This window comes from Paracoccus endophyticus (genome assembly GCF_003286075.1).
Taxonomy (GTDB): Bacteria; Pseudomonadota; Alphaproteobacteria; order Rhodobacterales; family Rhodobacteraceae; genus Paracoccus; species Paracoccus endophyticus.
The window spans coordinates 1-56,816 of the sequence record NZ_QLUV01000007.1 but is presented as its reverse complement, the minus strand read 5'-3'; the positions used below and the strand labels follow the sequence as shown (position 1 = coordinate 56,816).

The following is a 56,816-nucleotide window of genomic DNA, read 5'->3' as shown; positions in this document are numbered from 1 at the left end:
GTGGTCGTCGGCAAACAGCGTGTGCAGGACCGCAAGGTCCACCCCGGTCCGCTGCGACAGGGCCGCCACCGTCAGCGCCTGGGTGCGCGCATCCAGCAGGTACTGCACGGCTTCCTTGATCATGCGATCGATCAACGGTTCGCTGTGGGGCATGGCGCTTGCTCCGTCGGCGGGGTTGGGAAGGGCAGCCCCGGCGCAGGGCCGGGGTTCAACCCGTTGATCCTACATTCATGGCGCCTTGACACGGATGCAAGCATCCTTGCTTGCCGGTGCCCCGATCCGGTCCGCCGGTCTAGCCCGCTCAGCCCTCGGCGCGCGACTGGCGCTTGCGCTCGTGCGGGTCCAGGTGGCGCTTGCGCAGCCGCACGATCTTGGGCGTGACCTCGACCAGCTCATCGTCGTCGATATAGGCGATCGCCGCCTCCAGGCTCATCCGCACCGGGGGCGTCAGCCGCACCGCCTCGTCCGTGCCCGAGGCGCGGACGTTGGTCAGCTTCTTGCCCTTCAGCGGGTTCACCTCCAGGTCGTTGTCGCGCGAGTGCTCGCCGATGATCATGCCCTGGTAGACCTGCTCCTGCGCGCCGATGAACAGCTTGCCGCGTTCCTCGAGGTTCCACAGCGCATAGGCGACGGACACGCCGTCCTCCATCGAGATCAGCACGCCCTGCCGGCGGCCCTGGATCGGGCCCTTGTAGGGCACCCAGCCATGAAAGATGCGGTTCAGCACGCCGTTGCCGCGCGTGTCGGTCATGAATTCGCCCTGATAGCCGATCAGCCCGCGCGACGGCACGTGCGCGACGATCCGCGTCTTGCCGTGGCCCGCGGGCCGCATTTCCAGCAGGTCGCCCTTGCGGGTGCCGGTCAGCTTGTCGATGACGACGCCGGTATAGTCGTCATCCACGTCGATGATGACCTCCTCGACCGGTTCGAGCCGCTGGCCGCCCTCGTCGCGGAAGATCACGCGCGGGCGGGAAATCGACAGCTCGAAGCCTTCGCGGCGCATGTTCTCGATCAGCACGCCCATCTGCAACTCGCCCCGGCCGGACACCACGAAGGCGTCCCCGCCCGGCGTGTCCTCGACCTTGATGGCGACGTTCGTTTCCGCCTCGCGCAGCAGCCGCTCGCGGATCACGCGCGACTGCACCTTGGTCCCGTCGCGCCCGGCCAGCGGGCTGTCGTTGATGCCGAAGGTCACGCTGATCGTGGGCGGGTCGATGGGCTTGGCCTGCAGGGGGGCATCGACCTCGGGGGCGCACAGCGTGTCCGCGACGGTCGCCTTGGTCATTCCCGCCAGCGTCACGATGTCGCCGGCCACCGCCTCGTCGATCGTGGTCTGGGTCAGGCCGCGAAAGGCCAGGATCTTGGACACGCGGAACTGCTCGATGCGTTCGCCGTCGTGCGACAGCGCCTTCAGCGTGTCGCCCGCCCGGGCGGTCCCGGCCTCGACCCGGCCGGTCAGGATCCGGCCGATGAACGGGTCCGCGCCCAGCGTGGTCGCCAGCATCCTGAACGGCTCGTCGCGGTGGGCCAGCTGCGCGGGCGGCGGCACGTGGCGCAGCACCAGGTCGAACAGCGCCGACATGTCCTTGCGCGGGCCGTCCAGCGTCTCGTCGGCCCAGCCGCCGATCCCCGAGGCGTAGACATGCGGAAAGTCCAGCTGCTCGTCGGTCGCGCCGAGGTTCGCGAACAGGTCGAAGACCTCGTTCAGCGTCTGGTCCGGCTCGGCCGCGGGCTTGTCCACCTTGTTCAGCACGACGATGGGGCGCAGGCCCAGCGCCAGCGCCTTGGAGGTCACGAACTTGGTCTGCGGCATCGGCCCTTCGGCCGCGTCCACCAGCAGGCACACGCCATCGACCATCGACAGGATGCGTTCCACCTCGCCGCCGAAATCGGCGTGGCCGGGGGTGTCCACGATGTTGATGCGGGTGCCCTTCCATTCGACCGAGGTCGCCTTGGCCAGGATGGTGATGCCGCGTTCGCGTTCGATGTCGTTCGAATCCATCGCGCGTTCGGCGACGGCCTGGTTCTCGCGGAAGCTGCCCGACTGCTTCAGCAGTTGGTCGACCAGTGTTGTCTTGCCATGGTCCACGTGGGCGATGATGGCGATGTTGCGGATGTCCATGACGGCGCCTGTCTGTTCGGGGGTTGGCGCGCACCTATCCGAGTGGTGGGCCAAGCGCCACCCGCAAAAGCCCGCGCGTTCCCCTGTGCCGGCGCGCGCCCTGCAAGGGCGCGGCCCCTCTGTTGCGGCAGCGCCTCAGCGCAGGCCCAGCATCGACAGCACGAACAGCACGACAACGACCAGACCGACGATGTAGATGATGGAGTTCATGGGACAGGGCCTTTCCGCAGCACCGGGCCAGTCCCGGCTGTCAGCAAGCCCAACCCCCGCGCGGCCGCCGGGTTCCGGGCCGGGCCGCCGTCGTGTTCGGGGCCGGGCACGCGCCGTCCCGGTCGGTCCGCAGGCGGGACCCTGTATCGGTCGCCCAGGGGCGGCCCACCCGCACGGGGCTTGCGAGGACAACGTGCGGCTGGACCGCGACCGGCTGGCGTCCTCGAACGCGGCGCGGGTGCGCCGGGTGGTGGAGCTGTGCGACAGGCACGGCCGCCCCGTCGCCACATGGCAGCAGGCGCGCGAGATGCTGGGGCTGCGCGCGGCCTGAAAACCTGCGTGCGGGGCGCGGCAGAGCGGCGGTGCCCTGCACAAGGGGGGCGCGCCGCTTGTGCCCGCCACAGGGTTGCTGCCCACGCGGCGCCAGGTCCGGGGGGCGTTGGCGGGGCAGGGTTGTCCGACGCCCCCTGTTCCGACCGCACCGCACGCGCCGCTTTCGCATCCCGGCGGCAAGGCCGGACCTCAGACAGGCCTGCCCGCCTCGGCCCGGACGAAATCGCTGTGCAGGCGGGCCATTGCACGGCAACCTTGTCCCCGGAGGAGCTTGACCGAGGGGAGGACGGGGATGCTTGATTCGACAGTCTCGCAGCAGGCGCAGGCCCTGCTGGACGCGTTCGGCGCGGCGCTGCAGTCCGGCGACATCGACGCGGCGACGCAGATGTTCGTGACCGACTGCTACTGGCGCGACCTGGTGGCGTTCACCTGGAACCTGCGCACGATGGAGGGGCGCGAGCAGGTGGCCGACATGCTGCGCAGCCAGCTGGACAGCGTGCGTCCGACCGGCTGGCGCCTGGACGAGGCCGAGACCCCGTCCGAGGAGGGCGGCGTCATCACCGCCTGGATCCGGTTCGAAACCGCGGTGGCGCGGGGACAGGGCCTTGTCCGCCTGCGGGACGGCAAGATCTGGACCCTGCTGACCACCATGCAGGAGCTGAAGGGCCACGAGGAGGCGAAGGGCTTTGCCCGTCCCTTGGGCGCCCGGCACGGCGCGGACAGGAACCGCCCCAGCTGGCGCGAGGAGCGCGAGGCCGAGGCGGCCGCGCTGGGGTATGAACGCCAGCCCTATGCCGTCATCATCGGGGGCGGGCAGGGCGGCATCGCGCTGGGGGCGCGGCTGCGTCAGCTGGGGGTGCCCACGATCATCGTGGACAAGCACGACCGCCCCGGCGACCAGTGGCGCAACCGCTACAAGTCGCTGTGCCTGCACGACCCGGTCTGGTACGACCACCTGCCCTATATCAAGTTCCCCGACACCTGGCCGGTCTTTGCGCCCAAGGACAAGATCGCCGACTGGCTTGAGATGTACACCCGGGTCATGGAACTGAACTACTGGACGCGCAGCACCTGCAAGCGCGCCAGCTATGACGAGGCGACGAAGGAATGGACCGTCGTGATCGACCGCGACGGCACCGAGGTCGTGCTGAGGCCGAAACAGCTTGTGCTGGCCACCGGCATGTCGGGCAAGCCGCGCCTGCCGGCGTTTCCCGGCGCCGACAGCTTTGCCGGCGAGCAGCATCATTCGTCCCGGCACCCCGGCCCGGACGCCTATGCCGGGAAAAAGGTCGTCATCATTGGCTCGAACAACTCGGCCCACGACATCGCGGCGGCGCTGTGGGAACACGATGCCGACGTGACCATGGTCCAGCGGTCCACCACCCATATCGTGCGGTCGGAATCGCTGATGGAGATTGGGCTGGGCGCGCTGTATTCCGAACAGGCCGTGCAGAACGGCATGACCACGGAAAAGGCCGACCTGATCTTTGCCTCGCTGCCCTACCGGATCATGCACCAGTGGCAGATCCCTCTGTACGAGCAGATGAAGGAACGCGACGCGGCCTTTTACGAGGGGCTGGAAAAGGCCGGGTTCCGTCTGGACTGGGGCGACGACGGCTCGGGCCTGTTCATGAAATACCTGCGGCGGGGATCGGGCTATTACATCGACGTGGGCGCCAGCCAGCTGATCATCGACGGCAAGATCAAGCTGGCGCAGGGGCAGGTCACCGAGATCGTGCCCGAGGGAGTCCGGCTGGACACGGGCGAGGTTCTGCCCGCGGACCTGATCGTCTATGCCACGGGATACGGGTCGATGAACGGATGGGTCGCGGACTTGATCGGGCAGGACGTGGCCGACAAGGTCGGCAAGGTCTGGGGCCTCGGCTCGGACACGACCAAGGACCCCGGCCCGTGGGAGGGCGAGCAGCGCAACATGTGGAAGCCGACCCAGCAGGAGGCGCTGTGGTTCCACGGCGGCAACCTGCACCAGTCGCGCCATTACTCATCCTATCTGGCGCTGCAGCTGAAGGCCCGGATGGAGGGGCTGGACACGCCCATCTACAAGGTCCAGCCGGTCCACCACCTCAGCTGAACCGCGCGGCCGGCCCGGCGTTCGGCGCGCCGGGCCGCCGCCTGTGCAGGCCCGGCCCAGCCACGCCCGCCTGTGCGCGACCGCGCCCCCGTGCGCTGGGACAGGACGCCCCCAGCGCGCGGCGGGTCACGCCTGCGTCAGAAGATGGCCGTCCTCGGGCGACCAGTGGGCGAACAGGGCCTGGCCGGGCTGGATCGACAGGTCTGCCAGTTCCTCGTGCCCCTTCTGCACGCGGATCTCCTGGCCGTGCTCGGTTTCCAGATAGACGGTCGCCGTGGCGCCCACGAATTCCTCGCCCACGACGCGGACGGGGACGACGTTCGTGCCGTCCGGCGGCGGGGTCCGGCTGAGCCGCATCCTTGTGTCCAGCACCGTCAGCGTGGCCGGTCGGCCCGTGCCCGGCCGGCCCTCGGGGCTGCCCCCGGTCTGGCGCAGCCGGCCGCTGGGGGTGTCCAGCTCGACCCCGTCGGGCAGGATGCGCGACACGGTGCCGTCGAAGATGTTCGACGAGCCGAGGAAGTCGGCGACGAACCGGGTGCGCGGCGCGCGATAGATGTCCTGGGGCGTGCCGATCTGCTCGATCTTGCCGCGGCTCATGATGACGACGCGGTCGGCCATCGAGAACGCCTCGGACTGGCTGTGGGTGACATAGACGAAGGTGATGCCCGTCTGCCGTTGCAGGTTCTTCAGCAGCGACTGCATCCGCACCTTCAGCGCCGCGTCCAGCGCCGACAGCGGCTCGTCCAGCAGCAGGATCTGGGGTTCCACCACCAGCGACCGGGCCAGCGCGACCCGCTGGCGCTGGCCGCCGGACAGCTGCGCGATGTTGCGGTCCGCGAACTCGGCGATCTGCATCCGCTCCAGCCACTGCTCGGCCCGCTGGCGCCGCTCCTCGCGGCCGACGCCCCGCATCTTCAGCGCGAACTCGACGTTCTCGCGCACGTTCAGGAACGGAAACAGCGCAAGGCTCTGCCAGACCATCGGCGTGTCGCGGGCCCAGGTGGGCAGGTCGTTGATGGGCTGGCCCGCCAACCGGATCACGCCCTCGCTGGGCGCCTCGAGGCCTGCCAGCATCCGCAGCGTCGTGGTCTTGCCGCAGCCGCTGGACCCCATGATGGCCAGGAACTCGCCCTTGCGGATGTCCAGGTCCATCCGCTGCACGGCGACAAAGCTGCCAAAGCGCTTGATGACACCGTCGATCGAGACCAGCGTATCGGTTTGCATCGTCACTCCTGTTCGCCCGACGCGCGCCGGGCCGTTGTGTCGCGTCCGGCCAGCAGCACCTGTGCCAGGATCACCAGTGTCATCGAGGTGACGAACACGAAGCTGCCGATGGCGTTGATGCGCGGGCTGACCTGGCCCTGAAGAAAGCCCAGCACCTTGACGGGCAGCGTCTCGTTCAGCCCGGACACGAACCAGGCGATGGCGAATTCGTCGAACGACACGGCCATCGTGATGAACAGCGCCCCCAGGATCGCCGGACGGGTGAAGGGCATGACGACATGGCGCATGGTCTGCCATTCCGACGCGCCCAGGTTCCAGGCGGCGGGTTCCAGCGCCGGGTCCATCTGCGAAAGCCGCAGCCGGACGATGGCCATGGCAAAGGGCGCGCAGATCACGACGTGCGAGATGATGACCGACAGCGCGTTGCCCGACAGGTCCATGCGCGACAGGAAGGCCAGCATCGCCAGACCCATGATGATGACCGGGATCGTCGGCGGCAGCAGCGCCAGCGCCAGATAGACCTGCTTGCCGAAGAACTGATAGCGATAGTCGGTATAGGCCGCGCCGAACCCCAGCGCGGTCGAGATCACGCCCGCGACCACGCCCACCAGCAGGGTGTTGCGCAGCCCCTCCCACACCAGCGGGTCGGCGGCGACGGCCCGGTACCAGTCCAGAGAGAACTGCCCCAGCGGCAGCGACGGGAACCGGTCCGAGTTGAACGAGAACACGAAGCTGGCCAGGATCGGGGCGAAGACAAAGGCATAGGCCGCCACGACATAGGCGCGAAGCGCCCAGTCCACCGCGCGGCTGCGGTTGATGTCCTGCGCGCCGTCATCGCTCATGCGTTGCGTCCCTTGTAGGCAAAGCGGACCGACAGGAAGGCGACCACCATCAGCGTCCCGATCATGGTCAGCGCAATCACGGCCGCCCGCGGCCACTGCTGCCCGGATTTGGTCGTGTCGGTGATCAGGATGGACAGGGTGGTCGGATCACCCCCGCCCAGATAGACGGGGCTCACGAAGTCGCCGAAGCTGAGGATGAAGCAGAACAGCGCCGCGATCACCAGACCCACGCGGGCGGACGGGATGATGACGGCAAAGACCGTCCGCAGACGGCCGCAGCGCAGGTTGTGCGCCGCCTCGATCAGGGTGCGGTCGATGAACACCAGGCTGAACAGCTGCAGCAGCACCACCAGCGGAAAGCTGAGCGTCAGATAGCCGATCATCGTCGCGCCGACGGTGTTCAGCATCCCGTATGGCCCCAAGCCAACCCAGCCGAACAGCACGTTCAGGATGCCCGCGTCCGACAGAAAGATCTGCCAAGAATAGACCCGCACCAAGTAGCTGGTAAAGAACGGGATCACCATCAGAAACACCGCCCAGCGGCGCGCGCGGTCCGACATCTTGAAGGCGATGGCGTACGAACAGGGGAACGCCAGCACGCTGGTCAGCACGGACGCCACTGCCGCCAGTGCAAAGGTCGTCGCATAGGCCTGCCAGAACACCTTGCGGCCGTACATCGTCACCCAGTTCACGGTGTCGAAGTCAGGCCGCATGGCAAAGTTCCTGACCGTCCAGAAGCTGAGCGCGACCAGAAAGCACAGCGGAAAGACGAAGAAGACGAGCTGCCAGATCAGCAGGGGCAGCGAAAAGGTCAGCCCGTACAGGGACAGGTGGCGGCGCATGGATCGCGGCACTCCGGCTGGGGTGGGGCGCGGCCCGGCGCGGGATGCGCCGGACCCGCCGGGGTTAGGCGCCCTTGTAGTCCGACCAGAAGTCGTTCCAGGTTTCCAGGTCCTGCTGGATCGGCAGCTGGCGGAACTGGATCTTGCCCGACCGGATCATGTCCATGACGTTGCTTTGACCGATCACCATGCCCTGGCGCTTGGCCTCGGCGGGGTTTTCGGCGTTCAGCACCTCCCACCCCTTCTGGTTTGGGATCAGCGCGGGATAGGCGGCCATGTTGGCCGATTTCGCCTGGCCCTGGGCCGAGGTGGCGTACTGGATCCATTTCTTCGCAAGGTCGGCCTTGGACGACCCCTTGCCGATGGACCAGCTTTCGGTCCACTGCAGGCCGCCCTCCTCGGGGATGATCGAGCGCACCTTGGCGCCGTTCTTTTCCAGCGTGCCGGTGATCCAGTCGCCGATCCCGGCAAAGGCCAGCATCTGCCCGTCGTTCAGCGACGAGAAGGTGCCGCCGTAATCGAAGAACCCGCCAACCTGCGGGCGCAGCGTCATGGTCTTGTCCTTCACGGCCTCCCACGCGGCCTCGTCGATGTCATAGGGGATCGGGTTGCCGTTCAGCAGGCTGATCTGGCCCAGGTTCGGCAGGTGCCAGTCGAAGTGCCCGACCTTGCCGGTCAGCTTGGGGTCCCAGAACACGTTGTAGGTGGACGCCTCGGCCTCGGTCAGGGCGTCGGTGTTGTAGGCGACGCCCAGAAAGCCGAAGCGCGCCATGACCGAGAACAGCTTTCCGTCCAGCCAGTGGCCGGGGAACTGCTGGAACTCGGGGAAATACTCGTCAAAATGATAGTCGGCCGGGTCAAGCTCGTCGATATAGCCGGCGGCGTTCAGCTGCTGGACGTATTCGGCGTCGGACAGGATGATGTCGAACGTGCCGGGCGGCGACTGCGAGATCAGCCCCAGCATGTTATCGCCGCCGGTATAGTACTTGGGCACGAACTTGACGTTGTTCTGGGCCTCGAACTCGGCGACCATGTCAGGCTCGGCGTGGCCGTACCAGGCCAGCATCGTCAGCTCGGTCGCGGCCGCAAAGGCGCGGCGCGACAGCATCGGCGTGGCCAGCGCGGCGGCGCCCGTTGCCAGAACGGAACGCCGGGTTAGTCCTGTCAGCGGGGAACGAAGGTGCGCCATGGCGGTTGACCTGTCCTGTTGGTGGCGGGCTTTGTCATTGCCCCGACGCTAGGGGATCGCGCGGACCCCGCAAAATCCGTTCTTGAAATCGGATCATTTGCCGCCGTTATCTGCCTGCGGACGCATCAGCCGGGCAGGGGCCTGACGCCCGAGCCGACGGTTTCGATTCCCGCCACCATGTCGCTGACCAGCTGCAGGCCCGGCGCAGACAGCCTGGGGTGCTTGTAGAGCAGGCCGATGCGCAGCGGCTCGAGGCTGGGAAAGCCCTCGTCCTCGCGCAGCGTGCGCATGCCGGGCAGCATGGTGGCGTGGGTCAGCGCGGTGACGCACAGCCCGTTCAGCACCGCGTTCTGCAGTCCCGAGATGCCGGGCCCCGTGTACACGATCCGCCAGCGCCGCTCGACCGAATCCAGTGCCGACAGCATCCGCCCGCGATAATCGCAGCCCTCGGGGTGGGCGCCCAAGGGGACGGGCCGGCCGGGAGGCGCGCGAAAGTCCTCGGCCGCCGCCCAGATCGGCTGCTCGGTCCAGCTGCGCGAGAGATAAGGCATCCGCGGCGTGGGGATCGTCGCCACGATGATGTCCAGTCCGTCGGACCGCAGCTGCTGGTGCAGCTCGCGGCTGAGATCGCAGTGGATCTCCAGGTCGACCTCGGGGTGGTCGTGGATGAAGGCGGTGAGCGTCTTTTGCAGGAACGCCACGGCGTAATCGGTGGGCAGGCCGATCCGCAGCACGCCCGCCACGGCGGTGCGATGGAAATGGCCCACCGCCTCGTCATTGACGCGCAGGATCTCGCGCGCATAGCTCAGCAGCGCCTCGCCGTCGGGGGTGGGCAGGATGGCGCGCCCCTCGTGCATCAGCAGGGGCGCGCGGACCAGCTCCTCCAGTCGCCGGATCTGCAGCGAGATGGCGGGCTGGCTGCGGCCCAGCACCGCGCCGGCCTTGGAATGTCCCCCCAACTCGACCACGGCGATAAAGGTGCGCAGCAGGTCGGTGGGCAGATTCGTGATCAGGGCCATGGATTTGTCCTGCCAATGTCGGGATTGGCACAACCTATTTTCCGCGGGCCGCTGCGGCAACGTAGATTTGCCCGGTACTCAGTTTGCCCGACACTCATCAAGCATCGGAATGCCATGGAACGGACCACCGCCTTCGCCTCGGAAATGACCTGGCCCGACTATGACGCGGCAGTCCGCGACGGGCGGACCCCGATCCTGATCCCGATCGGGTCGATGGAGCAGCATGGCCATCACATGCCGCTGCACGTGGACGTGCTGCTGCCGACAGAGTTCGCGCGCCGCGTGGCCGAACAGACGGGCGCGCTGGTCGCGCCGCCCTTCACCTATGGCTACAAGTCGCACCAGAAATCGGGCGGCGGCAACCACCTGCCGGGCACGACAAGCCTGGACGGCGCGACGCTGGTGGCCGCGCTGCGCGACGTGATCCGCGAGTTCGCCCGCCACGGCGTCCGCCGGATCTGCCTTGTGAACGGGCATTACGAGAACTCGTGGTTCATCATCGAGGGGATCGACCTCGCCCTGCGCGAACTGCGCTGGGACGGGATCACCGACATGAAGATCGTGGTGCTGTCCTATTGGGATTTCGTGGACAAGGCCACGATCGGGCGGCTTTACCCCAACGGCTTTCCGGGATGGGAGCTTGAGCACGGCGGGGTTCTGGAAACCTCGCTGATGCTGGCGCTGCATCCCGGGCTGGTCCACCTGGACCGCGCGCTGGACGTGGCCCCGGCCCGCTTTCCCCCCTATGACGTCTATCCGGTCAGGCCCGAGTGGACGCCCTGCTCGGGCACGCTGTCCTCGCCCAAGGAGGCGTCGGCCGAAAAGGGCGAGATCCTGCTTGAGGTCTGCACCACTGGCATCGTGGCCGCGCTGAGGGCCGAGTTCGGCTGAACCCCCGGTCCGGTCCAGCGGAAAGGCCCGGCATCGCCGGGCCTTTCCGTTTTCGGGGCGGGGTCAGTTGCGGATGACGTTGTGTTCGGGGCCGAAGGGGAAGCCGGTGATGTTCTCGGCCCCGTCCTCGGCCACGATCAGGATGTCATGCTCGCGATAGCCGCCGGCGCCGGGAACGCCCTCGGGCAGCATCACCATCGGCTCCATCGACACGACCATGCCGGGCTGCAATTCCGTCTCGATGTCCTCGCGCAGTTCCACGCCAGCCTCGCGGCCGTAATAATGCGACAGCACGCCGAAGCTGTGGCCATAGCCGAAGCTGCGGTATTTCAGCAGGTCCCACTGGCGGTACATGTCGTTCAGTTCCAGCGCGATCTCGTTGCACTTCGCGCCCGGCCTGATCAGCTCCAGCCCGCGGCGATGCACGGCCACGTTCTTTTCCCAGATATCCAGGCTGGCGTCGTCCACGTGGTCGCAGAACATCGTGCGTTCCAGCGCGGTGTAATAGCCGAAGATCATCGGAAAGCAGTTCAGCGACAGGATCTCGCCCGACTGGATCGTCTTGTTGGTCACCGGGTTGTGCGCGCCGTCGGTGTTGAGGCCCGACTGGAACCAGGTCCAGGTGTCCATCAGCTCCACAAAGGGAAAGCCTGCCGCGATCTCGCGGATCATGGCGTTGGTCGAGGCGATGGCGACCTCGTGTTCCGGCACGCCCGCCTTGACCGCCGCCGCCACCGCCGCGCCGCCCACGTCGCAGATGCGCGCGCCCTCGCGGATCAGTGTGTGCTCCTCGGCCGACTTGATGGACCGCATCCACATCGAGGGCTGGGCCACGTCCACGAACTCGACCCCCGGCAGCGCCGCCTCAAGCTGGCGGCGGAAGTCCAGCGAGACGTGGTCGAACTCGATCCCCAGCCGCTTGACGCCCGGCGTCAGCTGGCGCACCGCGCGGAAATAGTTGTCGCGGCGCCAGTCGGTATAGGTGATGTTGTCGCCGAAGCTGCGCCGCCAGGGCTGGCCGCCGTCGATCCCCGCCGAGACGGTCGTGGCGTTGTCCTGCGTGATGACCATGCCGTATTTCCGGCCGAAATAGCAGTAGAGCCAGCCGGAATAGTAGTTGATGCAGTGAAACGAGGTGAACAGCGCGGCATCGACGTCGTTCCGGGCCATCCAGCCGCGCACGTCGTCCTGGCGCCGCGTCATCTCGGCGTCCGAAAACGGCGAGAATGCCTTGTCGCCGTTGTGCCATTCCATCACGTGCAGCATGTCGTCAGTCATCGGCTGTCCTTCCGGGCAAACAGGGGTGTTGGCGCACGCTATCGCCCGGACCGGCGGCGCCAAAATGAGTTCTGGAAATGACGTCATTAGGGCCGCTGGGGTCAGGGTGGCGCAGGCGGGCGGTGGTCGAGCGGGTCTCGCAGAGGATCGAGCAGTCGGGCGCCGCACCCTGCGGCCTGACCACCGGCTGGGTGTCGTGGATGCAGGCCGCTGGGCGACGGGCTGCGGCTGGCGGCGGATGCGGGGGCGATCCAGCTGTTCGACGGCGCAAGCGGCGCCCGGATCATCTGACGGCCGCCGCGCCTCAGGCCCGGCGCCACACCGCGTCGGCGGCGATCTGCGGATCGGCGCTGACCGCGCCCAGATCCGCCAGCGCGACCAGATGCGCCAGCACGTTGCGGGTCGCCGCCGGCAGCAGGGCGGGGGCGATGTCGTAGATGCGCGCCGCAAGGTCCGCGGCCCGCCCCGGCCCGCGGTCCAGCGCGGCCAGGATCTGCGCGGTGCGGGCGCGCCGGTGCGCGGCCAGGTCCGCCAGCCGGGCGGCCGGGTCGCGGACCGCCCCGCCATGGGCGGGCAGCAGCGTCCGCGCCCCGCGCGCCCACAGCCGGTCCAGCGCGCGCAGGTAATCCGCCACGTCCCCGTCCGGCGGAGAGATCAGCGTCGTCGTCCAGTCCATCACCACGTCCCCGCACAGGATGCGGTCGCCCAGCGCGAACGACAGGTGGCAGCCCATGTGGCCGGGCGTGTGCAGCGCCTCGATCCGCCATTCGTCACTCTCGACCACCGCCCCGTCGGACAGGCTGACGTCGGGGCGAAACCCGTGGTCGATGCCCTCGGTCGAGGCAAGCTGCCCGCTGGCCGCAAGCCGGTCCATCATCGGCGACCGTCCCGCGTCCGGCGCGCCGAAGGCCAGCACCGGCGCACCCGTGGCGGCCGCCAGCCGCGGCACGGCGCCCGAATGGTCCAGGTGCGGATGCGTGACCAGGATATGGGTGATCCGCCCGGCGCCCGCCGCGGCCAGGATCGCCTCGACATGGCCCGGCAGGTCGGGGCCGGGATCGACGACGGCGACCGAGCCGCGTCCGATCAGGAAGCTGTTGGTCCCCGGCCCGGTCAGGGGCGAGGGGTTCGCGGCCGTCACGACGCGGACGGGGATTTCGGTCATCGTGCCTTGCCCTGCGGCGCGGAGTGCGCGCGCGCCTTGGCGGGCAGGAAACAGCCTTGCCGCGGCGGGCGCAAGCGGCAGCCGGCCCGGGCCGGGGGCCTTTCGCGCGGGCGCACCCGGCGCTAGGCTGCGGCCATGAGGTCGGCATGAACTTCGCGTGGCTCAAGCGCCTGATGCCGGGCGGGCTTTACGGCCGCGCCGCGCTGATCCTGTTTCTGCCGGTGGTCGTCGTCACGCTGGTCGTGGGCGTCATGTTCCTGCAGCGCCACTTCGAGGACGTGACCCGGCAGATGACCGCAACCGCCGCGGCCGAGCTGGCGCTGGTCGGGGATCGCGTCACCGCCGCGCCCGACGACGCCGCGGCGCAGGCGGCGGGGCAGGCGATCGCGGGCCCGCTTGGCCTGACCCTGCATCTGCCCCCGCCGCCGGGGCTGGCCGACCGGCGGGTCTTTTACGACCTGTCGGGGCGCGTGGTGATCGCCGAGCTGCACGACAGGGTTCCGGGCCTGCGCGCCGTCGACCTGTCGGACCTGCGCCGCGTCGTGGTCGCGGTGGACGGGCCGCGCCCGTTTGCGCTGGCGTTCCCACGGACCCGGCTGACCCCCTCGAACCCGCACCAGCTGCTGGTGATGATGGTGGTGACCTCGGCGCTGATGACGGCGATCGCCACGGTGTTCCTGCGCAACCAGCTGCGACCGATCCGCCGGCTGGCCGTCGCCGCCGAGGCGTACGGACGCGGCCGGGTGGAACCCTATCGCCCGGCCGGCGCCGTCGAGGTCCGCAGCGCCGGCACCGCGTTCCTGGACATGCGCAACCGGATCGAGCGGCAGAACGAGCAGCGCAAGCTGATGCTGTCGGGGATCAGCCACGACCTGCGCACGCCCCTGACGCGGCTGCGGCTGGGGCTGTCCATGCTGTCGCCCGACCTGCCGCCCGAGCCGGACGAGATCCGCGACATGGAACGCGACGTGGCCGAGATGGGCGCGATGATCGACGCCTTCCTGGAACACGCCAGCGATGCCGCGCAGGACACCCCGTCCGAGGCGCAGGCGGCGATCCCCTTCGTCCAGTGCGTCGTGGCCGACGCGCAGCGCGGCGGCCAGGCCGTGTCGCTGGGGCAGGTCGAGGGCGAGGGCCAGGCGCATTTCAGCCCGCCCGCCCTGCGCCGGGCCGTCGAGAACCTGATCGGCAACGCCGTGCGCCACGGCTCGCGGGCCGAGGTGGACGCGGTGCTGACCCCGCGCAGCTTTCGCATCTCGGTCGAGGATGACGGGCCGGGCATCCCCGCGGCGCGCCGCGACGATGCGCTGCGCCCGTTCGTGCGGCTGGACGCGGCGCGCAACCAGGACCGCGGGCAGGGGGCCGGGCTGGGGCTGGCGATCGCCGCCGACATCGCGCGCGCGCACGGCGGGCAGCTGCGGCTGAGCGATGGCGATCGCCTGGGCGGGCTGCGCGCCGAGATCGTGATCCCCCGCTGAAGATCGATCCAACACGATGTATTGTGTGAACATCGTGCGAACCCCGGACCATTGCAGCACGGCATCGGGGCACCTAGATTGGCTGCAAGCAGGGACGATGCGCTGCCCGCGTGTGGGGGCCGTCGGTTCCGGGCAAGAAAGGAACTCAGATGACCGAAACATACACCAGCACCCATCCGGTCCTGCCGCTGCGCGACATCGTGGTGTTCCCGCACATGATCGTTCCGCTGTTCGTCGGCCGCGAAAAGTCGGTGCGTGCGCTTGAGGCGGTGATGGAGCAGGATCGCCCGATCCTGCTGGCCGCCCAGCGCGATGCGTCCATCGACGAGCCCGCGACCGACGGCATCTTCTCGACCGGCGTTCTGGCGAACGTGCTGCAACTGCTGAAACTGCCCGACGGGACCGTCAAGGTGCTGGTCGAGGGGCAGTCGCGCGTCCGCATCACCGGATTCGCCGACAACGACGAGTATTTCGAGGCGTCGGTCGAGCCCCTGGCCGAAACCGGCGGCGAGGCCGAGGCTTCGGTCGCGATGGTCCGCGCCGTCGCCGAAGAGTTCGAGCGCTACATCAAGATCCGCAAGAACATCCCCGAGGAGGCCGTCTCGTCGGTGGCCGAGGCGCGCGACCCCGCCCGGCTGGCCGATCTGGTGTCGGGCCACCTGGGCATCGACATCCTGAAAAAGCAGGACCTGCTCGAGACGCTGGACGTCGCCCAGCGGCTGGAGAAGGTCTATGGGCTGATGCAGGGCGAGATGTCGGTCTTGCAGGTCGAGAAGAAGATCAAGAGCCGCGTCAAGAACCAGATGGAGAAGACGCAGCGCGAATATTACCTGAACGAGCAGATGAAGGCGATCCAGCGCGAGCTGGGCGACGGCGAGGATGGCCAGAACGAGCTGGCCGAGCTGGAGCAGAAGATCGCCGCCACCAAGTTCAGCAAGGAAGCCCGCGAAAAGGCCGAGGGCGAGCTGAAGAAGCTGAAGTCGATGTCGCCGATGTCGGCCGAGGCGACGGTCAGCCGCAACTACCTCGACTGGCTGCTGTCGCTGCCGTGGGGCGTGAAGTCGCGCACCAAGCGCGACCTTGTCGCCGCCGAGAAGATCCTGGACGCCGACCACTATGGCCTTGAAAAGGTCAAGGAGCGGATCGTCGAGTATCTGGCCGTGCAGACCCGCAGCGACAAGCTGAAGGGACCGATCCTGTGCCTCGTCGGCCCCCCCGGCGTCGGCAAGACCTCGCTGGGCAAGTCGGTCGCGCGTGCCACGGGACGTGAATTCATCCGCATCAGCCTTGGCGGCGTGCGCGACGAATCCGAGATCCGGGGCCACCGGCGGACCTATATCGGGTCGATGCCCGGCAAGATCATCCAGGCGCTGAAGAAGGCCAAGACCACGAACCCGCTGATCCTGCTCGACGAGATCGACAAGATGGGACAGGACTTCCGGGGCGACCCGGCGTCGGCGATGCTCGAGGTGCTGGACCCGGAACAGAACGCGACCTTCGTGGACCACTATCTCGAGGTGGAATACGACCTGTCGAACGTGATGTTCCTGACCACCGCCAACAGCTACAACATGCCGGGGCCGCTGCTGGACCGAATGGAGATCATCCCGCTGGCCGGCTACACCGAGGACGAGAAGCGCGAGATCGCCAAGGGCCACCTGCTGCCCAAGCAGATCAAGGCCAACGGCCTTCGCAAGGGCGAGTTCTCGGTCACGGACGAGGCGCTGACCCATGTCATCCGCTATTACACGCGGGAGGCCGGGGTGCGGAACCTCGAGCGCGAGATCGCCAAGCTGGCCCGCAAGGCGGTGACCGAGATCCTGAAGGGTCGCGCGACCTCGGTCGTGGTCACGCCCGAGAAGGCCGAGGAGTACCTGGGGGTCCGCCGGCATCGTTACGGTCTGGCCGAACAGGACGATCAGGTCGGCGTGGTGACGGGCCTGGCCTGGACGCAGACGGGCGGCGATCTGTTGCAGATCGAGGCGCTGAAGCTGCCGGGCAAGGGCGTGATGAAGACGACGGGCAAGCTGGGCGACGTCATGAAGGAATCCATCGACGCCGCCGCCAGCTTTGTGCGCTCGGTCGCGCCGGAACTGGGGATCGAGCCGCCGCAGTTTTCCAAGCGCGACATCCACGTCCACGTCCCCGAGGGTGCGACCCCCAAGGATGGTCCGTCCGCGGGTCTGGCGATGGTCACCTCGGTCGTCAGCGTGATGACCGGCATCCCCGTCCGCAAGGACGTCGCGATGACCGGAGAGGTCACGCTGCGCGGCAACGCGCTGGCGATCGGCGGGCTGAAGGAGAAGCTGCTGGCCGCGCTGCGCGGCGGCATCAAGACGGTGCTGATCCCGCAGGAAAACGCCAAGGACCTGGCCGACATCCCCGCCAACGTGAAGGAGGGGCTGACGATCATCCCGGTGTCGAACGTCCGCGAGGTGCTGCGCCATGCCCTGGTCCGCATGCCCGAGCCGATGGACTGGGACGAGGCGGCCTATGAGGCGGCCGAGGCCACCCGGCTTGCCGGGCTGCGCGAGGGTGGCGCGGGCGGCGTGTCGCTTGCCCACTGAGGCCGGCACGGGCCGGATGAAAAGGGAAGGGGGCGTCGCATCCGCGGCGCCCCTTTTTTTGCGGCGGGCGCAGCAAGCAGGCTTGACCGCGGGGCGCGGGCCGGCCCATCAGGGCACGGACGGATCACACCCGCAGATTGCAGAGGTTCAGCATGAAAGACGTCGAGCGCCGGCCCCGTGACGCAGGCGAGGACGAGGCAATGCCGTTCCCTGCCAGACAGGCCAACGCCCCCGGTGCGGGCCAGGGGGATCGGGGCACGTCCCGCGACGCCGAGGGCGAGGCTGGCGCGGCCCCCACCCTGCAAAAGCAAGCGCTGCTGGACAAGCTGTGCGCCGAAACGGGGCAGCCGCGCGCCCAGGTGCGGGCGCTGACCGATGCCCTTCTGGCCGAACTGGGCCGCGCCCTGTCCTGCGGAGAGGATCTGGTCCTGCCCCCGCTGGGCAAGGTCCGCGTCAGCCGCCAACGCACCGGCAAGGGCGGCGAGGTGATCGTCATGCGGCTGCGCCGTCCGGGTGCGGGCGATCCCGCGGCGGCCGGTGTGGCAGAACCGGACGGGGCCCGCGACCACGACTGACCTGCCGATCACCCCTTGCGGGATGCCGTGGCAGCGGCTATCTAGCCGTCCACCGGGTGATTAGCTCAGCGGTAGAGCGCTTCGTTCACATCGAAGATGTCAGCGGTTCAAATCCGTTATCACCCACCATCATTCCGGGCCGCCCTGTCACGCAGGGCGGCCCTTTCCGTCCGGTGGGTTGACGTTGCCCGACGCGGCAGGTGTTCTGACCGCCCCAGCAGAAAGGACCGCCGTGCCAACTGTCATCAGGATGCCCGCCCCGTGCCGCCGCGCGATCGCGCTTGCCGCGCTGCTTGCCCTGGCGGGCTGCATCGAGGGGGCGGCGTCGACACGTGCCCCGGCCAAAGCCGGCGCGGTCGCCTGCTCGCCGCGTGAGTGGACGACGCTGGTGGGCACCCCTGCTGCGGCCGCCAGGCTGCCGCAGGGCCTGAACCACCGCATCCTGAAAAGCGGCGCGATGGTTCTGGATGACTATCAGGACGACCGGCTGAACATCGTGACGGATGCCAGGGGCACGGTGATCTCGGTCAGCTGCGGCTGACGGGGCGGGGCCTCAGCCCCGCTTGCGCCGCTTGTTGCCGCCGCGCTGGCCGGCGCGGCCCGCGGTGGACCGCCCCTGCGACCGGACCGCCTGTTCGGCGGCCTCCTCGACCGCCTGCTGGCGGGCCAGCGGGTCGTCGGCGATGACCAGCTCCACCGCCTCCAGGCGCTTGACCTCGTCGCGCAGGCGGGCGGCCTCCTCGAACTCGAGGTTCTCGGCCGCCTTCCGCATCCCGGCGCGCAGCGCGTCCAGATGGGCCTGAAGGTTCGCGCCGACCAGCGGCTTGTCGATCTTTGTCGTGACGCGGGCCTGATCGGTGTCGCCCTGCCACAGACCCGACAGCACATCCTCGACGTTCTTGCGGACGGTCTGCGGCGTGATGCCGTGCGCCACGTTATAGGCGTGCTGCTTGGCGCGGCGGCGTTCGGTTTCGGCCATCGCGCGTTCCATGCTGCCGGTGATGCGGTCGGCATACAGGATCACGCGCCCATCGACGTTGCGCGCCGCGCGGCCGATGGTCTGGACCAGCGCGGTTTCCGACCGCAGGAAGCCTTCCTTGTCGGCATCCAGAATGGCGACCAGCCCGCATTCGGGGATGTCCAGCCCCTCGCGCAGCAGGTTGATGCCGACCAGCACGTCATAAGCGCCCAGCCGCAGGTCGCGCAGGATCTCGATCCGCTCGATCGTGTCGATGTCACTGTGCATATAGCGGACGCGAATGCCCTGTTCGTGCAGGTATTCGGTCAGGTCCTCGGCCATGCGCTTGGTCAGCGTCGTGACCAGCGTGCGATAGCCTTGCCTTGCGACCAGCCGCACCTCGTCCAGCAGGTCGTCCACCTGCGTCTCGACGGGCCTGATTTCGATCACCGGGTCCAACAGGCCGGTCGGCCGGATGATCTGTTCGGTAAAGACCCCGCCGGTCTGGTCCATCTCCCACTGCGCGGGCGTGGCGCTGACGAAGACCGACTGCGGGCGCATCGCGTCCCATTCCTCGAACTTGAGCGGGCGGTTGTCCATGCAGCTGGGCAGGCGGAATCCGTGTTCGGCCAGCGTGAACTTGCGCCGGAAGTCGCCGCGATACATGCCCCCGATCTGCGGCACGCTGACGTGGGATTCGTCGGCAAAGACGATGGCGTTGTCGGGGATGAACTCGAACAGCGTGGGCGGCGGCTCGCCCGGCGCACGCCCGGTCAGATAGCGGCTGTAGTTCTCGATCCCGTTGCAGACGCCAGTGGCCTCGAGCATCTCCAGGTCGAAGTTGGTGCGCTGCTCCAGCCGCTGGGCCTCCAGCAGCTTGCCCTCGTCGGTCAGCTGCTTCAGCCGCAACTGCAATTCGGACCGTATGCCCTTGATCGCCTGCTGCAAGGTCGGGCGCGGCGTGACATAGTGGCTGTTGGCATAGATGCGGATCTGCTTGTAGTCGCCCTCGCGTGCGCCGGTCAGGGGGTCGAACTCGGTGATCGCCTCAAGCTCGTTGCCGAAGAAGGAAAACCGCCAGGCGCGGTCTTCCAGGTGGGCGGGCCAGACCTCGACGACGTCGCCGCGCACGCGGAAGGCGCCGCGCTGGAAGGCCGTGTCCAGCCGCTTGTACTGCTGGGCGACAAGCTCGTTGATGAACCCGCGCTGGTCATAGGACTGGCCCACCACCATGTCCTGCGTCATCGCCGAATAGGTCTCGACCGAGCCGATACCGTAGATGCAGCTGACCGAGGCCACGATGATGACGTCGTCGCGTTCCAGCAGCGCGCGCGTCGCGGAATGGCGCATCCGGTCGATGGCCTCGTTGATCTGGGATTCCTTCTCGATATAGGTGTCCGACCGCGGCACATAGGCCTCGGGCTGGTAATAGTCGTAATAGCTGACGAAGTATTCGACGGCGTTGTCGGGGAAAAATCCCTTGAACTCGCCGTAAAGCTGGGCGGCCAGGGTCTTGTTCGGCGCCAGGATGATGGCCGGCCGCTGCGTGGCCTCGATCACCTTGGCCATGGTAAAGGTCTTGCCGGTCCCGGTGGCGCCCAGCAGCACCTGGTCGCGTTCGCCCGCCTGCACGCCCTGCACCAGTTCGACGATCGCCGTCGGCTGGTCCCCGGCGGGGGCGAACTCGGTCTTCAAGGTAAAGGGGCGGCCGCCCTCAAGCTTGGCGCGCCGCTGCGGCAGCGGCACCAGGACGGGCGCGTTGGTGTTGTTGTGAGCCATGGCGAACCTCTGCCGGACCATGCGGCTTCCCATAGCTGGCGTCGGAACGGCTACGGTTCAAGGAAAAGGGCCGCCCGGACTGGCGGCCCTGTGTCGTTCACGTCCGGCGCACCTCAGTTCGTCGGTGCGGCCAGAACCCCGCAGGCGATGCGGTCGCCTGCGTTGCCCGCAGGTTGGGACGTATAGTCATCGACCCCGGCATGGATCACCACCGCCGACCCGTCGGCATCCATGATCTGATCCATCAGCACGCCGGGCAGGAAATATTCGACATGCACCGCGCCGGATTCATACAGGGTGATGTTGGGCAGGTCGCCGGGGTGTATCCCCTTGGGGGAATGCAGCCCATGCTCCTTGTCGCCGGCAAGGTGGCCGCCCGCGGATTCAAAGGTCGGGGCCTCGCACGCGCCGGTTTCGTGGATGTGGACCGCGTGCTGGGTCGCGGGCAGGGCGCCTTCGCCGATGTCCATGATCAGGTGCATGACGCCCGATTCGGTTTCGGTGATGATGACGGCGCCCACCTGGCCGCCCTCGGCGTTTTGCAGTGTCGCGCCGGCCTGACGGAACTGGCCGGCGGCCGGGGCTGCGGCGGCGTCCGCAGGCGCGGCTGTGGCGGCCGCCGCGGATGGGTCGGCGGGTTGCGCGGCGGCATCGGCCGGCGCAGGGGTCGTCTGGGCCCGGGCCGTCATCGGCGCCAGCACCAGAACCGCGCCCAGCATCAGCGCGGCGGGCAGCCGCAGGTCCTGCTGTCGGGTCGCAACGGCGGTTGGGCGATTCATCGTCGGATCTCCGTTCTGGGGGTACCGGTCAACGCGCCCGGCCGCCGTTGCGTTCCCGCCGGGCTTGAACGCCTCGCGGCCTTGCGGCACAAGACCAGCACCATCATCGGGATCATCGTCATGCGCGTCCGCATCTATCAGCCTGCCCGCAACGCCATGCAGTCCGGGACCGCCCGGTCGAAATCCTGGGTGCTGGACTTTCCGCCCTCGGACCAGCGCGGGATTGACCCGCTGATGGGCTGGACCAGCAGCGACGACACGCAGGCGCAGGTGCGGCTGCGCTTTGCCACCCGGGCCGAGGCCGAGGCCTATGCCAAGGCCGAGGGGCTGGACTATATCGTGATCGAGCCGAACAAGCGCGGCGTGAACGTCCGCCCCCGCGGCTACGGCGAGAACTTTGCGACCGACCGCCGCCTGCCCTGGACGCACTGAGCGTCAGGCCTTCGGCAGGCTCTCGCTGCTGACGTGAAGGTCCCCGGTCGGCGGCGCGGGGCGCGCGGCAGCCGTGGCGGCCTGATCCGTCTGCCCGGGGGCGCGCGGGTGGCGGGGCGGCCCGGCGCGGCGGATCAGCCATGCCGCGCCCAGCAGGTCGGGTATGCCCACAAGCCCGCGGCCCACGACGCCGTATTTCGACACGCCGCCCTGCCGGTCGCGGTGCGTGACGGGTACCGACACCACGTGCCACCCCTCACGCAGCATCATCGCCGGCATGAAGCGGTGGATGTGGTCGAACCACGGCAGGTCAAGATAGGCCTCGCGCCGAAATGCCTTGAGCCCGCATCCCGAATCCCGCACGCCGTCGCGCAGCAGGGCGCGCCGGATGGCGTTGGCGGCCCGCGATGCCCGGCGCTTCAGGGCGGTGTCCCTGCGACCCACACGCTCGCCCTGAACCAGTCCCAGCGCGTCACTGCCTGCCGCGGCAAAGGGCGCCAGCAGCGCGGGGATCTGGTCGGGCGGGTTCTGTCCGTCGCCGTCCAGCGTGACCACGATCGCCCCCCGCGCCATGCGAACCCCCCGCCGGATCGCGGCCGACTGACCCCAGGCCGTGTCGTTGCGCGCCCAGAACAGCCACGGATGCCGGGCCTGCAGGGCCCCAAGGGCGTGGGGGGTGCCGTCGGTCGATCCGTCGTCAACGACGATCACCTCGAACGCGCGGCCGGCAAGGGCCTGGCCCACGCCCTGGATCAGGGGGGCAAGGGCGGCGATCTCGTCGCGCGCGGGGATCACGACGCTGATGTCGAGGGGGCGGGTCATGGCGAAGGCTCCAGTTGCGGCGCATCGGCGACCTGCCAGATGGCATAGGGAGAGTTGCGGAACGCAATCGTGCGGCGCGCGGGCCAGGGCGGGTGGGCCTTGTCGCGCCGCGCGACGATGACGCCGCGCGGATGGGCGGCCTGCCATGCGGCCAAGTCCCGAGGGGTCGGGGGCGTGGCCACGGGCGCTCTCAGGCGCGCGGCAAAGTTGAACTCGGCATGATAGCTCTGTCCGTAGAACGCGATGCCCTCCGCCTCGGACGGGGCAATCGCGGCGGCGATGGGGCGGCTGTCGTAAAGGGAACCGGACGCGGTCAGGCTGACCAGCAGGTTCAGCGACAGCAGCGTTCCCAGCGTCAGCACCACGCCCCCGCCCAGCCCCCGGACGCGCAGCGCCCCAAGGCTGGCGGCGGCCAGCAGGAAGCCCGTGGCCAGCAGCATCGTGCGCGGCTGGACAAGCGCCTCTGCCCGGCCGACCGGGATCAGGCCGGCGGCGATGCCGGCGCAGGCCAGCGCCGCCAGGCCCAGGATGATCGCGGGTCCCGCGACCGAGAACCGCGGGGGTGCAAGGCGCGCGACGATCAGCGCGGCGGCGGGCAGTTCCGGGACAAGGTAATGCGCCTGCTTGCCGCTGATCAGGCTGAACAGCACCAGCGCCGATCCGGCCCAGACCAGGCAGAGACGCAACCCCGGATCGCGCCAGTCCTGCCCGGCGGCCGCCCGCCACAGGGCCGGGACGGCGATCCATGGAAACAGCAGCACCGGCATCAGCGCGGCAAAGAACCACCAGGGCTTGGCGTGGGCGAACGATCCGGCCACCCGGCCCGCGCTTTGCGTCCACAGGATGGCCTCGCGGTACTCCGGCCCGCCGGACAGGGCCGCGGGCACCACCCACAGCGCGACCAGCGCCAGACCGACACCCAGCGCGACGGCCGCCCCGCGTGCCCCATCGCGCAGCGGGACGGCGGCCTGCCCCCGTGCCCACAGCGGCGCCAGCACCAGCGCCGGCCCCAGATGCAGCACGATGACCGGCCCCTTGGTCAGCCCGCCCAGGGCCAGCGCGACCCCCACAAGCGCCCAGTCCCGGCGCCGCCCGGACCCGAGCGCACGCACCAGCGCCAGCATCCCGCCCACCGTCGCCGCCGCCAGCGCGGCGTCGAACATCGTCAGCCCGCCGGTCAGCGCAAAGGCGAACATCCCCGACAGCGCCAGCGTCGCACGCGCCCCGATGGCCGGATCGGCGGGCCACAGGACGCGGGCAAGCCGACTGGTCAGCAGCAGCGCCAGCACGGCAAGGCCCGGACCGACCAGCCTGGCCGCGGTCTCGGACACGCCGGTCACGGACCAGACCAGGTTCATCGCCCAGAACAGCAGCGGCGGCTTGTGGGTATAGAGCGCGAAATTCTTCGTCGGCACCAGCCAGTCGCCGCTGGTCCACATCTCCCACGCGACGGCAAGGTATCGGGTCTCGTCCACCGGCAGGGCGGGGCGCAGCAGCACGCCCGCGACGGCCACGACCGTGAACGCCAGCACCGCAAGGGCGGTGGCCCGGCGTGCCACGCCGGGACTGCGCGCCGTCGCCCGCGGCCAGGCCCCGGCCCGGACCGGCCCCGCATCCACAGCGTCGGTCATCGGGGGGCCACCCGGCGTTTCGCACGGATCAGCGACAGGTTGCGGGCGTACACCACAAGGCCCGCCGCCTGGCCCAGGATGAACACCGGGTCCTGGCGCCAGACCGCATAGCCAAGCAGCGTCACGCCGCCCGCAAGGCTGAACCACCAGAACGCCACCGGGACCACGCTTTCGCCCCGCCGCTCGGACGTGATCCACTGGACCAGAAAGCGCGAGGTGAATAGCATCTGGCCAAGAAACCCGGTCCCGAGCCAGAGGGTTGTGGTTGTCATGTCGCCGCGCGTCCCGTCCGCTGTATCCTTGTCGGGGCCGATTGCGCGCGCAACCTTACGGTTTGCTGACGATCGGCTTGCACGGGGAAAAATTGCGCGGATCAGGGAATCGGATGCGGCTGCTGGCCGTCAGGGACGAGCCTGACCCGGGGCCGGGGTGGTAGAGCCTCTGCGCGGCGAGCCATGCCATGGATCTTGCCCCCACGCCCGAGGAGGCGCGCGCTGTCGTCCGCGGGACCCCTTATGCGCTGATCCTGCTGGACCTGCGCCTGCCGGACGGCGACGGGCCGAGGGCGGGTCCGAGGCGCGGTTCAGCGCGCCCGCCCTGCGCTGATCCCGGCATCGCGGCGCGGGGGCCGGCCCGCCGCATTGATCCCGCCCCACGATGGCCCCATGCTGGCCCCGGGTTCACGCGACGGGCCGGACCGGTCCGGCGCACGGTGCCCGATCAGGGGAGATCCGCAATGGAGATCATGCGCGCCGGGACGACGCCGTCCGTCCGGGGACCCGAGGAGTGGTTCACCGGAGCCGTCCGCATGGACGCGGCCTTTTCGAGGCAGCCGCCCGCCCGCGTGGCCTGCGTCACCGTCACGTTCGAGCCGGGCGCGCGCACCGCCTGGCACACGCACCCGCTGGGCCAGACGCTGATCGTCACCGCGGGTGTGGGCCGCGTGCAGCGCAAGGGCGGCCCGGTCGAGGATATCCGCCCCGGCGACATCGTGTGGTTCGCACCCGACGAGGTGCACTGGCATGGTGCTGCGGCGGACGTGGCCATGACCCACATTGCCATCCAGGAATCGCTCGACGGCCGCACCGTGACGTGGATGGACAAGGTTTCGGACAGCGACTACGCCGGCTGACGCGTATCGGTCCTGTCAGGCCGGGAAAGGGACCGCACCTGGTTGCCGGTCCCGGGGCATGCGGCCCCGCATCTTCTGCCCGGATGGCAGGGCGACTACGCTGGCGGCGGATGCGCCACATGGGGCGGGCACGAGAGCAGATAGGGGGTCCTTTGATGGCGGATCTTGACGTGTCGGGTTCCCGGGGCGGTTCGGGCGGGCAACCCGGCCCCGGCCTGACGATTGCCGCCGAAAGCCCCCTGGGGGCCGATCTGGACCTGCTGTTCGCCCGCCACGTTGCGGACATGCACGCCGACACGCCGCCGGAATCGATCCACATGCTGCCGCGCGCGCAGCTGGACGACCCCGCCATCGCGTTTCTTGTGATGCGCGACGGCGGCCAGCCGGTGGGCATGGGCGCGGTCAAGCGCATCGCGCCCGGGCACGGCGAGATCAAGTCGATGCACGTGCTGGCCGAGCACCGCGGCCGCGGCCTGTCGCGGCGCCTGCTGGGGGCGCTGATCGACCATGCCGGGCGCGCGGGGCTCACGCGGCTGTCGCTGGAAACCGGCGTCCAGCCCACCTTCGGCGCCGCGCGCCGCCTGTATGCCGCCGCCGGGTTCCGCGAATGCGGCCCCTTCCAGGGCTACGGGCCGGACCCGAACAGTGTGTTCATGACCCTGACCCTGGCCTGAGGCGGCCGAGCGGCACCTGCCGCCGCGCCCCTGCCCAAAAGATACGTTGACCACCCTTGAGGCTTCCGTATCGTCGGTTCTTGCCGCAGAACGCGGCGCATCTGTGTCAGCGAACTGTCGGTTCGGCCAATTTCCGGCCGTCTGCGTTCTGTCGAGACCGGCAGACCGACCCCACATTTCGATCGCATGATGCCGTTTCAATGCGACCGGCTTTGCCGGCCGCGTCAATGTCATGCGCTTTTTCCACGGCGCGATTCAGGGATGTGCGAAATGGCCCACAACGGCTTTTCTGATCACGATACCTCTGGCGATGCGACGCACGATCCGTCCCCGTCCGACGCCGACCCGCAACCCGGTGTGCAACCGCTGGCTGTGCCCCAGGTTGTCGAAGGCACCGCGGACGGCGACCTGATCGACGCCGCTTACCTGGGCGACCCCGAGGGCGACCGGGTGGACGGCGCCGACAACGCGTCGGGCACCGACGACGACGTCATCCAGGGCCTTGACGGCGACGACACCATCAACGCAGGGGCGGGCGACGACACGGTCTATGCCGGCGCGGGGGCGGATTCGGTGCAGGGCGGGGGCGGCAACGATGTCCTCCGGGGCTTTGGCGACACGCTGGACGGGTCGGACGCGGGCGGGAACGACACCCTGTTCGGGGACGCGGGCGACGACACGCTGCTGGGCGGCGGGGGCGACGACAGCCTGAACGGCGGCCACGGCGCGGACGTGCTGGTCGGCGGCGATGGCAATGACGTGCTTCACGCAGGGGCAGGCGACAGCGCACAGGGGGGCGAGGGGCGCGACGGCTTCGTTGTCGCGGCCGGGCAGTCCGGCACAGGCACGGCAACCGTTTCGGGTGGCGAGACGGGAAACGACTTTGACGTGCTGGACGGCTATGACCTGCCGAACCCTGCGAGCCTGACCTTCACCGGGGCCGAGGCCGGAACGCTGGCCTCTGGCACGATGACGGTCGCGTTCACCGAGATCGAGACGGTCGTGACCAGCGAATCCGGCGACACCGTGGACGGCAGCGCCGCGACGGGTGGCTTCAGCGTCAGCACGGTCGGCGGCAACGACACGATCACCGGCAGCGTCCATCGCGACACGATCAACGCCGGCAGCCAGGACGACCTGATCCGGGCGGGCGCGGGCAACGACGCAATCGACGCGGGCAGCGGCGCGGATACCGTGACGGGCGGCACGGGCAACGACAGCATTCTGCTGGGCGTTACCGGCGCAGGCCAGGGCGACGGCGCCGCCGATCTGGTGGTGCTGGAGACCGGGTCGGGCGCCGACACGCTGTCCGGCTTCGAGGGGGCGACGACCTCGGGCGGGGTTGCCAGCTCGACCGACCGCCTTGACGTGGGCGGGCTGACCGATGCCGACGGCAACCCGGTCAACGTGGACGACGTGTCCCAGACGCTGGTCGATACCGACAGCGACGGACGCTTCGACGATGTCGTGCTGACCTTTGGCGGCGGCGAAAGCGTCACCCTGCGCGGCGTTGGGCGCGACGCCCCCTACACGAATGCCGAGCTGTTCGCGATGGGCGTGCCGTGCTTTGCGGCGGGCACGCTGATCCGCACCGAGCGGGGCGAGGTCCGGGTCGAGGATCTGGTCCCGGGCGATCGCGTCGTCACGGCGGACAACGGCCCCCAGCCGGTGCGCTGGGTGGGCGTGCGGCGGCTGGACGCGGGCGTGCTGGACCAGCATCCCGCCCTGCGTCCGGTGCGCATCCGCCGCGGCGCCCTGGGCGCGGGCCTTCCCGCCGCCGATCTGGTGGTCAGCCCCCAGCACCGGGTGCTGGTGCGGTCGGCCATCGCGCAGCGGATGTTCGGCGCCCCCGAGGTGCTGGTCGCGGCCAAGCAGCTGTTGCAGATCGACGGCATCGACCTGGATGACGCAGCCGACGTGACCTATGTCCATTTCCTGTGCGACCGGCACGAGGTGGTCTTCTCGAACGGGGCGCCGACGGAATCCCTTTATACGGGGCCCGAGGCGCTGAAGTCCGTGGGTGCGGCGGCGCGCGAGGAGATCCTTGTCCTGTTTCCGCAACTGCGCGACCGTGACCCGGCCGACCTGCCCGCGTCCGCGCGGCCGCTGCTGTCGGGACGCATGGCGCGCAAGCTGGCGGTGCGCCACGCCCAGCACGGCAAGCCGCTGGTCCGTTGAGGGACGGGCGGCTTCGCGCCCCGGGAACACGGCGTCGCCGGTCTTGATCCCGGCGGCGGTTTGGCCCAACAGTCAGCCGCGCGGGCCCCGTAGCTCAACTGGATAGAGCAGGGACCTTCTAAGTCCAAGGTTGGGGGTTCGAGCCCTCCCGGGGTCGCCAATGAAAAAGGGCCGGCGCATCGCCGGCCCTTTGTCGTGTCGGTCAGGCGGGCGCGATCACTCGCGCTGGCCCATGAAGTTCAGCAGGAACATGAACAGGTTCAGGAAATCCAGATACAGGGTCAGCGCGCCCATGATCGCGGATTTGCCCAGGAAGTCGCTGTCCGAGTTCGCAAGCTCGAGATAGGTGTTCTTGATGTTCTGCGTGTCATACGCGGTCAGGCCCGAAAAGATCAGCACGCCCGCGGCCGAGATGGCGAACTGCACGCCCGGCGACTGCACGAAGATGTTGACGATCATCAGCACCAGCAGGCCAATCAGGCCCATCATCAGAAACCGGCCCATCGCCGACAGGTCGCGCGTCGTGGTATAGCCGAACAGCGACAGAGCGGCGAAACCGGCGGCCGTGGCCACGAAGGTCGTGGCGATCGACACGCCCGTATAGCGCAGGAAGATCCAGCTGAGCGAGGCGCCCATCGCCATGGCAAAGGCATAGAACAGCGTCGTCGCGCCCTGCACCGACAGCCGCCGCAACGCGGCCCCAAAGGCGAACACCATCACCAGCGGCAGGAACATGATGACCCACTTCAGCGGGGTCTGCAGCATCGTCTGGCCAAAGGCGGTCAGCTGGTTGCCGGGTCCGACCATCGCCTGCCCAAGGCCCCAGGCCGTCGCGCCGGTCACAAGCATGCCGGTCGTCATCAGGCCATAGACCTTGTTCATGTAGGCCCGCAGGCCCTCGTCATAGACAGCGCCCTGCCCGGCGGCCGTGGCCGTGCGGCGCATGGTATTGAAATCAGCCATTCTCGCGTTCCCCTCTGCTGTTCCTGCGGCATCGGGCGCAGGCCCAGCCGTTCTTCGACAATATCGGATCGGCACCGGCGCGATTCAACTGTCCCGGCACCGAAATCGGACGGGTTTGCGCCCTAGTCCTGCATCGTGATGACGACCTTGCCGACGGCGCGGCGGTCCCGCAGCAGGGCATATCCCTCGGCGGCGCGGTCCAGCGGCAGGACGGCCCCGACTGTGGGATTCAGCCGCCCGGCGTCGAACAGCCCGAACAGCGCCGACAGGCTGTCGCGCAGCGCCGCCGGGTCAAGCTGGCGATAGCCGCCCCAGTAGAATCCGTGGATCGCGATGTTCTTGACCAGCGCATGGTTCAGCGGCAGCGCCGGCGGCTTGCCCGCGGCAAAGCCGATCAGCAGGTGCCGTCCCCCGGTCCGCAGCGCCCCGAAGGCGGCCTCTCCGGCCGCGTCGCCAACCGCATCATAGACGATGTCGGCCGGTCCCTGGGCGCGCAGCGCGGCGCGCAGGTCAGGCTCGGCCGCGCTGTCGATCACCGCGGCCGCACCCGCCGCCAGGGCCGGCGGGGCCTTGTCCGCGCCCCTGACGACGGCCACCACCGTCGCCCCCAGGACGGACGCGATCTCGACCGCGGTCAGGCCGACGCCCCCGGCCGCGCCCAGCACCACCACCCGCTGGCCGGCCGCCAGCCCGCCGGGGCCGGTCAGGGCAAGGTGGCTGGTGCCATAGGCGATCTGGAATCCCGCAGCCTGGGCAAAGCTCATCCGGTCGGGGATCGGGACGCACCGGTCGGCGGCAAAGAGGCCCTGGTCCGCCAGCGTGCCGGGGGCATTGACGGCGACGCGGGTGCCGGGCGCCAGCGTCACCCCCGGGCCGGCCGCCTCGACGATGCCCGCGCCCTCGATCCCGGCCACAAAGGGAAAGGGGGGCGTGTCCTGATAGCGTCCCTCGATCATCAGCAGGTCGGCAAAGTTCAGCGCCGCGGCGTGCATCCGCAGCCGCACCTGTCCCGGCCCGGGGTCCCCAACCACGGTGGTGGCCAGTTCCGGCGCCGCGCCGCGGTGGGCTATATGGATGATTCGGCTCATGTTCTGCCTCTCTGCCGTTGGGGCTTCGCAAATCGGCGCAAACCTGCCAGAGGACCTGTCCTTTTGGTCAGATTCGACCCTTTCAGGAACAAACCGTCTCGCTGATTGCGTCGGGGCGGGTTACTGCGCGTGTAGATTGAGTAGGGATGCGGTATGAAACACACTGTCGATGTACATGTCGGGAAACGCATTCGCCACCGTCGCTGGACCATCGGGATGACCCAGCAACAGCTGGCGGAGGCGGTTGGCATCAAGTTCCAGCAGATCCAGAAATACGAGACGGGCATGAACCGCGTCTCGGCATCCCGCCTGTGGGACATCGCCCACGCGCTGGATGCGCCGGTCTCGTTCTTCTTCGAGGGGCTGGGTGGCGACACCCCGTCGGAGGCGGAGATCGACCTGCTGGCCGACAAGGAGGCGCTGCAACTGGTGCGCGCCTACTATGCCATGCCCGAGGCGCAGCGGCGCCAGATCTACGAACTGGCGCGCGTGCTGTCGCAGGCGGCCTGAGGACGCGCAGGGGTCGGTCGGCCGTCACCCGCCGGCTGGCAAACGGCAGCGCGCGCGGCTAGACAAGGCCCTGACGCAACCGACCCGAAGGCGGCCATGACCCCGCGCATCGATCCCCAGGCGCTGCGCGCCGTTGCCGCCGCGCTGGCCGACGCGGCCCGCGTCGAGACGCTGCGCCATTTTCGCAGCCCCGCGCTGGCCCCCGACAACAAGGCCGCCACAGGCTTTGATCCCGTGACCGAGGCGGACCGGGCAAGCGAACGGGCAATGCGGGCGATCCTGGCCGACCGCCGCCCGGACGATGCCATCCTGGGCGAGGAATACGGTCCCCAGCCGGGCACCAGCGGGCTGACCTGGGTGCTGGACCCGATCGACGGAACCCGCGCCTATCTGTGCGGCGCGGCCAGCTGGGGGGTGCTGATCGGCGTCACCGATGCCGCCGGCCCGATCTATGGCCTCATCGACCAGCCCTGGACGGGCGAGCGGTTCGAGGGCGGCCTGGGCGCGGCCCGCATGACCGCGCCGCAGGGCGACCGCGCCCTGTCCATCCGCCGCGGCGTGGCGCTGGCCGACGCCACGCTGATGACGACCTTTCCCGAGGTGGGCACCGCGGACGAAGGCGCGGCGTTCCGTCGCGTCGCCGCGCAGGTGCGGCTGACGCGCTATGGGCTGGACTGCTATGCCTATGCGCTGCTGGCGCTGGGCCAGGTGGACCTGGTGATCGAGGCGGGGTTGCAGGCCTATGACATCGTGGCGCCGATGGCGGTCGTGCAGGCCGCGGGCGGCATCGTCACCGACTGGCGCGGCGGGCCGGCCCAGAACGGCGGCCGGGTGATCGCCGCCGCGACGCCCGCGCTGCACGCCGCGGCGCTGGCGCTGCTGGCAGGCTGATCGCCGGGACGGGCAGGGCGGTTGCCGCCGTCCCGCCGGGCGGATAGGGTGCGCGCGACAGCCGGACAAGGGGACCGTGATGACCGACCAGCGCCCGGACATCGACCCCGAGGACGACGATTTCGCCCCCTCGCGCGCGGTGGTCGCCGACATCGACGAGGCGCTGGCCCAGGGGGACGGCGCCCGTCTGGACGCCCTGCTGTCGCCCCTGCACGCCGCCGACATCGCCGACCTGATCGAGCAGCTTGCCCCGCAGCGCCGGCGCGAGCTGCTGCGCCTGTATTCCGGCGAGATCGACGGCGAGATCCTGGCCGAGATCGACGAGTCGATCCGCGAGGAGGTCATCGAGCAGCTGCCCGCCGCCGTCCTGGCCGACGCCGTGCGCGAGATGGACAGCGACGACGTCGTGGACCTGGTCGAGGACATGGATGCCCCCGAGCGCGAGACGATCCTGTCGGCGCTGGACGACTCCGACCGCGCCGCCGTCGAGCAGTCGCTGAACTGGCCCGAGTATTCCGCCGGTCGCCTGATGCAGTCCGAGGTCGTGGCCGCCCCCGAGCACTGGACCGTGGGCGAAACCATCGACTACCTGCGGGCCGAGGACTGGCTGCCCGACCAGTTCTATCACGTGATCCTGGTCGATCCGCGCCGCCATCCGATCGGCTATGTCACGCTGGGCCGGCTGCTGTCGTCGCAGCGCGCGGCCCGCCTGCGCGACATCGCCGAGGACAGCTTCCGCACCATCTCGGCCCGGCAGGACGAAGGCGACGTGGCCTATGCCTTCAACAAGTATCACCTGATCTCGGCGCCCGTGGTGGACGATGATGACCGCCTGGTGGGCGTCATCACCATCGACGACGCGATGACCGTCCTGGACGAGGAGCATGAGGAGGACATGCTGCGCCTGTCGGGGGTCAACACCGACAGCCATGTGTCAGACAGCGCCCTGGCGACCGCCCGCCAGCGCCTGCCCTGGCTGGTCGCCAACCTGTTCACGGCCTCGCTGTCGGCCATGGTGATCTCGCGGTTCGAAGACACCATCACGGCCATCGTGGTGCTGGCGGCGCTGATGCCGATCGTGGCGTCCACGGGCGGCATCGCGGGGACGCAGTCGCTGGCCGTGGCGGTCCGGGCGCTCGCCACGCGCGAGCTGAACCGTTCCACCGCCCCGCGCGTGATCCGGCGCGAACTGATCGCGGGCGTCCTGAACGGCATCGGACTGGCGCTGATCCTGGGCCTGGTGGGAACGCTGGTCTTTGGCGACCCGCGGCTGGGGCTGGTGCTGGCGATGGCCATGATCGTGAACCAGATCGTGGCCGCGCTGGGGGGCGTGCTGGTGCCGCTGACGCTGGAGCGGATGGGCCTGGACCCGGCGCTGGCGTCTGGAACCTTCGTGACCACGCTGACCGATGTGATGGGCTTTCTGGCCTTTCTGGGATTTGCGACATGGCTTCTGATCTGAGCGGCGCCAAGGCCGCGCTGCGGGCGGCGGCGCTGGCCGGGCGCATGGCGGGCGGCGATGCGCAGGCGCTGGGCGCCAACCTTGCGGCCGCCCTTGCGCCCCACCGCGGCGCGACTCTCGCGGGCTACTGGCCGATGCGGGGCGAGCCCGACCCGCGCCCGGCCATGGCCGCCCACGACGGCCTCGTGTGCCTGCCCGAGGTCGTGGCGCCCGCCACCCCCCTTCGCTTTCGCCTGTGGCGGGGTGAGACGCTGGTTCCGGGCGTCTTCGGCACCAGCCATCCGCCCGAATCCTGCCCCGAAGTGACCCCCCGCGTCCTGATCGTGCCCCTGGCCGGGTTCGACGCGGCGTTGAACCGGCTGGGCTATGGGGGCGGCTTCTATGACCGGACGCTGGCGCAGCTGCGCGGGCAGGGTCCGGTGACGGCCATCGGCCTGGCTTGGGCCGGCCAGCAGGTCGGGCCGATTCCCATCGAGGCCACGGACGAGCCGCTGGACCTGCTGGTCACCGATTGTGACATCCTTGCGCCACGGATGTGATCGGCGCGGCCGGTCCGCCGGCATCGGTCCCCGGCCCTGTGGATGGTTCTGGGGATAACGTTTGGACCCCCTTGGCTAAGTCCTGCCGCAGCCGCCAGAAAGCGCCCGTTCTCTTTTTATCCCCTGCGACGTTAACGATTTGAGTCGGGCGGCCGGGCGCGGGCACGGGGGCTTTTTGTCAACGCCAAGGTGGGCCTCCGCGCGAAAATAAACCGCTTGCCGAGACGCGTCGCCCGCTTCAGGTTGTGTGTTGTAGAGCGGGCGACCACCATATCTAGTGATCCCCGGCCAACAGTAGACCCACGCACGCCGGGCGGCCCTGACGGTCGCCGGCCCCGCCGCAGGACGCGGCGGGGGCCGATGGCACCACGACCACACAGGGCGGCCCAGCGCCGTGACAGGAGGCACAGGATGAAGATCGAACGGCGTTTCACCAGCGACAGGACCGGCGCGTATGGCGAGATCGACTTCGTCACCACGACCTCGGAAATCCGCAACCCGGACGGGACGATCGTGTTCCGCAACGAGGCCGTCGAGGTTCCCCAGGGCTGGAGCCAGGTGGCCTCGGATGTCATCGCGCAGAAATACTTCCGCAAGGCGGGGGTGCCGGCGGTCCTGAAACGCGTGCGGGAAAAGGGGGTGCCCGAGTTCCTGTGGCGCTCGGTCCCCGACGAGGCGGCGCTGGCCGCGCTGCCCGAGGCCGACCGCCTCGTGGGCGAGACCTCGGCCCGGCAGGTCTTTGACCGCCTGGCCGGCGCCTGGGCCTATTGGGGCTGGAAGGGCGGCTATTTCACGACGGAATCCGACGCCCGCGCCTATTACGACGAGATGCGCTTCATGCTGGCGCGCCAGATGGGCGCGCCCAACAGCCCGCAGTGGTTCAACACCGGCCTGCACTGGGCCTATGGCATCGACGGGCCGTCGCAGGGCCATTTCTACGTCGATTTCCAGACCGGCAAGCTGGTCAAGTCGGCCAGCGCCTACGAGCATCCCCAGCCGCACGCCTGCTTTATCCAGTCGGTCAGCGACGACCTGGTGAACGAGGGCGGCATCATGGACCTGTGGGTCCGCGAGGCGCGGCTGTTCAAGTACGGCAGCGGCACCGGCACCAACTTCTCGTCCCTGCGCGGCGAGGGGGAAAAGCTGTCGGGCGGCGGCAAGTCCTCGGGGCTGATGGGGTTCCTCAAGATCGGGGACCGCGCGGCGGGCGCGATCAAGTCGGGCGGCACCACGCGGCGCGCGGCCAAGATGGTGATCTGCGACATGGATCACCCCGACATCGAGGCCTTCATCAACTGGAAGGTCATCGAGGAGCAGAAGGTCGCCTCGCTGGTCGCGGGGTCCAAGCAGCACGAGGTGAAGCTGAACGAGATCTTCGCCGCGATCCGCCACTGGGATGGTGAGCAGGCGAACGCCACCGGTCCGAGAGAGCCTGCGAACGCTGAAGATGCGACCGACCCGGCGAAGAACGGCGCGCTGAAGGCCGCGATCCGGTCGGCCAAGAAGGCGATGATCCCGGAAACCTACATCAACCGGGTTCTGCAATACGCGCGCCAAGGCTTTGATTCGATCGAGTTCCCGACCTATGACACCGACTGGGATTCCGAAGCCTATGCCTCGGTCTCGGGCCAGAACTCGAACAATTCGGTCCGCGTGACCGACGCCTTCCTGAAAGCCGTGCGCGAGGATGCCGACTGGGCGCTGATCCGCCGCACCGATGGCAAGGTGTCCAAGACCGTCAAGGCGCGCGAACTGTGGGACCAGATCGGCCACGCCGCCTGGGCCTGCGCCGACCCCGGCATCCAGTTCCACGACACGGTCAACGCCTGGCACACCTGCCCGGCGGACGGGGCGATCCGGGGGTCAAACCCCTGTTCGGAATACATGTTCCTGGACGACACCGCCTGCAACCTGGCGTCGATGAACCTGCTGACCTTCCTGGCAGACGGCCGGTTCGACGCCGACGGCTATGTCCACGCCACCCGCCTGTGGACCGTCACGCTGGAAATCAGCGTGCTGATGGCGCAGTTCCCGTCAAAGGAGATCGCGCAGCGGTCCTATGACTTCCGCACGCTGGGCCTTGGCTATGCCAATATCGGCGGCCTCTTGATGAACCTCGGCCTTGGTTACGACAGCGACAAGGGCCGGGCGCTGTGCGGCGCGCTGACCGCGCTGATGACGGGCGTGTCCTATGCGACCAGCGCCGAGATGGCGGGCGAGCTGGGGCCGTTCCCCGGCTATGCGCGCAACAGTGATGCGATGCTGCGGGTCATCGGCAACCACCGTGCCGCCGCCCACGGCACCGGCGCCTATCAGGGCGTGAACGTGGCGCCCGTGGAGCTGGATGTCGAGAACTGCCCCGACCCGCGGCTGGCGCAGATGGCGCAGGCGGCCTGGGACGAGGCGCTGACGCTGGGCGAGGAGCACGGCTTCCGCAACGCCCAGACGACCGTGATCGCGCCCACGGGCACCATCGGGCTGGTCATGGACTGCGACACCACCGGGATCGAGCCGGACTTTGCGCTGGTCAAGTTCAAGAAGCTGGCGGGCGGCGGCTATTTCAAGATCATCAACCAGTCGGTGCCCGCGGCGCTGGAAACGCTGGGCTATCCCTCGGCCCAGATCGAGGAAATCGTCGCCCATGCCGTCGGCCACGCCAGCCTTGGCAACTGCCCCGGCATCAACCACGCCGCGCTGGTCGGCCACGGCTTCGGCCCGCGCGAGCTGGAAAAGATCGACGGCGCGCTGGCCTCGGCCTTCGACATCCGTTTCGTCTTCAACCAGTGGACGCTGGGCGAGGATTTCTGCAAGGGCACGCTGGGCATCCCGGCCGAGAAGCTGGCCGACCCCAGCTTTGACCTGCTGCGCCACCTCGGCTTTACCCGCGCCCAGATCGACGCCGCCAACGACCATGTCTGCGGCACGATGACCCTGGAAGGCGCGCCGTTCCTGAAGCCGGAACACTATTCGGTCTTCGACTGCGCCAACGCCTGCGGCAAGACCGGCACGCGCTATCTGTCGGTGGACAGCCACATCCGCATGATGGCGGCGGCGCAAAGCTTCATCTCGGGGGCGATTTCCAAGACGATCAACATGCCGAACACGGCCACGATCGAGGACGCGCTGGCGGCGTATGAGCTGAGCTGGTCGCTGGGCATCAAGGCGAACGCCCTCTATCGCGACGGCTCCAAGCTGTCTCAGCCGCTGGCCTCGGCGCTGGTCGAGGACGACGACGAGGCGGCCGAGGTGCTGGAATCCGGCAACGCCCACGAAAAGGCCGCCGTGATCGCCGAGAAGATCGTCGAACGGATCATCGTCAAGGAGGCGATCCGGTCCAACCGCGAGAAACTGCCCGCGCGCCGCAAGGGCTATACGCAAAAAGCGGTGATCGGCGGCCACAAGGTCTATCTGCGCACCGGCGAATACGACGACGGCAAGCTGGGCGAGATCTTCATCGACATGCACAAGGAAGGCGCGGGCTTCCGGGCGATGATGAACAACTTTGCCATCGCCGTGTCGGTGGGCCTGCAATACGGCGTGCCGCTGGAGGAGTTCGTGGACGCCTTCACCTTCACCCGGTTCGAGCCGGCGGGGATGGTGCAGGGCAACGACTCGATCAAGAACGCGACCTCGATCCTGGACTACATCTTCCGGGAACTGGCGGTCAGCTATCTGGACCGCACCGACCTGGCGCACGTCAAGCCGAACGGCACCAGCTTTGACACGCTGGGCGGCGGCGAGGCCGAGGGCCGCAGCGTCACCCCGGCCAGCGAGGAGAAGTCCCGCTCGCTCGAGATGCTGCGCCAGATCAGCTCGACCGGCTACCTCCGCAAGCGCCTGCCGCAGGAACTGATGGTGCTGCAAAGCGGCGCCTCGGCCGTGGCGATGGGCTCCGGCCTGGGCGAGGACACGGCCGTCTTCGAGACGACCACCGTGGCAATCAGCATGGACGCGCGCGCCAAGGCCCGGATGCAGGGATACGAGGGCGACCCCTGCGGCGAGTGCGGCAACTATACGCTGGTCCGCAACGGGACCTGCATGAAGTGCAACACCTGCGGCGGAACGTCTGGGTGTAGCTGACACGCGACCGGCCGCCGGGCGGGTCGGGGGGACCTCCCCGGTCCCCTGCGCCCGGGCCAGAGAGAAACGTGTCGCAGGCGAGACGACACGGGAACGCGGGGACAGTGGCCGCCGTCCGGGGGAACCCTCGGGCGGCGGCCTCTTTCCGCGGCCCGGCGGGGGCGCTAGCCTGCGCCGCAAACGGGGGACAGGATGGCAACCGACATCGAGATCGCGCGCGCGGCGCCGAAGCGGCCGATGGCCGAGATCGCGGCGAAACTGGGGCTGGCGGCGCGGGACTGGCTGCCCTACGGCCACGACAAGGCCAAGATCTCGCAGGATTTCATCGCCGGGCTGGCGGGGCGGCCGATGGGAAAGCTGATCCTCGTGACCGCGATCAACCCGACCCCGGCGGGCGAGGGCAAGACCACGACCACCGTGGGTCTGGCCGACGCGCTGAACCGCATCGGCCAGCGTGCGACCGTCTGCATCCGCGAGGCGTCGCTGGGTCCGAACTTCGGCATGAAGGGGGGCGCGGCCGGCGGGGGGCTGGCGCAGGTCATTCCGATGGAGGACATGAACCTGCATTTCACGGGGGATTTTCACGCCATCACCAGCGCCCACAACCTGCTGGCCGCGATGATCGACAATCACCTGCACTGGGGCAACGCGCTGGACATCGACCCGCGCCGGATCAGCTGGCGGCGTGTGCTGGACATGAACGACCGCGCCCTGCGCGGGCTGGTGCTGGGACTGGGCGGTCCGGCGCATGGCGTGCCGCGCGAAAGCGGCTTTGACATCACCGTCGCGTCCGAGGTGATGGCGATCCTGTGCCTGGCGACCGACCTGCGCGACCTGCAGGCGCGGCTGGCCCGGATCGAGATCGCGCGCCGCCGCGACGGCCTGCCGGTGACGGCCGGCGACCTTGGGGCCGACGGCGCGATGACCGTGCTGCTGAAGGATGCGATGCAGCCCAATCTGGTCCAGACGATCGAGGGCACGCCCGCGCTGGTTCACGGCGGGCCGTTCGCCAACATCGCGCATGGCTGCAACAGCGTGATCGCCACGACGACGGCGCTGCGCCTGTCGGACTATGTCGTGACCGAGGCGGGGTTCGGCGCCGACCTGGGGGCCGAGAAGTTCCTGAACATCAAATGCCGCAAGGCAGGGCTGGCGCCTGCGGCCGTGGTGCTGGTCGCCACCGTCCGCGCGCTGAAGATGAACGGCGGCGTGGCGCGAGTCGATCTTGCGGCCGAGGACGTGGGGGCGGTCCGTGCGGGCTGCGCCAACATGGTGCGCCACATCCAGAACCTGCGCCAGTTCGGCCTGCCGCTGGTCGTGGCGATCAACCACTTCGACGGCGACACCGCCGCTGAAACTGCTGCCGCGCAGGCGGCCGCAGCAGGCACGGGCGTCCGGGCGGTGGTCTGCCGCCATTGGGCGCAGGGCGGCGCCGGGGCCGAGGCGCTGGCGCGAGAGGTCGTGGGCATCGCCGCGCACCGCCCCGATTTCCAGATGCTGTACCCCGACGCCCTGCCGCTTTGGGACAAGATCCAGACGATTGCCCGGCGCATCTATCGCGCCGACGGGATCGAGGCGCCGCCCGCCGTGCGCGCGCGGATCGAGGAATTGCAGCGCGACCACGGCCACCTGCCGGTGTGCATGGCCAAGACGCAATACAGTTTTTCCAGCGATCCCACCGCGCTGGGCGCGCCCACCGGCTTTACGATTCCGGTCCGCGAGGTGCGGCTGGCGGCCGGCGCGGGCTTTGTCGTGGCGATCTGCGGCGACATCATGACCATGCCGGGCCTGCCGCGCGACCCGGCCGCGACCCGGATCGGGATTGACGCGGACGGACGCATCGAAGGGCTGTTCTGACCCTGCCGCGCCTCGCGTGCCGTGGGGCAGAAGGCCGGGCGCCGGCTTTCGCGTGGTCCCGCCCGGCTTGCCCCAGTGCCTCAGTCGCCGATCAGGGGAACGGGCCTTGGGGTCCGGCGATTGCTGTCCGGGCTGGCGGCTTGTCCGCAGCGGCGACGCAGGGACGCGATCTGCGGACGCCCCGCCATCGTCGGCGCCTCATGCGGCAAAGCCTACGGTCGCCCGGTGCGCCGTGGTGGCGGCCTGGGCCTCGGGGCGGCTCAGCCCTTCGGGGGATTGCGCCGCGACAGCAGCACCCCCGCCGCCACCAGCGCGCCAAGGCCCAGGAACAGGTGGCGGTTGGTCAGCCCCAGCCGCGACCGCGCGCTGCGCATGTAGCGCGGATCGAAGAGGCGGCTTCGGGCCAGAAACGCCCCGATGACCCCTTCCTTGCGCGGCGGCAACGGCTTCAGCCCGCGCAGCCCCGGGGACCCGAACGCCTCGATCGCGGCGATCACGCCGGACCTGTCGATCGTGGCCGCGACGGCATCAATGTCCGCGCCAAGATGCTCGGCCACGAGCCCCGCGCGGATCGCGCGGATGCGGGCCCGGTCCTCGGCCGTCTGCGCCAGCAGGGCCACGTCCGCCTCGGTATCGAAGCCCATGGACCTGCGATCGATGTTGCTGGACCCCACGCGCAGCATCACGTCATCCATGATCAGCACCTTGGCATGCACATAGATCGCCTCTCCGGCCTCGTTGAAGGGCGCCAGCAGCCGAAAGCGGCCGAACCGGTCGGCCGCCTGCAACTCCTGCATCATGCGGCTGCGGGTCACGTGCATGGCGGCGTCCTCGAGGGCGGTCTGCGCGCCCTCGGGGTTGACCACGACGATCTCGGGGCCGTCCGGGTCCCCCAGCCGCGCGCGCACCGCGCGCGTGATGCTGTTGGATGCGAAATACTGCGATTCCAGATAGACGCAGTCGCGTGCAGCGGCGATCGAATCCAGATAAAGCCGCTCGATCTCGGCCACCGCGGGGGTGTCCTGCTCGGGCGGGCTGGTGCGGGCGATGGCGACGGGGACGGCGCTGAACTGCACCGACACGCCATCGGGCCACAGCCCGGCGGTGACGGCATCGGGCACAGGCTCGGGCAGGGGGCCGTCGGTGGCGCGTTCCCAGCGGTCGCGGGCCAGTGCCCCCAGCGCGGCGGCGGCGGGGCCGCTCATCACGGCGGCGGCGTCGTGCCAGGGCTGGGCGATCTCGCCCGAACGCTGGCGGCGGCGCGGGTCGCCGGGGCGGTGGGCGCGGGTGTCCCAGCGCCCGGCGGTCACGTCGATCCCGCCGCAGAACGCCAGCGCGTCGTCCACGACGACGATCTTCTGGTGGTGGCACGCGCCGATGGGATGGCGGCCGTCAAAGGCCAGGTGGATCTGCTCGGGCGACATCAGCTTGATCTTCAGCGCGGGAATGGCCCGGCCAGGCGCGATCAGGGCGCCGCCGCTCCATTTCAGAAGATAGATGTCCAGGTCGGGGCGGCGCTCGACCAGCGCGTCGAGAAACGGTCCCACGGCGTTCGGCAGCCCGTCCGGGGCATTGCCGTCGCCGTCGCTGTCGCCGGGCAGCATCTCGATCTCGAAGTCGAAGTCCCAGCCGATCATCACGACCAGATTCCGCGCCGCCTTCAGGGCGTGCCGCAGCGCCTTGAAATAATCCTCTCCGTCAACGATCAGGGCCAACGCGTCGGCCTGTGCGACGCGCCAGCAGTTCCGGTCCTCGACGAAGGAGAGAGAGGTCATGTGATGCTGCCTGGAAAAGCGTTCTGCCGGGCCAACCCCGCCGGGCCGGCGCCGGTTCCCGCAGGCGCGCGCGACAGGCGGGGAGCAGGAGAAGACGCGGCTGGCGGTCCGCGGAGGCGCGCGCGCGGGGCCGCCCCTGCAACGTCCCGTCGCGGGGCCGGCGCAGGCCAGGCGCGGCTGCGCGGGCTGGCGGCCCGGATGTGTCGGGCCATCCCGGCGGGCCTGCCTGCAAGGGCCGTGCCTTTGGGGGTATCCGGGGCGGCGCGCCGTCAGGCGGCGGTGCCGCGCAGCCAGCGCAAGCCCGCCTCGGTCGTCGTCCGGGGCACGTATTCGGCGCTGACCCAGCCCCGATAGGCTGCGGCATCGACCCGGCGGAAGAAATCGGCATAGTCGATGTCGCCCACGCGCGGCTCGTGCCGGCCGGGCGCGCCGGCGATCTGGACATGACGGACCAGACCCGCGTGCCGGTCCCAGCAACCCGCCACGTCCCCGGTGATCAGATGGGCGTGATAGGCATCGAACTGCAACCCCAGGTTGGGCGCGCCCACCGCCGCGATCACCTCGGCCGCAAGGTCGAAGTCGGCCAGGAAATAGCCCGGCATGTCGGCGCGGTTGATCGGCTCGATCGTCAGGCTGGCGTGGGGGGCGCGCGCGCAGGCCCAGCGCAGGTTGTCGACGAAGGTGGCGCGCGCCGCTGGCCCCTCGCCCTTGCCGGCCATGACGTGGATGTGGCGCGCGCGCAGAACCTGGGCAAAGCGCAGCGCCCGGTCGAAGTCGCGGCGGAAGCGGTCCTCGCCGCCCGGGATGGCGGCAAATCCGCGCGGCCCACCCGCCCAGTTGGGCGGCGGCGTGTTCAGCAGCACGAAGTCCAGCCCCGCGGCCTGCGCGGCGGCCGCCAGTTCCTTGGCCGACAGGTCATAGGGAAACAGGATCTCGGCCCCGTCGAACCCGGCCCGTCGTGCCGCGGCAAAGCGGTCGAGCATCGGCAGCTCGGTGAACAGGAAGGTCAGATTGGCGGCAAAGCGCGCCATTCAGGCCCCCAGCGGAAAGACCGCACCGTCCGATCGCAGCACCAGCCCGCCGTCCGGTCCCGGCTCTGCCGCCTCGACCAGGCGGTAAAAGGTCTTGCGGTCGATCAGCGCGTCCAGCCCGCGCCGGACATGGACATAGGGGCGCGGCGCGCCGTCGCGATCCTCGACGCGAATCGGATGGTCGGGGCCAGCGGTCACGACATCGCCCACGTTCGTGGTCAGCGTGATCGCGTCCGGCCCGATGTCGGCGTCCACGGCCAGGAAGGGCGCATCCTCGACGCGGATTCCCAGCTTTTCGACGGGCGTCACCAGGAAATAGCGGTCCCCCTCGCGCTTGAGGATCGACGCGAACAGTCGCACCATCTCGGGCCGGGCGATCGGGCGGCCGTCGTGGATCCACCGGCCGTCGGGCAGGATCACCAGATCCATGTCGCCGCAGAAAGGCGGGTCCCACAGATGCACCGGGGGCGGCCCGCGGCGCCCGGCAAGCCGCGCCACCTCGGCCAGGTCGGCGCCCGGCGCCGTGGGCGGTGCGGAATTCCCCGTTTCCTCAGCCATTGGCAATGGAGCCTTTCCGTTTCACTCAATAGGATGGCATCTAGGGCAGAACAGGGGCGTTGTCATGGCCGCAGAAGATAAACTCGTCTCTGATGTGCGCGCGCTGGCCGAGCGTCTGGTGGCGGCCCGCGCCAGCGTCGAGCGGCGATTCGTGGGTCAGCACGCCGTCGTCGAACAGGCGCTGGCGGCGATCCTGTCGGGCGGGCACGCGCTGCTGGTGGGACAGCCGGGCCTCGGCAAGACGATGCTGGTCGACACGCTGTCGACGGTGCTGGGCCTGGCCTCGGCGCGCATCCAGTTCACCCCCGACCTGATGCCTGCCGACATCCTGGGGGCCGAGGTGCTGGACATGCGCCCCGACGGCACCCGCGCCTTCCGCTTCATCGAGGGGCCGGTGTTCACCCAGCTGCTGATGGCCGACGAGATCAACCGCGCCAGCCCCCGCACCCAATCGGCGCTGTTGCAGGCGATGCAGGAAGGCGAGGTCACGGTCAGCGGCCAGCACCGCCCGCTGGGCCGCCCGTTCCACGTTCTGGCCACGCAGAACCCGATCGAGCAGGAGGGGACCTATCCGCTGCCCGAGGCGCAGCTGGACCGCTTTCTCGTGCAGATCGACGTGGATTACCCCGACCGCGAGACCGAGCGCGCGATCCTGCTGGCGACGACCGGGACCGAGGTGGGCGCGGCCCATGCGGTGCTGGACGCGGGCCAGCTGATCGCGGCGCAGGCGCTGGTGCGGTCCATGCCGGTGGGCGAGGCGGTGGTCGCCGCGATCCTGGACCTGGTGCGCGGCGCCCGCCCCGGCGCGCCCGAGGCGCCGGGCTGGCTGTCGGACACGCTGGTCTGGGGGCCGGGGCCGCGCGCCGCGCAGGCGCTGATGCTGATGACCCGCGCCCGCGCCGCGCTGGACGGGCGCTTTGCGCCGTCGCTGGACGACGTGGCCGCGATGGCCGCCCCGGTGCTGCGCCACCGCATGGCGCTGAGCTTTGCGGCCCGCGCGCGGGGCGACACGGTGGACGCGGTGATCACCCGGCTGATGTCGGCCCGGCAGACCAGCGTGGCGGCGTGACCCCGCGCAGCGCATCGTGCCGCGGCGGCGGGCAGACGGACGGCAGCGTGCCGGTGCGCTTGCGGCCGGGGGGCCTGCGTCGCGCGTCCCGTCGCGCAGGGTCCCTCGCGTGAGGACGCCGGGCGGCGCCCCGCTTGCGCGTCCCGGCCCCGCCGCCCTGCGCGCGGGGGCCGAGGCTGCGGCGGCGGGCCTGCCCGGCCTGCTGCTGGCGGCCGAACGGCTGGCCTCGGTCGTGGACACGGGCGCGCATGGGTTGCGCCTGGCGGGAACCGGCGACGAGTTCTGGCAGTACCGCGCGGCCCAGCCCGGCGATCCCGCGGCCTCGATCGACTGGCGCCGCTCGGCCCGGTCGGACGCGGCCTTCGTGCGCGAGCGCGAGATGCAGTCCCCGCAGGCGGCGGCGTTCTGGGTCGCAGCCACGCCGGGCATGGACTGGACGGGCGACCCCGCGCGCCCCACCAAGCAGGCCCGCGGCGCGCTGCTGGGGCTGGCGCTGGGGCTGGTGCTGCTGCGGGGCGGCGAGCGCGTGGCGGTCGCGGGCCGCGCCCCCCGCGGGGGTCGGACCCAGGCCGAGGCCCTGGGCCGCGACCTGATCGCCGCCACCGGGGCGCTGCCCGACGCCGGGGCCTTGCGGCCCGGGCAGCGGCTGGTGCTGATCGGGGATTTCCTGGACGATCCCGCGCCCCTTGCCGCCCTGACCCGGCAGGCCGCCGCGCAGGGCGTGCGCGGGGCGATGCTGCAGGTGCTGGACCCGGTCGAGGAGACGTTTCCGTTCCAGGGCGCGATCCGGTTCCGTGGGCCGGGCGTGGCGGTGGCCGATCACCTGACCCGCGATGCGGCGGCGCTGCGCGGGGCCTATCTGGCCCGGCTGGCCGATCGCCGGGCCCTGTTGGGGCAGATGGCCGACGCCTCGGGCCTGCATTTCGGCACCCATGACACCGCGCAGCCCCCCGCGCAGGCGCTGATGTGGCTGTATCAGGCACTGGCGGAATGAACGGGGAGGCGTCCAGGGGGGCAACCTTGATCCGGCGCGGGGAGGGGGGCCGATGCTGACGATCGGTCCCCTGGGCTTTGCCGCGCCGTGGCTGCTGGCGGCGCTGGGGGCGCTGCCGCTGCTGTGGTGGCTGCTGCGCGCCCTGCCGCCCGCGCCGCGGGACGTCGTGTTCCCCGGCACCGCGCTGATGGCCGGTCTGGCCGACCCCTCGGCCCTGGCCCGGCGCACGCCGTGGTGGCTGCTGGCGCTGCGGATGCTGGCGCTGGCCGCCGTGATCGCGGCCATGGCGGGGCCGGTCTGGCGCCCCGATCCGCGCCCAGCGGGCGTGGGGCCGCTGCTGGTCGTGGTGGACGCAGGCTGGGCCGCGGCCCCCGACTGGGCGGGGGTGCAGGCGCGCGCGCGGGCGGCGATCGACCGGGCCGAGGGCGCGGGGCGGCCGGTCGCGCTGTGGCTGGCGGACGGCCAGGACGGGCGGGGGGCCGTGCGCTTTGGCACCGCGGCCGAGGCCGAGGCCCGGCTGCGGGCGGCCCTGCCGCAGCCATGGGCCACGCGCCACCCGGACCCGGTCGCGGCGCTGGCCGACGCGCCTGCGGCGTTCGACACGCTGTGGCTGTCCGACGGGCTGGATCATCCGCGCCGCGCCGACTGGCTGGCGGCGCTGTCGGCGCGCGGCGCGGTGACGGTCGTGCCGCCGGCCCGCGCGGTGCGGTCCCTGGCGCTGACCGGCGACGATCAGCCGGCGCTGGTCCTGCGCCAGGCAGGCGGCGCGGGGACGGGCCTGCCCGCCGTGCTGGCCATCGGCCCCGACCCGCAGGGCGTGCAGCGCCAGCTGGCCCGTCTGGCGCCGCCCCCGGCCGCCACGGCGACGGACGGCGTCCTGTCGGCGACCCTGCCGCTGGACCTGCCGCCGGAACTGCGCAACCGCATCACCCGGCTGGCGATCGAGGGCGAGGCCTCGGCCGGGGCGGTGGTGCTGGCCGACGACCGCGTGCGGCGTCACAAGGTGGCGCTGGTGGGCGATGCCCGCGCGACCGAGGGGCAGGCGCTGCTGTCGCCGCTGCACTATCTGCGCCAGGCGCTGACCGGCCGCGCCGACGTGGTCGAAGGCGGTCTGGCCGATGTCTTGCCGGCCGCCCCGGATGTGGTGATCCTGGCCGACGCGCTGCCCGATGCCGAGGGCGCGGCGCTGGCGCGCTGGGTGGCCGACGGCGGGCTGCTGGTCCGCTTCGCGGGGCCGCGGATGGCCGCCTCGGACGAGCTGGAGGGCGATCCCCTGCTGCCGGTCCGCCTGCGGCCGGGCGGGCGCGATGCGGGCGGCGCCCTGGCCTGGGGGACGCCGCGCGCGCTGGCGCCGTTTGACGCGCAGGGGCCGTTCGCGGGGCTGGCCGTGCCCACCGATGTGACCGTGCGCGCGCAGCTTCTGCCCGAGCCGGACCCGGATCTTGCCGGACGCATCCTGTCGGCGCTGACCGACGGCACGCCGCTTGTCACCCGCGGGCCGCTGGGCCAAGGGTCCATCGTGCTGTTTCACACCACCGCCAACACCGACTGGTCCAACCTGCCGCTGTCAGGGCTGTTCGTGCAGATGCTGGACCGTCTGGTCCAGTCGGCGCGCGTCACCGCCGTCACCCCGGCCACCCCTTCGACCGACGCGCCGCACTGGACGCCGCAGGCGGTGCTGGACGGCTTCGGGCGGCCCGCGGATGCAGGGGGACTGGCACCCGTCGCGGCGGCGGCCTTTGCCGCGGGTCCGGCGCCCGGCGCGCCCGCCGGCATCTATGCGGCGGGCGAGCGGCGCGCGGCCCTGAATGCCGGGGGCGCGCTGGTCCCCGCACTGGGCGCCGCCGACTGGCCGGGCGCCGCGCTTGAGAGTGCGGCCCGTGCGCCCGGCCTTGCGCTGGGCGGCTGGCTACTGGCGCTGGCGGCGCTGGCGCTGGCGCTGGACACGCTGGGCAGCGCCTGGCTGGCGGGCGGGCGGCGCACCGGGGCGCGGGCGGGGGCGGGCGCATGATCCGTCGCCGCGCCCTGGTGCTGGCCGCCGCCCTGGGGGCGCCCCTGCTGGTCGCCGGGGCCGCGCTGGGCCAGGGGGACGCGCCTGCGCCGGACCCCCGCCTTGCCGCCGCCGCCAACCAGCTTGCGCTGGCCCATGTCGTGACCGGGGACGAAGCCGTCGACCGCACCGCCGCCGAAGGGCTGGCCGGCCTGTCGCTGGCGCTGGCCATGCGGACCACGGTCGAGCCGGGCCCCCCCGTCGCCGTCGCGCTGGATGTGGACGATTTGTCGCTGCTGACGTTCCTTTACTGGCCCGTCACCGACACGCAGCCGCAGCCCTCGCCGCAGGCCTATGTGCGGCTGAACCGGTTTCTGCGGGCGGGCGGGGTGATCCTGTTCGACACCCGCGACGGGGACGTCGCCGGGCTGGGCGCCCCGGACGGGACCGCCGCGCTGCGCCGGCTGGCCGCGCCCCTTGACGTGCCGCCGCTGGCCCCCGTGCCCCAGGACCATGTGCTGACGCGCAGCTTTTACCTGCTGGAGGATTTTCCGGGCCGCTGGGTCGGCAATCCGCTGTGGGCCGAGGCGCCCGCCAATCCCGCAGGCGACCCCGCGGGCGGCGGCTTTCGCCGGCTGAACGACGGTGTCTCGCCCGTGCTGATCGGCGCGAACGCCTGGGCCGAGGCCTGGGCCGTGGACGACCGGGGCCTGCCGGTCTACGCCGTGGGGCGGGGCTATGACGGCGAGCGGCAGCGCGAGATGGCGCTGCGCTTCGGGATCAATCTGGTGATGTACGTGCTGACCGGCAACTACAAGTCCGACCAGGTCCATGTTCCCGCCCTGCTGGACCGGCTGGGCCGCGAATCCGAGGGGCGGCCGTGACGGCGCTGGCGTTCGACCCGCTGCTGCCCTGGGCGGCGGTGGCCGCGGTGGCGGTCGTGGCGCTGGCCGTCGCGGCGCTGGCCTGGGGGCGGGGCCTGCGCGGCTGGGCGTGGCGGGCGCTGGCCGGGCTGGCGCTGGCCGCCGCGCTGGCGGGGCCGGTGCTGGACAGCGGCATCCGCCGCGCGCTGAGCGACATCGTGATCCTGATCGAGGACGCGAGCGCCAGCCAGACGCTGCCCGGCCGCGCGGACCAGGCCCGCGGCGCGGCGGATGCGCTGGCGGCCTCGGTCGCCGCGCTGCCCGGGACCGAACTGCGCCGCATCCCGCTGGGCGACGATCCCGACGGCACGCTGCTGGGGGCGGCGCTGACGCGCGCGCTTGCGGCCGAGCCCGAGGGCCGCGTGGCGGGGGTCATCGCCGTGACGGACGGGCGGGCGCATGATCCGAGGGCGATCCCCGCCACGGCGCCCGCGCCCGTTCACGTCGTGCTGACCGGGCAACCCGGCGACTGGGACCGCCGGCTGGTCATCGACGAGGCGCCGGCCTTCGGCCTGATCGGGCAGCCCGTCATCCTGCGCCTGAGGGTCGAGGACCAGGGGGCGGTTCCCCCGGCGGTCGCAGGCCGCGCCGCGACCCTGCGTCTGTCCATCGACGGCGCCGAGGAACAGGTGCTGTCCGTCCCGCCGGGCGTTCCCCTGGACGTGCCGGTGACGCCCGCGCACGCCGGGCAGAACGTCGTCGCGGCCCGCATCGACCCGCCCGCGGCCGATCCCGCGCAACTGACCGCGCTGAACGATGCCGCGGTGATCCAGATCCAGGGCGTGCGCGACCGGCTGCGCGTCCTGCTGGTGTCGGGCGAGCCGCACGCCGGCGAGCGAACGTGGCGCAACCTGCTGAAATCGGACACGAACGTCGATCTGGTGCATTTCACCATCCTGCGTCCGCCCGACAAGATGGACGGCGTGCCCCTGGACGAACTGGCGCTGATCGCCTTTCCGACCGAGGCGCTGTTTCAGGACCGGATCAAGGATTTCGACCTGATCATCTTTGACCGCTATCGCATCCGCGGCATCCTGCCGGCGGACTACCTGGACAACATCCGCCGCTATGTCGAGGACGGCGGCGCGCTGCTGGTCGCGTCCGGCCCCGAGATGGCCGGCGTGGAGAGCCTGCATCTGTCGCCCCTGGGTCCGGTCCTGCCGGGCCGTCCCACCGGGCGGATGCTGGACGAGGCGTTCCGCCCCACCCTGACCGACGCCGGGCGGCGTCACCCGGTGACAGCGGGCCTTCCCGGCGCGGGGGACGACCGCGCGGGCACGCCGGGCTGGGGCCGCTGGCTGCGGATGGGCGAGATCATCCCCGACGCCGACGCCGAGGTGCTGATGAGCGGCGCGGCAGACCTGCCGCTGCTGGTCGTCAACCGCGTGGGCAAGGGCCGGGTGGCGCTGCTGACCTCGGACCAGGTGTGGCTGTGGGACCGGGGGTTCGAGGGCGGGGGGCCGCAACTGGAACTGCTGCGCCGGGTGGCGCACTGGTCGATGAAGGAGCCGGAGCTGGAGGAGGAATCGCTGTCGGCGCAGGTCGCGGTGGACCAGACCGTCACGGTGACGCGCCACACGATGGGCGACAGCGCCGGTCCCGTGACCGTGACCGGCCCGGACGGCGCGGCGCGCGCGCTGCCGCTGGCCGACGAGGGGGACGGGCGCTTTGCCGCGACCTTCGTCGCCGAGGCGCCGGGGCTTTACCGGCTGGTCGACGGCGATCTGACGCGGCTGGTCGCCGTCGCAACCGCGGCCCCGCGCGAGTTCGAGGAAACGGTGGCGGACGCCCGGGTGCTGGACCTCCTGGTCCGGGCGACCGGCGGATCGGTCAGCCGGCTGTCGGACGGGGTGCCCGCCGTACGGACGGTGCGCGCGGGTCGCCCAGCCACCGGCAGGGGCGTCGCGGGTTCGTGGATCGGCATCACCCCGCGCGGCGCGCAGGCGGTCGAGGGCACGACGCGACGCCCGCTGATGCCCGGCTGGGCGTGGCTGGCGCTGATCGCGGCACTGGCGCTGGCGGCATGGCTGGTCGAGGGCGGGCGTTTGGGTGGGCGGCCCGCCCGGCAAGGCAGCAGGGCGGGCAGGCGGGCGCAATGAAACGGCGGCTGTTCATGGGCGCCCTGCTGGCGCTGGGCGCCACGGGTGCCAGGGGCGAGACCCCGCGCCCCGCCCGTCGGCGGGTGCCGCCGCCCGGCGTCCTGCTGGCGCGCGCGCGGCTGGGCGAGGCGCGGCTGGGCTGGGCCGTCGTGGACGGCGCGGACGCGCTGATCGAGGAGCACGGCGCGGGCGATCCCATGCCGCCGGCCAGCACGCTGAAGACCGTGACGGCCCTTTATGCGCTGGACCGGCTGGGCGGCGCGCACCGCTTCGTGACAAGGGTGCTGCGGTCGGACGACACGCTGGTGCTGGCCGGGGGCGGCGATCCCTTGCTGGACAGCGACCGCCTGGCGCGGCTGGCGGACGAGGCCGCCCGTGCGGCGGGCGACTGGCGGCCGGCGCGGCTGGCCGTCTGGGGCGGCGCGCTGCCGCGCGTGGATCAGGTTGCACCGGGACAGGCGGCGCAGCTTGCCTATAACCCGACGCTGTCGGGCATCATGCTGAACCACAATCGGGTCCGGCTGGGCTGGCGCTGTGACAGCACCTGCGACCTGACCCTGACCGCGGCGGGAACGCGCCACACGCCGCGCGCCTTTGGCATCAGCGCGGCGCTGGGGCCGGGCGCGGGCTGGTCGCACGGGACCGGGCCAGGCGGCGCTGAACACTGGGGCGTGCCGCGCCGCGCGCTGGGACGGTCGGGGGAACGCTGGCTGCCGGTGCGCGCGCCCGAGCTTTACGCGGGCGACGTGTTCCAGACGCTGTGCCGCGCCGCCGGCCTGCCGATCCCCGCGGTCGAAATCGCCATGGCCGAGCCCACGGGCGCGGTGCTGGCCGAGAGCGCCAGCCTGCCGTTGCGCGACATCCTGCGGGGAATGCTGAAACACTCGACGAACCTGACGGCCGAGGCGGTTGGGCTGGCGGCCAGCGGCGCGGACGACCTGCCCGCCTCGGCCGCGATGATGCGGGACTGGGTCGCGGCGCAGGGTGGCGGCGGGGCCGTGTTCGCCGACCATTCCGGGCTGAACGCCGGCAGTCGTATCGCGCCGCTGGTGCTGGCGCGCCTGCTGGCGCCCGCCGCCCCGCGCCTGCGGCCGCTGCTGAACGCAGATCCGGTGGGGCCGGTGGGGCTGGAGGTGGACGCCAAGACCGGGACGCTGAACTTCGTCTCGAACCTTGCGGGCTATGCCACGCGGCCCGACGGGACCGGGCTGTCGTTCGCCTGCATGATCGGGGACGAGGCGCGCCGGCAGGCCAGCGCGGGGACGGAGCTGCCCGACGGCGTGATCGGCTGGACCGACCGGGCGCGGTCGTTGCAGGCGGCGCTGTTGATGGGACTGGCAGACGAGCCGCCCCGCCCCCTGCCGCCCGAGATCTGAGCCGGCGGTCCCAGGCCCTGACGGCGGCGGGGTCAGGCGCCCAGCAGCTGGTGGCGGGCGCGGGCCGACAGTTCGATCGCGGCGGCGTGCAGGCGCGAGATGTCGAGTTCGTCGCGCACCTCGACCAGCATCCGCAGCTCGGCGTCCCGCAGCCGGCCGTCCGCGGCGGCCACGTCGCAGGCCAGGGCATAGGCGGTGTCGTAAAGCCGGTCGGGCAGCGCATCGCGGACCAGCCCGAACAGCGCGTCCAGGCCGTCCTCTTCCTCGAACAGGGTCATCACCGTCTGCGACACCGCGCGCAGCCGGTCGATGTCATAGCTGGCAAAGACCGGCGTGTGGTTCACGATCCGCTCGATCGCGACAAGCTCGGCCATGCGGACCGTCTCGTCCGAGGCAGAGACGGCGACCATCACCGCGACCAGCGCGTCGCAGGGGGAAAACGAAGGCAGTTCGATGGGCACGGTGGGACAGGTCCGGGGGAATTGTTGACGATGGCCCGCCCGCCCGCTAGGCGGATCGCCGAACGGACGGAGAGAGCAATGACCACCCTGCGCGATGCGGCGATGAATTCCAAGGCCTGGCCCTTTGAAGAAGCCCGCCGGGTGCTGAAACGGTATGAGCGCAAGGACCCCGAGAAGGGATATGTGCTGTTCGAGACGGGTTATGGCCCCTCGGGCCTGCCCCATATCGGCACCTTCGGCGAGGTCGCGCGCACGACGATGATCCGCCGCGCGTTCGAGGTCATCAGCGACATCCCCACGCGGCTGTTCTGCTTTTCCGACGACATGGACGGCATGCGGAAGGTTCCCGACAACGTCCCCCAGCAGCAGATGCTGCGCGAGCATCTGCAACTGCCGCTGACCTCGGTGCCCGACCCGTTCGGGGAATATCCCAGCTTCGGCGACCACAACAACGCCATGCTGCGCCGGTTCCTGGACACCTTCGGGTTCGAGTACGAGTTCATCAGTGCGACCGAGTTCTACAAGTCGGGCCGGTTCGACGCGACGCTGCTGAAGGCCGCCGAACGCTATGACGCGATCATGGAGATCATGCTGGCGTCCCTGCGCGAGGAGCGCCAGCAGACCTATTCCTGCTTCCTGCCGATCCACCCGGAAACGGGCCGGGTGCTGTATGTGCCGATCATGAACGTGGACGCCGCCAGGGGCGAGATCACCTTTGACGACGAGACGGGGCGCGAATGGACGCTGCCCGTCACCGGGGGCAACGTGAAGTTGCAATGGAAGCCCGACTTCGGCGCCCGCTGGGCGGCGCTGGACGTCGATTTCGAGATGTACGGCAAGGACCATTCCACCAACACCCCGATCTATGACGGCATCTGCGAGGCGCTGGGCGGACGCGCGCCCGAGCATTTCAGCTATGAGCTGTTTCTGGACCAGAACGGACAGAAGATCAGCAAGTCCAAGGGCAACGGCCTGTCCATCGACGAGTGGCTGACCTATGCGGCGACCGAAAGCCTGAGCTATTTCATGTACCTCAAGCCGAAGACCGCCAAGCGCATGTATTTCGACGTGATTCCCAAGGCGGTTGACGAGTATCACCAGCAGTTGCGCGCCTATCCGGGCCAGACGCTGGACCAGCAGCTGGCCAACCCGGTCTGGCACATCCACGGCGGCGATGTGCCCGAAAGCCGGATGGTGGTGCCGTTCGCGATGCTGCTGAACCTTGCCAGCGTGTCGGGGGCCGAGGACAAGGACCGGCTGTGGGGCTTCATCCGGCGCTATGCGCCCGAGGCCAGCCCCGAGACGCACCCCGACCTGGACGCGGCGGCGGGCTTTGCCGTGCGCTATTACAAGGACTTCGTCGCGCCGACGCGGGCCTTTCGCGCGCCCGAGGCGCGCGAGCGGGCGGCCTTGCAGGATCTGGCGGGCCGGCTTGCGGCCTGGCACGGACCGGCCGACCCCGAGGCGTTGCAGGCGATGGTCTATGCCGTCGGGCGCGACCACGGATTCGAGCCGATGAAGGACTGGTTCGCCGCCTTGTATCAGGTGCTGCTGGGGGCCGAGCAGGGACCGCGGTTCGGCGGCTTCATCGCGCTGTTCGGCGTCAATGAGACGCGCGACCTGATCGAACGGGCGCTGGAGGGCGCGCCGGTCGCCTGAGCCTGCGGCCCTCGCAGGCGGCCCTGGCCGTTGCGCGCGGCCGCGTTGCCGCGCGCGCAGGGTTAAGATTTCGTCAACGCGCTGGCCGCAGTCTCTGCCGGATCAAGGGGTGTTCGCCCCCACGCCGATACGGGAGAGACGCATGAATATCGCCATCACCGCCGGATTGCAGCTGATGCCTCCGGCCTTCTCGGCCGGGCTTGGGGCGTGGTCGCGCGAAGACGGGCTGAGCGGGGACGCAAGCTGGTCGGGGGCGACCGATGCGGCCATCGTGCCGGCCGACCAGGACTTCGGCGCGTGTCTGGAAATCCTCAAGCAGCAGGACGTGACACGCGTGCGGTTCCGGGGCGAGACGCCGATCTTCGCGGGGACGTATCTGCGCATCTCGGCACGCGTCAAGGCGGTCGCGGGCAACCTGCCGCAGGTGCGGATCGCGGGCTGGGCGGGCACCGCGGGGCGCGTTCCCGTCACCGGCGTGAACCTGATCGGCCGGTCCAGCCCGCTGCCCGGCTATGGCCAGGTCGTCGAGGTGGCGGCGGTGGTGGCCACGGGCAGCCGGCCCGGCGTGGACATGGCGTGGGGCAACAGCGCGAGCCTTGGGCATTTCGGCCTTGACCTGATCGGCCCGAACGGCGGGGCCGTGCGGATCGAGAGCATCCGCATCGAAGACGTGACGGCCGCCTTTCTGCCGGGCCTGATCGACTGGGTCGACGTGCGCGATTACGGCGCGCGGGGCGACGGGGTGACGGACGACCGCGCGGCCTTTCTGCGCGCGGACGCCGCCGCGGGCGGCGGGTCCGTCGTGGTCCCCGAGGGCGTCTATTTCATCGGCGACGACCTGAGCATGGACCGGCCCGTCCGCTTTCGCGGCACCCTCAAGATGCCCCGCGCGGCGCGCCTGGGCCTGCGCCGCGGTTTTGACTTTCCCACCTATGCCGAGGCCTTCGGCGACGAGACCGAGGGGCTGAAGCGCGGGCTTCAGGCGTTGTTCGACTATGTCGATCACGGCAGCTTCGACCTGTGCGGCCGCAAGGTGGACCTGACCGGACCCCTGGTGATGAAGGAGATCGCGCCCGGGCTGACGCAGTTCGCCTCGCGCCGGGTGCTGATGAACGGGCAGATCGCCATTGCCGAACCGGCGGCGTTCGCCACCCGCAGCGTCAGCTCGGTCGGCACCTACGACCCCGACCGCTCGGACGAGCTGCGCGGCGTGGCGCAGGTGGCGCAGATCGAAGTCGGCGCGCGCATCATCGGGCCGGGCGTCGGGCGAGAGGTCTATGTGCGCGCCCGCAACATCGCCGCGGGCACGCTGACGCTGTCCCAGCCGCTGTTCGGGGGCGCGGGCACGCGCAACTATACGTTCGTGCGCTACCGCTATGCCTTCGACTTCTCGGGGATCGCGCAGATCGACCGGTTCCACTTCCTCAACATCGACTTCACTCTGGACGACATGGCCAGCGGCGTCATGCTGCCGCCCGAGGGGTCGATCTGGACGTTCCGCGACTGTTCGTTCGCCCGCCCCAAGGACCGCGCCATCACCTCGATCGGCGCGGGCTGCCAGGGCATGGTCGTGGACCGCTGCGACTTCCTGGCCCCCGACATGGGCGAACTGGCGCAGAACCGCACCAGCGTGGCGATCAACATCAACAACAACGACTGCAAGATCCGCGACAACCGCTTCGTGCGCTTCGGCCATTTCTGCGTCGCCTCGGGGACGGGTCACATCATCTCGGGCAACCACTGGTTCCAGGGCGACGCCGCGGACGAAGGCGTGCGGTTCGCGGGGCTGGTGCTGACCAGCCGCAACGCCCAGACCACGATCACGGGCAACTATGTGGACAACGCCTCGATCGAATGGACGAACGAGCATCATTCCCGCCCCGCCGAGGTGTCGGGATCGCCCTTCGGCGGGCTGACCATCACCGGGAACACCTTTCTGTGTTCCCACACGGCGCCCAACTTTGCCTGGCTGGTCATCAAGCCCTATGCATCGGGCTATTTCGTCCACGGGCTGACCGTGACGGGCAATGTGTTCAAGTCGCTTTACAACAACATCACGCGCGTGGACCGGGTGGACACCACCTTCGGGTCACTGGACCTAGCGAAGATGCGCAACATCCGGTTCGAGGGCAACAACTTCACCGGGATCGAGATGTTCACGGCCAACCCCTGCGACGTCAGCTTCACGCAGGGCACGGCGTCGAACCGCTGGATCATCCCGACCGAGGGCGTGCTGCCCTTTGGCGGCTATGCGATGAAGGTCGATTCCGTCGTGGCCGAAAGCCCGATCACCACGGCCTCGGGCGGGCGAAACGGCGACTTGCCGTTCGTGCAGGGCCAGCAGGGAACGGGCCGGACGGCCGTCGCGCTGAACTTTCCCGGTGCGGTCAAGGGCGCCGTCGCCCTGAAGGTCAGGATGGACAGCCCGAACTGAGCGTCCAGTCCGACGCCTGGCGACCCCCGGCAGGGCGATCTGCCGGGGGCTTTGCCATGCGCTCAATCGGGCGCGGGCAACAGGTCGGCGGCTGTCATCAGGAAGGCGCGGCCAAAGCCCGCGTTCAGCAGCCCGCCCCGCACGTCGAGGCGCCAGAACCTGAAGTCGGCAAGCCCCAGAGTGACCGCGGCCTTGGGGTCGCGGTCGCGCCAGCGGGCCGCCTGCCCGGCACGCAGGGCCGGATCGGCGGGGGCCGCGCGCAACTGCAACGACAGGCGCGCCCGGTTCAGGGCCCAGCCCCTGTCGCCGTTGGGCCCATCGATCAGCAGCGCGGCGCGCGGGTCGCGCCGCAGGCATCGCGTATGAAGCGCCAGATCCGACAGCAGCGCCAGCGGCAGGCCCGCCTCGTCACACTGAAACGCGATGCGCGAGGTCATCGGCCAGCCTTCGGCGTCCAGCACCGCCAGCGTCGCATGGCGGGCATCCTGCAGGATCGTCCGGGCCAGCGCACGGGCGGTGGCATCCGCCGGACGGTGCGGGGCGGATCGCGCGTCCTCGGGCTGCCGGGGCAGGGGATCGGGACCGGACGGGGCCTGGACCATGCGGCTGTCTCCTTGTGCGGGCGGACACGCGCCAGTGGCGCACCAGTGGTGCAGGGGCATCGTTCCACCGCGCCGGGATGTTTACAACGTCGCCATCCCGCGCCGCGAAGTTTTGCACTTTTGCATGTGGCAACGGATCTTTGGCGCCGCTAGCGTCTGTTCGGGCGGGTCGCTGTAGCGGCTTCCTTGCGGGCGTGGAGGGCTTGCGGGGGATGCGCCGAAGAAAGGGAGGTTCCATGTCCG

Annotated in this window: 45 protein-coding genes, 2 tRNA genes and 1 pseudogene (1 of these 48 running past the window's edge); 27 read left to right on the top strand and 21 right to left on the bottom strand. The window is 70.3% G+C overall.

Annotated elements, in window-relative coordinates:
• Positions 1 to 153, bottom strand: partial view of a hypothetical protein gene (locus tag DPQ23_RS09780; RefSeq protein WP_112874516.1) — the beginning only. The gene continues 444 nt to the left of window position 1, outside the view; the window shows 153 of its 597 coding nt (coding positions 1–153); the start codon lies at positions 151 to 153; its stop codon lies off the left edge, out of view.
• 148 nt (positions 154 to 301) lie between these two features.
• Positions 302 to 2,122, bottom strand: a complete 1,821-nt coding sequence (gene typA / locus DPQ23_RS09775) for a translational GTPase TypA (RefSeq protein WP_112874515.1) — start codon at positions 2,120 to 2,122, stop codon at positions 302 to 304.
• A gap of 368 nt (positions 2,123 to 2,490) precedes the next feature.
• Here typA and DPQ23_RS09770 point away from each other — a divergent pair.
• Together DPQ23_RS09770 and DPQ23_RS09765 are read left to right on the top strand one after the other, a co-directional pair.
• Positions 2,491 to 2,663, top strand: a pseudogene (locus tag DPQ23_RS09770) (3-keto-5-aminohexanoate cleavage protein); the annotation flags it as partial.
• Between the two features lie 294 nt (positions 2,664 to 2,957).
• Complete coding sequence (locus DPQ23_RS09765) at positions 2,958 to 4,757, top strand: NAD(P)/FAD-dependent oxidoreductase (RefSeq protein ID WP_112874514.1); 1,800 nt, start codon at positions 2,958 to 2,960, stop codon at positions 4,755 to 4,757.
• Between the two features lie 126 nt (positions 4,758 to 4,883).
• On the opposite strand, the gene DPQ23_RS09760 is transcribed toward DPQ23_RS09765, so the two are convergent.
• From DPQ23_RS09760 to DPQ23_RS09740, 5 genes are all read right to left on the bottom strand, one after another.
• The gene (locus DPQ23_RS09760) at positions 4,884 to 5,981 is read right to left on the bottom strand and encodes an ABC transporter ATP-binding protein (RefSeq protein ID WP_112874513.1); all 1,098 of its coding nucleotides are present in this window, start codon (positions 5,979 to 5,981) and stop codon (positions 4,884 to 4,886) included.
• Positions 5,982 to 5,983: 2 nt separating this feature from the next.
• Positions 5,984 to 6,823 (bottom strand): ABC transporter permease, encoded by an 840-nt coding sequence (locus tag DPQ23_RS09755; protein ID WP_112874512.1) that lies wholly within the window; start codon positions 6,821 to 6,823, stop codon positions 5,984 to 5,986.
• Complete coding sequence (locus tag DPQ23_RS09750) at positions 6,820 to 7,665, bottom strand: ABC transporter permease (protein ID WP_112874511.1); 846 nt, start codon at positions 7,663 to 7,665, stop codon at positions 6,820 to 6,822. The genes DPQ23_RS09755 and DPQ23_RS09750 overlap by 4 nt, the downstream gene beginning before the upstream one ends.
• A 64-nt stretch (positions 7,666 to 7,729) precedes the next feature.
• Positions 7,730 to 8,854 (bottom strand): polyamine ABC transporter substrate-binding protein, encoded by a 1,125-nt coding sequence (locus DPQ23_RS09745; RefSeq protein WP_112874510.1) that lies wholly within the window; start codon positions 8,852 to 8,854, stop codon positions 7,730 to 7,732.
• A 125-nt stretch (positions 8,855 to 8,979) separates the two neighbouring features.
• Positions 8,980 to 9,873 carry a LysR substrate-binding domain-containing protein gene (locus DPQ23_RS09740; protein WP_112874509.1) on the bottom strand — a complete coding sequence of 298 codons (894 nt, stop codon included), beginning with the start codon at positions 9,871 to 9,873 and terminating at the stop codon, positions 8,980 to 8,982.
• Between the two features lie 114 nt (positions 9,874 to 9,987).
• On the opposite strand from DPQ23_RS09740, the gene DPQ23_RS09735 reads away from it, so the two are divergent.
• On the top strand, positions 9,988 to 10,764 hold the full coding sequence (locus tag DPQ23_RS09735; RefSeq protein WP_112874508.1) for a creatininase: 777 nt from the start codon (positions 9,988 to 9,990) through the stop codon (positions 10,762 to 10,764).
• Between the two features lie 63 nt (positions 10,765 to 10,827).
• Here the strand turns inward: DPQ23_RS09735 and DPQ23_RS09730 are convergent, their stop codons facing one another.
• The gene (locus DPQ23_RS09730; RefSeq protein WP_112874507.1) at positions 10,828 to 12,042 is read right to left on the bottom strand and encodes a M24 family metallopeptidase; all 1,215 of its coding nucleotides are present in this window, start codon (positions 12,040 to 12,042) and stop codon (positions 10,828 to 10,830) included.
• 304 nt (positions 12,043 to 12,346) lie between these two features.
• A complete protein-coding gene (locus DPQ23_RS09725) occupies positions 12,347 to 13,207 on the bottom strand; it encodes an MBL fold metallo-hydrolase (RefSeq protein ID WP_112874506.1) in 861 nt (286 codons plus the stop codon).
• A 146-nt stretch (positions 13,208 to 13,353) separates the two neighbouring features.
• Between DPQ23_RS09725 and DPQ23_RS09720 the strand changes: the two genes are divergently transcribed.
• The 5 genes from DPQ23_RS09720 (at position 13,354) to DPQ23_RS09700 (ending at position 18,368) form a co-directional block, all read left to right on the top strand.
• Positions 13,354 to 14,685 carry an ATP-binding protein gene (locus DPQ23_RS09720; RefSeq protein WP_112874505.1) on the top strand — a complete coding sequence of 444 codons (1,332 nt, stop codon included), beginning with the start codon at positions 13,354 to 13,356 and terminating at the stop codon, positions 14,683 to 14,685.
• Positions 14,686 to 14,834: 149 nt separating this feature from the next.
• Positions 14,835 to 17,252 carry an endopeptidase La gene (gene lon, locus DPQ23_RS09715; RefSeq protein ID WP_112874504.1) on the top strand — a complete coding sequence of 806 codons (2,418 nt, stop codon included), beginning with the start codon at positions 14,835 to 14,837 and terminating at the stop codon, positions 17,250 to 17,252.
• A 152-nt stretch (positions 17,253 to 17,404) separates the two neighbouring features.
• On the top strand, positions 17,405 to 17,827 hold the full coding sequence (locus DPQ23_RS09710; protein ID WP_112874503.1) for an HU family DNA-binding protein: 423 nt from the start codon (positions 17,405 to 17,407) through the stop codon (positions 17,825 to 17,827).
• 54 nt (positions 17,828 to 17,881) lie between these two features.
• A tRNA-Val gene (locus DPQ23_RS09705) sits at positions 17,882 to 17,956 on the top strand.
• Positions 17,957 to 18,059: 103 nt separating this feature from the next.
• Positions 18,060 to 18,368, top strand: a complete 309-nt coding sequence (locus DPQ23_RS09700) for an I78 family peptidase inhibitor (protein WP_162630712.1) — start codon at positions 18,060 to 18,062, stop codon at positions 18,366 to 18,368.
• A gap of 12 nt (positions 18,369 to 18,380) precedes the next feature.
• On the opposite strand, the gene uvrB is transcribed toward DPQ23_RS09700, so the two are convergent.
• On the bottom strand, positions 18,381 to 20,564 hold the full coding sequence (gene uvrB / locus DPQ23_RS09695) for an excinuclease ABC subunit UvrB (protein WP_112874501.1): 2,184 nt from the start codon (positions 20,562 to 20,564) through the stop codon (positions 18,381 to 18,383).
• Positions 20,565 to 20,677: 113 nt separating this feature from the next.
• Positions 20,678 to 21,343: a superoxide dismutase family protein gene (locus DPQ23_RS15435; RefSeq protein WP_162630711.1), complete on the bottom strand. Its 666-nt coding sequence runs from the start codon at positions 21,341 to 21,343 to the stop codon at positions 20,678 to 20,680.
• Between the two features lie 120 nt (positions 21,344 to 21,463).
• On the opposite strand from DPQ23_RS15435, the gene DPQ23_RS09680 reads away from it, so the two are divergent.
• A complete protein-coding gene (locus tag DPQ23_RS09680; RefSeq protein ID WP_112874588.1) occupies positions 21,464 to 21,775 on the top strand; it encodes an ETC complex I subunit in 312 nt (103 codons plus the stop codon).
• A gap of 3 nt (positions 21,776 to 21,778) precedes the next feature.
• Here DPQ23_RS09680 and DPQ23_RS09675 read toward each other — a convergent pair whose 3' ends face one another.
• From DPQ23_RS09675 to DPQ23_RS09665, 3 genes are read right to left on the bottom strand one after another with little or no spacing between them, the layout of a single operon-like run.
• Positions 21,779 to 22,597: a glycosyltransferase family 2 protein gene (locus tag DPQ23_RS09675; protein ID WP_112874498.1), complete on the bottom strand. Its 819-nt coding sequence runs from the start codon at positions 22,595 to 22,597 to the stop codon at positions 21,779 to 21,781.
• Positions 22,594 to 24,228 carry an ArnT family glycosyltransferase gene (locus DPQ23_RS09670; protein WP_112874497.1) on the bottom strand — a complete coding sequence of 545 codons (1,635 nt, stop codon included), beginning with the start codon at positions 24,226 to 24,228 and terminating at the stop codon, positions 22,594 to 22,596. Before DPQ23_RS09670 ends, DPQ23_RS09675 begins: the two co-directional genes overlap by 4 nt.
• Complete coding sequence (locus DPQ23_RS09665) at positions 24,225 to 24,500, bottom strand: lipid-A-disaccharide synthase N-terminal domain-containing protein (RefSeq protein ID WP_112874496.1); 276 nt, start codon at positions 24,498 to 24,500, stop codon at positions 24,225 to 24,227. Before DPQ23_RS09665 ends, DPQ23_RS09670 begins: the two co-directional genes overlap by 4 nt.
• 464 nt (positions 24,501 to 24,964) lie before the next feature.
• Here DPQ23_RS09665 and DPQ23_RS09660 point away from each other — a divergent pair, with 464 nt between their 5' ends.
• From DPQ23_RS09660 to DPQ23_RS09645, 4 genes are all read left to right on the top strand, one after another.
• Positions 24,965 to 25,360, top strand: coding sequence for a (R)-mandelonitrile lyase (locus DPQ23_RS09660; RefSeq protein ID WP_112874495.1), 396 nt, complete (start codon positions 24,965 to 24,967; stop codon positions 25,358 to 25,360).
• A gap of 155 nt (positions 25,361 to 25,515) precedes the next feature.
• Entirely contained in the window at positions 25,516 to 26,034 is a 519-nt protein-coding gene (locus tag DPQ23_RS09655) for a GNAT family N-acetyltransferase (RefSeq protein ID WP_112874494.1), read from the top strand.
• Positions 26,035 to 26,304: 270 nt separating this feature from the next.
• Complete coding sequence (locus DPQ23_RS16075) at positions 26,305 to 28,212, top strand: Hint domain-containing protein (protein WP_162630710.1); 1,908 nt, start codon at positions 26,305 to 26,307, stop codon at positions 28,210 to 28,212.
• Positions 28,213 to 28,295: 83 nt separating this feature from the next.
• Positions 28,296 to 28,372: transfer RNA gene (locus DPQ23_RS09645), tRNA-Arg, on the top strand.
• A gap of 56 nt (positions 28,373 to 28,428) precedes the next feature.
• On the opposite strand, the gene DPQ23_RS09640 is transcribed toward DPQ23_RS09645, so the two are convergent.
• Positions 28,429 to 29,175, bottom strand: a complete 747-nt coding sequence (locus tag DPQ23_RS09640; RefSeq protein ID WP_112874492.1) for a Bax inhibitor-1/YccA family protein — start codon at positions 29,173 to 29,175, stop codon at positions 28,429 to 28,431.
• 122 nt (positions 29,176 to 29,297) lie between these two features.
• Complete coding sequence (locus DPQ23_RS09635) at positions 29,298 to 30,263, bottom strand: NADPH:quinone oxidoreductase family protein (RefSeq protein ID WP_112874491.1); 966 nt, start codon at positions 30,261 to 30,263, stop codon at positions 29,298 to 29,300.
• A gap of 153 nt (positions 30,264 to 30,416) precedes the next feature.
• On the opposite strand from DPQ23_RS09635, the gene DPQ23_RS09630 reads away from it, so the two are divergent.
• The 6 genes from DPQ23_RS09630 to DPQ23_RS09605 all read left to right on the top strand — a co-directional run bounded on the left by DPQ23_RS09630 (position 30,417) and on the right by DPQ23_RS09605 (position 39,602).
• Positions 30,417 to 30,773 (top strand): helix-turn-helix domain-containing protein, encoded by a 357-nt coding sequence (locus tag DPQ23_RS09630; RefSeq protein WP_112874490.1) that lies wholly within the window; start codon positions 30,417 to 30,419, stop codon positions 30,771 to 30,773.
• A gap of 96 nt (positions 30,774 to 30,869) precedes the next feature.
• Positions 30,870 to 31,664, top strand: coding sequence for an inositol monophosphatase family protein (locus tag DPQ23_RS09625; protein ID WP_112874489.1), 795 nt, complete (start codon positions 30,870 to 30,872; stop codon positions 31,662 to 31,664).
• Positions 31,665 to 31,743: 79 nt separating this feature from the next.
• Positions 31,744 to 33,126, top strand: a complete 1,383-nt coding sequence (mgtE, locus tag DPQ23_RS09620; RefSeq protein WP_112874488.1) for a magnesium transporter — start codon at positions 31,744 to 31,746, stop codon at positions 33,124 to 33,126.
• Entirely contained in the window at positions 33,111 to 33,665 is a 555-nt protein-coding gene (locus tag DPQ23_RS09615; RefSeq protein ID WP_112874487.1) for a 5-formyltetrahydrofolate cyclo-ligase, read from the top strand. The genes mgtE and DPQ23_RS09615 overlap by 16 nt, the downstream gene beginning before the upstream one ends.
• A gap of 411 nt (positions 33,666 to 34,076) precedes the next feature.
• On the top strand, positions 34,077 to 37,745 hold the full coding sequence (locus DPQ23_RS09610) for a vitamin B12-dependent ribonucleotide reductase (RefSeq protein WP_112874486.1): 3,669 nt from the start codon (positions 34,077 to 34,079) through the stop codon (positions 37,743 to 37,745).
• A gap of 192 nt (positions 37,746 to 37,937) precedes the next feature.
• Complete coding sequence (locus DPQ23_RS09605; RefSeq protein WP_112874485.1) at positions 37,938 to 39,602, top strand: formate--tetrahydrofolate ligase; 1,665 nt, start codon at positions 37,938 to 37,940, stop codon at positions 39,600 to 39,602.
• A 260-nt stretch (positions 39,603 to 39,862) separates the two neighbouring features.
• Here the strand turns inward: DPQ23_RS09605 and DPQ23_RS09600 are convergent, their stop codons facing one another.
• The 3 genes from DPQ23_RS09600 to DPQ23_RS09590 all read right to left on the bottom strand — a co-directional run bounded on the left by DPQ23_RS09600 (position 39,863) and on the right by DPQ23_RS09590 (position 42,966).
• Entirely contained in the window at positions 39,863 to 41,377 is a 1,515-nt protein-coding gene (locus tag DPQ23_RS09600) for a phospholipase D-like domain-containing protein (RefSeq protein ID WP_112874484.1), read from the bottom strand.
• Positions 41,378 to 41,646: 269 nt separating this feature from the next.
• Positions 41,647 to 42,408: a hydroxypyruvate isomerase family protein gene (locus tag DPQ23_RS09595; protein WP_112874483.1), complete on the bottom strand. Its 762-nt coding sequence runs from the start codon at positions 42,406 to 42,408 to the stop codon at positions 41,647 to 41,649.
• Entirely contained in the window at positions 42,409 to 42,966 is a 558-nt protein-coding gene (locus tag DPQ23_RS09590; RefSeq protein ID WP_112874482.1) for a DUF1285 domain-containing protein, read from the bottom strand.
• A 64-nt stretch (positions 42,967 to 43,030) separates the two neighbouring features.
• Here DPQ23_RS09590 and DPQ23_RS09585 point away from each other — a divergent pair, with 64 nt between their 5' ends.
• The 6 genes from DPQ23_RS09585 (at position 43,031) to DPQ23_RS09565 (ending at position 51,417) form a co-directional block, all read left to right on the top strand.
• Positions 43,031 to 44,035, top strand: coding sequence for an AAA family ATPase (locus DPQ23_RS09585; protein WP_112874481.1), 1,005 nt, complete (start codon positions 43,031 to 43,033; stop codon positions 44,033 to 44,035).
• A gap of 109 nt (positions 44,036 to 44,144) precedes the next feature.
• Positions 44,145 to 45,029 carry a DUF58 domain-containing protein gene (locus DPQ23_RS09580; RefSeq protein ID WP_112874480.1) on the top strand — a complete coding sequence of 295 codons (885 nt, stop codon included), beginning with the start codon at positions 44,145 to 44,147 and terminating at the stop codon, positions 45,027 to 45,029.
• A 52-nt stretch (positions 45,030 to 45,081) separates the two neighbouring features.
• Positions 45,082 to 47,040 (top strand): BatA domain-containing protein, encoded by a 1,959-nt coding sequence (locus DPQ23_RS09575; protein ID WP_338067052.1) that lies wholly within the window; start codon positions 45,082 to 45,084, stop codon positions 47,038 to 47,040.
• Positions 47,037 to 47,903 carry a DUF4159 domain-containing protein gene (locus tag DPQ23_RS16130; RefSeq protein WP_338067051.1) on the top strand — a complete coding sequence of 289 codons (867 nt, stop codon included), beginning with the start codon at positions 47,037 to 47,039 and terminating at the stop codon, positions 47,901 to 47,903. Before DPQ23_RS09575 ends, DPQ23_RS16130 begins: the two co-directional genes overlap by 4 nt.
• Positions 47,900 to 50,041, top strand: coding sequence for a hypothetical protein (locus tag DPQ23_RS09570; RefSeq protein WP_112874479.1), 2,142 nt, complete (start codon positions 47,900 to 47,902; stop codon positions 50,039 to 50,041). Before DPQ23_RS16130 ends, DPQ23_RS09570 begins: the two co-directional genes overlap by 4 nt.
• Positions 50,038 to 51,417 (top strand): D-alanyl-D-alanine carboxypeptidase, encoded by a 1,380-nt coding sequence (locus DPQ23_RS09565; RefSeq protein ID WP_162630709.1) that lies wholly within the window; start codon positions 50,038 to 50,040, stop codon positions 51,415 to 51,417. Before DPQ23_RS09570 ends, DPQ23_RS09565 begins: the two co-directional genes overlap by 4 nt.
• A gap of 32 nt (positions 51,418 to 51,449) precedes the next feature.
• Here the strand turns inward: DPQ23_RS09565 and DPQ23_RS09560 are convergent, their stop codons facing one another.
• Positions 51,450 to 51,878: a tellurite resistance TerB family protein gene (locus tag DPQ23_RS09560; protein ID WP_112874477.1), complete on the bottom strand. Its 429-nt coding sequence runs from the start codon at positions 51,876 to 51,878 to the stop codon at positions 51,450 to 51,452.
• Positions 51,879 to 51,956: 78 nt separating this feature from the next.
• Between DPQ23_RS09560 and DPQ23_RS09555 the strand changes: the two genes are divergently transcribed.
• Both DPQ23_RS09555 and DPQ23_RS09550 read left to right on the top strand, forming a co-directional pair.
• The gene (locus DPQ23_RS09555; protein ID WP_112874476.1) at positions 51,957 to 53,537 is read left to right on the top strand and encodes a lysine--tRNA ligase; all 1,581 of its coding nucleotides are present in this window, start codon (positions 51,957 to 51,959) and stop codon (positions 53,535 to 53,537) included.
• A 142-nt stretch (positions 53,538 to 53,679) separates the two neighbouring features.
• Positions 53,680 to 55,971 carry a glycosyl hydrolase family 28-related protein gene (locus DPQ23_RS09550; RefSeq protein WP_112874475.1) on the top strand — a complete coding sequence of 764 codons (2,292 nt, stop codon included), beginning with the start codon at positions 53,680 to 53,682 and terminating at the stop codon, positions 55,969 to 55,971.
• Positions 55,972 to 56,033: 62 nt separating this feature from the next.
• On the opposite strand, the gene DPQ23_RS09545 is transcribed toward DPQ23_RS09550, so the two are convergent.
• The gene (locus DPQ23_RS09545; protein ID WP_112874474.1) at positions 56,034 to 56,573 is read right to left on the bottom strand and encodes a HugZ family pyridoxamine 5'-phosphate oxidase; all 540 of its coding nucleotides are present in this window, start codon (positions 56,571 to 56,573) and stop codon (positions 56,034 to 56,036) included.
• Positions 56,574 to 56,816: the final 243 nt, after the last annotated feature.

What these genes read in the sequence shown, in the direction of transcription:
- typA (WP_112874515.1), bottom strand. Translation starts at nt 2,122, where the DNA reads ATGGACATCCGCAACATCGCCATCATCGCCCACGTGGACCATGGCAAG.
- DPQ23_RS09765 (WP_112874514.1), top strand. Translation starts at nt 2,958, where the DNA reads ATGCTTGATTCGACAGTCTCGCAGCAGGCGCAGGCCCTGCTGGACGCG.
- DPQ23_RS09760 (WP_112874513.1), bottom strand. Translation starts at nt 5,981, where the DNA reads ATGCAAACCGATACGCTGGTCTCGATCGACGGTGTCATCAAGCGCTTT.
- DPQ23_RS09755 (WP_112874512.1), bottom strand. Translation starts at nt 6,823, where the DNA reads ATGAGCGATGACGGCGCGCAGGACATCAACCGCAGCCGCGCGGTGGAC.
- DPQ23_RS09750 (WP_112874511.1), bottom strand. Translation starts at nt 7,665, where the DNA reads ATGCGCCGCCACCTGTCCCTGTACGGGCTGACCTTTTCGCTGCCCCTG.
- DPQ23_RS09745 (WP_112874510.1), bottom strand. Translation starts at nt 8,854, where the DNA reads ATGGCGCACCTTCGTTCCCCGCTGACAGGACTAACCCGGCGTTCCGTT.
- DPQ23_RS09740 (WP_112874509.1), bottom strand. Translation starts at nt 9,873, where the DNA reads ATGGCCCTGATCACGAATCTGCCCACCGACCTGCTGCGCACCTTTATC.
- DPQ23_RS09735 (WP_112874508.1), top strand. Translation starts at nt 9,988, where the DNA reads ATGGAACGGACCACCGCCTTCGCCTCGGAAATGACCTGGCCCGACTAT.
- DPQ23_RS09730 (WP_112874507.1), bottom strand. Translation starts at nt 12,042, where the DNA reads ATGACTGACGACATGCTGCACGTGATGGAATGGCACAACGGCGACAAG.
- DPQ23_RS09725 (WP_112874506.1), bottom strand. Translation starts at nt 13,207, where the DNA reads ATGACCGAAATCCCCGTCCGCGTCGTGACGGCCGCGAACCCCTCGCCC.
- DPQ23_RS09720 (WP_112874505.1), top strand. Translation starts at nt 13,354, where the DNA reads ATGAACTTCGCGTGGCTCAAGCGCCTGATGCCGGGCGGGCTTTACGGC.
- lon (WP_112874504.1), top strand. Translation starts at nt 14,835, where the DNA reads ATGACCGAAACATACACCAGCACCCATCCGGTCCTGCCGCTGCGCGAC.
- DPQ23_RS09710 (WP_112874503.1), top strand. Translation starts at nt 17,405, where the DNA reads ATGAAAGACGTCGAGCGCCGGCCCCGTGACGCAGGCGAGGACGAGGCA.
- uvrB (WP_112874501.1), bottom strand. Translation starts at nt 20,564, where the DNA reads ATGGCTCACAACAACACCAACGCGCCCGTCCTGGTGCCGCTGCCGCAG.
- DPQ23_RS15435 (WP_162630711.1), bottom strand. Translation starts at nt 21,343, where the DNA reads ATGAATCGCCCAACCGCCGTTGCGACCCGACAGCAGGACCTGCGGCTG.
- DPQ23_RS09680 (WP_112874588.1), top strand. Translation starts at nt 21,464, where the DNA reads ATGCGCGTCCGCATCTATCAGCCTGCCCGCAACGCCATGCAGTCCGGG.
- DPQ23_RS09675 (WP_112874498.1), bottom strand. Translation starts at nt 22,597, where the DNA reads ATGACCCGCCCCCTCGACATCAGCGTCGTGATCCCCGCGCGCGACGAG.
- DPQ23_RS09670 (WP_112874497.1), bottom strand. Translation starts at nt 24,228, where the DNA reads ATGACCGACGCTGTGGATGCGGGGCCGGTCCGGGCCGGGGCCTGGCCG.
- DPQ23_RS09665 (WP_112874496.1), bottom strand. Translation starts at nt 24,500, where the DNA reads ATGACAACCACAACCCTCTGGCTCGGGACCGGGTTTCTTGGCCAGATG.
- DPQ23_RS09660 (WP_112874495.1), top strand. Translation starts at nt 24,965, where the DNA reads ATGGAGATCATGCGCGCCGGGACGACGCCGTCCGTCCGGGGACCCGAG.
- DPQ23_RS09655 (WP_112874494.1), top strand. Translation starts at nt 25,516, where the DNA reads ATGGCGGATCTTGACGTGTCGGGTTCCCGGGGCGGTTCGGGCGGGCAA.
- DPQ23_RS16075 (WP_162630710.1), top strand. Translation starts at nt 26,305, where the DNA reads ATGGCCCACAACGGCTTTTCTGATCACGATACCTCTGGCGATGCGACG.
- DPQ23_RS09640 (WP_112874492.1), bottom strand. Translation starts at nt 29,175, where the DNA reads ATGGCTGATTTCAATACCATGCGCCGCACGGCCACGGCCGCCGGGCAG.
- DPQ23_RS09635 (WP_112874491.1), bottom strand. Translation starts at nt 30,263, where the DNA reads ATGAGCCGAATCATCCATATAGCCCACCGCGGCGCGGCGCCGGAACTG.
- DPQ23_RS09630 (WP_112874490.1), top strand. Translation starts at nt 30,417, where the DNA reads ATGAAACACACTGTCGATGTACATGTCGGGAAACGCATTCGCCACCGT.
- DPQ23_RS09625 (WP_112874489.1), top strand. Translation starts at nt 30,870, where the DNA reads ATGACCCCGCGCATCGATCCCCAGGCGCTGCGCGCCGTTGCCGCCGCG.
- mgtE (WP_112874488.1), top strand. Translation starts at nt 31,744, where the DNA reads ATGACCGACCAGCGCCCGGACATCGACCCCGAGGACGACGATTTCGCC.
- DPQ23_RS09615 (WP_112874487.1), top strand. Translation starts at nt 33,111, where the DNA reads ATGGCTTCTGATCTGAGCGGCGCCAAGGCCGCGCTGCGGGCGGCGGCG.
- DPQ23_RS09610 (WP_112874486.1), top strand. Translation starts at nt 34,077, where the DNA reads ATGAAGATCGAACGGCGTTTCACCAGCGACAGGACCGGCGCGTATGGC.
- DPQ23_RS09605 (WP_112874485.1), top strand. Translation starts at nt 37,938, where the DNA reads ATGGCAACCGACATCGAGATCGCGCGCGCGGCGCCGAAGCGGCCGATG.
- DPQ23_RS09600 (WP_112874484.1), bottom strand. Translation starts at nt 41,377, where the DNA reads ATGACCTCTCTCTCCTTCGTCGAGGACCGGAACTGCTGGCGCGTCGCA.
- DPQ23_RS09595 (WP_112874483.1), bottom strand. Translation starts at nt 42,408, where the DNA reads ATGGCGCGCTTTGCCGCCAATCTGACCTTCCTGTTCACCGAGCTGCCG.
- DPQ23_RS09590 (WP_112874482.1), bottom strand. Translation starts at nt 42,966, where the DNA reads ATGGCTGAGGAAACGGGGAATTCCGCACCGCCCACGGCGCCGGGCGCC.
- DPQ23_RS09585 (WP_112874481.1), top strand. Translation starts at nt 43,031, where the DNA reads ATGGCCGCAGAAGATAAACTCGTCTCTGATGTGCGCGCGCTGGCCGAG.
- DPQ23_RS09575 (WP_338067052.1), top strand. Translation starts at nt 45,082, where the DNA reads ATGCTGACGATCGGTCCCCTGGGCTTTGCCGCGCCGTGGCTGCTGGCG.
- DPQ23_RS16130 (WP_338067051.1), top strand. Translation starts at nt 47,037, where the DNA reads ATGATCCGTCGCCGCGCCCTGGTGCTGGCCGCCGCCCTGGGGGCGCCC.
- DPQ23_RS09565 (WP_162630709.1), top strand. Translation starts at nt 50,038, where the DNA reads ATGAAACGGCGGCTGTTCATGGGCGCCCTGCTGGCGCTGGGCGCCACG.
- DPQ23_RS09555 (WP_112874476.1), top strand. Translation starts at nt 51,957, where the DNA reads ATGACCACCCTGCGCGATGCGGCGATGAATTCCAAGGCCTGGCCCTTT.
- DPQ23_RS09550 (WP_112874475.1), top strand. Translation starts at nt 53,680, where the DNA reads ATGAATATCGCCATCACCGCCGGATTGCAGCTGATGCCTCCGGCCTTC.
- DPQ23_RS09545 (WP_112874474.1), bottom strand. Translation starts at nt 56,573, where the DNA reads ATGGTCCAGGCCCCGTCCGGTCCCGATCCCCTGCCCCGGCAGCCCGAG.